General features: G+C 67.8%; 62 protein-coding genes (2 of these 62 cut by a window edge). 17 read left to right on the top strand and 45 right to left on the bottom strand.

From position 1 onward, the window contains the following. The 7 genes in view from ccsB to DR843_RS00580 are tightly spaced (at most 47 nt apart) and all read right to left on the bottom strand, a layout consistent with a single transcriptional unit that may run on beyond the window. Window positions 1-757 carry the 5' portion of a c-type cytochrome biogenesis protein CcsB gene (gene ccsB / locus DR843_RS00610; RefSeq protein WP_109683631.1) on the bottom strand. 260 nt of this gene lie to the left of the window's left edge, so 757 of the gene's 1,017 nt are visible here — the first part of the coding sequence; it begins with the start codon at window positions 755-757; its stop codon lies beyond the left edge, outside the window. After that, entirely contained in the window at window positions 754-2,358 is a 1,605-nt protein-coding gene (gene resB / locus DR843_RS00605; protein ID WP_245933926.1) for a cytochrome c biogenesis protein ResB, read from the bottom strand. Before resB ends, ccsB begins: the two co-directional genes overlap by 4 nt. A gap of 1 nt (window position 2,359) precedes the next feature. Beyond that, window positions 2,360-3,106, bottom strand: coding sequence for a cytochrome c biogenesis CcdA family protein (locus tag DR843_RS00600; RefSeq protein ID WP_109683630.1), 747 nt, complete (start codon window positions 3,104-3,106; stop codon window positions 2,360-2,362). Then, a complete protein-coding gene (locus DR843_RS00595) occupies window positions 3,106-3,696 on the bottom strand; it encodes a TlpA family protein disulfide reductase (protein WP_109683629.1) in 591 nt (196 codons plus the stop codon). Before DR843_RS00595 ends, DR843_RS00600 begins: the two co-directional genes overlap by 1 nt. After that, window positions 3,693-4,334 (bottom strand): histidine phosphatase family protein, encoded by a 642-nt coding sequence (locus tag DR843_RS00590; RefSeq protein WP_109683628.1) that lies wholly within the window; start codon window positions 4,332-4,334, stop codon window positions 3,693-3,695. The genes DR843_RS00595 and DR843_RS00590 overlap by 4 nt, the downstream gene beginning before the upstream one ends. Next, window positions 4,331-5,656, bottom strand: a complete 1,326-nt coding sequence (hemL, locus tag DR843_RS00585; protein ID WP_109688265.1) for a glutamate-1-semialdehyde 2,1-aminomutase — start codon at window positions 5,654-5,656, stop codon at window positions 4,331-4,333. Before hemL ends, DR843_RS00590 begins: the two co-directional genes overlap by 4 nt. 47 nt (window positions 5,657-5,703) lie before the next feature. Then, complete coding sequence (locus DR843_RS00580; protein WP_109683627.1) at window positions 5,704-6,162, bottom strand: MarR family winged helix-turn-helix transcriptional regulator; 459 nt, start codon at window positions 6,160-6,162, stop codon at window positions 5,704-5,706. Between the two features lie 92 nt (window positions 6,163-6,254). On the opposite strand from DR843_RS00580, the gene DR843_RS00575 reads away from it, so the two are divergent. Both DR843_RS00575 and DR843_RS00570 read left to right on the top strand, forming a co-directional pair. Next, a complete protein-coding gene (locus tag DR843_RS00575; protein WP_109683626.1) occupies window positions 6,255-6,785 on the top strand; it encodes a YceI family protein in 531 nt (176 codons plus the stop codon). Between the two features lie 103 nt (window positions 6,786-6,888). Then, window positions 6,889-9,570, top strand: coding sequence for a cation-translocating P-type ATPase (locus DR843_RS00570; RefSeq protein ID WP_109683625.1), 2,682 nt, complete (start codon window positions 6,889-6,891; stop codon window positions 9,568-9,570). Here DR843_RS00570 and hemB read toward each other — a convergent pair. The 19 genes from hemB to DR843_RS00475 all read right to left on the bottom strand — a co-directional run bounded on the left by hemB (window position 9,562) and on the right by DR843_RS00475 (window position 26,891). Further along, window positions 9,562-10,539 (bottom strand): porphobilinogen synthase, encoded by a 978-nt coding sequence (gene hemB / locus DR843_RS00565; protein WP_109683624.1) that lies wholly within the window; start codon window positions 10,537-10,539, stop codon window positions 9,562-9,564. The two genes, DR843_RS00570 and hemB, sit on opposite strands and share 9 nt — an antisense overlap. Then, window positions 10,536-12,068 carry a bifunctional uroporphyrinogen-III C-methyltransferase/uroporphyrinogen-III synthase gene (locus DR843_RS00560; protein ID WP_109688263.1) on the bottom strand — a complete coding sequence of 511 codons (1,533 nt, stop codon included), beginning with the start codon at window positions 12,066-12,068 and terminating at the stop codon, window positions 10,536-10,538. Before DR843_RS00560 ends, hemB begins: the two co-directional genes overlap by 4 nt. A gap of 62 nt (window positions 12,069-12,130) precedes the next feature. After that, entirely contained in the window at window positions 12,131-13,159 is a 1,029-nt protein-coding gene (gene hemC / locus DR843_RS00555) for a hydroxymethylbilane synthase (protein ID WP_109683623.1), read from the bottom strand. Beyond that, a complete protein-coding gene (locus DR843_RS00550; RefSeq protein WP_109683622.1) occupies window positions 13,159-14,454 on the bottom strand; it encodes a glutamyl-tRNA reductase in 1,296 nt (431 codons plus the stop codon). The genes hemC and DR843_RS00550 overlap by 1 nt, the downstream gene beginning before the upstream one ends. Continuing rightward, window positions 14,451-15,098 carry a redox-sensing transcriptional repressor Rex gene (locus DR843_RS00545; protein WP_109683621.1) on the bottom strand — a complete coding sequence of 216 codons (648 nt, stop codon included), beginning with the start codon at window positions 15,096-15,098 and terminating at the stop codon, window positions 14,451-14,453. Before DR843_RS00545 ends, DR843_RS00550 begins: the two co-directional genes overlap by 4 nt. Before the next feature lie 145 nt (window positions 15,099-15,243). Next, the gene (locus DR843_RS00540; RefSeq protein WP_109683620.1) at window positions 15,244-15,483 is read right to left on the bottom strand and encodes a glutaredoxin family protein; all 240 of its coding nucleotides are present in this window, start codon (window positions 15,481-15,483) and stop codon (window positions 15,244-15,246) included. Further along, complete coding sequence (locus tag DR843_RS00535; protein WP_109683619.1) at window positions 15,480-16,433, bottom strand: lysophospholipid acyltransferase family protein; 954 nt, start codon at window positions 16,431-16,433, stop codon at window positions 15,480-15,482. The genes DR843_RS00540 and DR843_RS00535 overlap by 4 nt, the downstream gene beginning before the upstream one ends. Continuing rightward, window positions 16,426-17,418, bottom strand: coding sequence for an NAD-dependent epimerase/dehydratase family protein (locus tag DR843_RS00530; protein WP_245933924.1), 993 nt, complete (start codon window positions 17,416-17,418; stop codon window positions 16,426-16,428). Before DR843_RS00530 ends, DR843_RS00535 begins: the two co-directional genes overlap by 8 nt. A 38-nt stretch (window positions 17,419-17,456) precedes the next feature. Further along, window positions 17,457-18,620 carry an alpha-hydroxy-acid oxidizing protein gene (locus DR843_RS00525; RefSeq protein WP_109683617.1) on the bottom strand — a complete coding sequence of 388 codons (1,164 nt, stop codon included), beginning with the start codon at window positions 18,618-18,620 and terminating at the stop codon, window positions 17,457-17,459. Window positions 18,621-18,689: 69 nt separating this feature from the next. Next, the gene (locus tag DR843_RS00520) at window positions 18,690-18,788 is read right to left on the bottom strand and encodes a 30S ribosomal protein bS22 (RefSeq protein WP_003792170.1); all 99 of its coding nucleotides are present in this window, start codon (window positions 18,786-18,788) and stop codon (window positions 18,690-18,692) included. An 88-nt stretch (window positions 18,789-18,876) separates the two neighbouring features. Then, a complete protein-coding gene (locus DR843_RS00515) occupies window positions 18,877-19,068 on the bottom strand; it encodes a helix-turn-helix domain-containing protein (RefSeq protein WP_109683616.1) in 192 nt (63 codons plus the stop codon). A 183-nt stretch (window positions 19,069-19,251) separates the two neighbouring features. After that, entirely contained in the window at window positions 19,252-20,445 is a 1,194-nt protein-coding gene (locus DR843_RS00510; protein ID WP_245933923.1) for an acetoin utilization protein AcuC, read from the bottom strand. A 5-nt stretch (window positions 20,446-20,450) separates the two neighbouring features. Continuing rightward, complete coding sequence (locus DR843_RS00505) at window positions 20,451-20,963, bottom strand: GNAT family N-acetyltransferase (protein WP_109683615.1); 513 nt, start codon at window positions 20,961-20,963, stop codon at window positions 20,451-20,453. Window positions 20,964-20,997: 34 nt separating this feature from the next. Then, entirely contained in the window at window positions 20,998-21,792 is a 795-nt protein-coding gene (proC, locus tag DR843_RS00500) for a pyrroline-5-carboxylate reductase (protein WP_109683614.1), read from the bottom strand. An 11-nt stretch (window positions 21,793-21,803) separates the two neighbouring features. Further along, window positions 21,804-22,649 carry a transglutaminase family protein gene (locus DR843_RS00495; RefSeq protein WP_170119705.1) on the bottom strand — a complete coding sequence of 282 codons (846 nt, stop codon included), beginning with the start codon at window positions 22,647-22,649 and terminating at the stop codon, window positions 21,804-21,806. Beyond that, on the bottom strand, window positions 22,646-23,572 hold the full coding sequence (locus DR843_RS00490; protein ID WP_109683612.1) for an alpha-E domain-containing protein: 927 nt from the start codon (window positions 23,570-23,572) through the stop codon (window positions 22,646-22,648). The genes DR843_RS00495 and DR843_RS00490 overlap by 4 nt, the downstream gene beginning before the upstream one ends. After that, window positions 23,572-25,092, bottom strand: coding sequence for a circularly permuted type 2 ATP-grasp protein (locus DR843_RS00485; RefSeq protein ID WP_109688259.1), 1,521 nt, complete (start codon window positions 25,090-25,092; stop codon window positions 23,572-23,574). The genes DR843_RS00490 and DR843_RS00485 overlap by 1 nt, the downstream gene beginning before the upstream one ends. A 105-nt stretch (window positions 25,093-25,197) precedes the next feature. Further along, complete coding sequence (locus DR843_RS00480; RefSeq protein ID WP_109683611.1) at window positions 25,198-25,974, bottom strand: sugar phosphate isomerase/epimerase family protein; 777 nt, start codon at window positions 25,972-25,974, stop codon at window positions 25,198-25,200. Next, on the bottom strand, window positions 25,971-26,891 hold the full coding sequence (locus DR843_RS00475; protein ID WP_109683610.1) for a Ppx/GppA family phosphatase: 921 nt from the start codon (window positions 26,889-26,891) through the stop codon (window positions 25,971-25,973). Before DR843_RS00475 ends, DR843_RS00480 begins: the two co-directional genes overlap by 4 nt. Before the next feature lie 32 nt (window positions 26,892-26,923). Here DR843_RS00475 and DR843_RS00470 point away from each other — a divergent pair, with 32 nt between their 5' ends. From DR843_RS00470 to DR843_RS00460, 3 genes are all read left to right on the top strand, one after another. After that, window positions 26,924-27,718, top strand: a complete 795-nt coding sequence (locus DR843_RS00470; RefSeq protein ID WP_109683609.1) for a DUF3109 family protein — start codon at window positions 26,924-26,926, stop codon at window positions 27,716-27,718. Between the two features lie 68 nt (window positions 27,719-27,786). After that, the gene (locus tag DR843_RS00465; protein ID WP_109683608.1) at window positions 27,787-28,476 is read left to right on the top strand and encodes a class I SAM-dependent methyltransferase; all 690 of its coding nucleotides are present in this window, start codon (window positions 27,787-27,789) and stop codon (window positions 28,474-28,476) included. A gap of 125 nt (window positions 28,477-28,601) precedes the next feature. Then, the gene (locus DR843_RS00460) at window positions 28,602-29,120 is read left to right on the top strand and encodes a hypothetical protein (protein ID WP_109683607.1); all 519 of its coding nucleotides are present in this window, start codon (window positions 28,602-28,604) and stop codon (window positions 29,118-29,120) included. Window positions 29,121-29,127: 7 nt separating this feature from the next. Here the strand turns inward: DR843_RS00460 and DR843_RS00455 are convergent, their stop codons facing one another. The 4 genes from DR843_RS00455 to radA all read right to left on the bottom strand — a co-directional run bounded on the left by DR843_RS00455 (window position 29,128) and on the right by radA (window position 33,191). Beyond that, the gene (locus DR843_RS00455; protein ID WP_109683606.1) at window positions 29,128-30,525 is read right to left on the bottom strand and encodes an HNH endonuclease; all 1,398 of its coding nucleotides are present in this window, start codon (window positions 30,523-30,525) and stop codon (window positions 29,128-29,130) included. A gap of 61 nt (window positions 30,526-30,586) precedes the next feature. Beyond that, the gene (locus tag DR843_RS00450; RefSeq protein ID WP_211310156.1) at window positions 30,587-31,429 is read right to left on the bottom strand and encodes a phosphotransferase; all 843 of its coding nucleotides are present in this window, start codon (window positions 31,427-31,429) and stop codon (window positions 30,587-30,589) included. A 44-nt stretch (window positions 31,430-31,473) separates the two neighbouring features. After that, complete coding sequence (locus DR843_RS00445) at window positions 31,474-31,833, bottom strand: VOC family protein (RefSeq protein ID WP_109683605.1); 360 nt, start codon at window positions 31,831-31,833, stop codon at window positions 31,474-31,476. Next, the gene (gene radA, locus DR843_RS00440) at window positions 31,830-33,191 is read right to left on the bottom strand and encodes a DNA repair protein RadA (protein WP_109683604.1); all 1,362 of its coding nucleotides are present in this window, start codon (window positions 33,189-33,191) and stop codon (window positions 31,830-31,832) included. The genes DR843_RS00445 and radA overlap by 4 nt, the downstream gene beginning before the upstream one ends. Before the next feature lie 86 nt (window positions 33,192-33,277). On the opposite strand from radA, the gene disA reads away from it, so the two are divergent. Beyond that, entirely contained in the window at window positions 33,278-34,351 is a 1,074-nt protein-coding gene (gene disA, locus DR843_RS00435; RefSeq protein ID WP_109683603.1) for a DNA integrity scanning diadenylate cyclase DisA, read from the top strand. Next, on the top strand, window positions 34,348-35,208 hold the full coding sequence (locus tag DR843_RS00430; protein WP_109683602.1) for an HhH-GPD family protein: 861 nt from the start codon (window positions 34,348-34,350) through the stop codon (window positions 35,206-35,208). Before disA ends, DR843_RS00430 begins: the two co-directional genes overlap by 4 nt. Here DR843_RS00430 and DR843_RS00425 read toward each other — a convergent pair. Next, entirely contained in the window at window positions 35,190-35,729 is a 540-nt protein-coding gene (locus tag DR843_RS00425; RefSeq protein WP_109683601.1) for a gluconokinase, read from the bottom strand. The genes DR843_RS00430 and DR843_RS00425 overlap by 19 nt on opposite strands. 74 nt (window positions 35,730-35,803) lie before the next feature. Between DR843_RS00425 and DR843_RS00420 the strand changes: the two genes are divergently transcribed. The 3 genes from DR843_RS00420 to DR843_RS00410 are packed head-to-tail and all read left to right on the top strand — an operon-like array spanning window position 35,804 to window position 38,329. Continuing rightward, entirely contained in the window at window positions 35,804-36,610 is an 807-nt protein-coding gene (locus tag DR843_RS00420; RefSeq protein ID WP_109683600.1) for an ABC transporter permease, read from the top strand. Continuing rightward, complete coding sequence (locus tag DR843_RS00415; protein ID WP_109683599.1) at window positions 36,603-37,394, top strand: ABC transporter permease; 792 nt, start codon at window positions 36,603-36,605, stop codon at window positions 37,392-37,394. Before DR843_RS00420 ends, DR843_RS00415 begins: the two co-directional genes overlap by 8 nt. A 2-nt stretch (window positions 37,395-37,396) precedes the next feature. Then, complete coding sequence (locus DR843_RS00410; protein ID WP_109683598.1) at window positions 37,397-38,329, top strand: ABC transporter ATP-binding protein; 933 nt, start codon at window positions 37,397-37,399, stop codon at window positions 38,327-38,329. Window positions 38,330-38,345: 16 nt separating this feature from the next. Here the strand turns inward: DR843_RS00410 and DR843_RS00405 are convergent, their stop codons facing one another. Continuing rightward, complete coding sequence (locus tag DR843_RS00405) at window positions 38,346-38,837, bottom strand: amino-acid N-acetyltransferase (protein ID WP_177647408.1); 492 nt, start codon at window positions 38,835-38,837, stop codon at window positions 38,346-38,348. Between the two features lie 68 nt (window positions 38,838-38,905). Further along, window positions 38,906-41,440 carry an ATP-dependent Clp protease ATP-binding subunit gene (locus DR843_RS00400; RefSeq protein WP_109683597.1) on the bottom strand — a complete coding sequence of 845 codons (2,535 nt, stop codon included), beginning with the start codon at window positions 41,438-41,440 and terminating at the stop codon, window positions 38,906-38,908. Between the two features lie 155 nt (window positions 41,441-41,595). Between DR843_RS00400 and DR843_RS00395 the strand changes: the two genes are divergently transcribed. After that, on the top strand, window positions 41,596-42,726 hold the full coding sequence (locus DR843_RS00395) for a hypothetical protein (protein ID WP_109683596.1): 1,131 nt from the start codon (window positions 41,596-41,598) through the stop codon (window positions 42,724-42,726). Here the strand turns inward: DR843_RS00395 and DR843_RS00390 are convergent. Together DR843_RS00390 and ku are read right to left on the bottom strand one after the other, a co-directional pair. Continuing rightward, window positions 42,723-43,280 carry an arsenate reductase/protein-tyrosine-phosphatase family protein gene (locus DR843_RS00390; protein WP_170119703.1) on the bottom strand — a complete coding sequence of 186 codons (558 nt, stop codon included), beginning with the start codon at window positions 43,278-43,280 and terminating at the stop codon, window positions 42,723-42,725. The genes DR843_RS00395 and DR843_RS00390 overlap by 4 nt on opposite strands. Window positions 43,281-43,289: 9 nt before the next feature. After that, entirely contained in the window at window positions 43,290-44,210 is a 921-nt protein-coding gene (ku, locus tag DR843_RS00385; RefSeq protein ID WP_109683594.1) for a non-homologous end joining protein Ku, read from the bottom strand. Between the two features lie 16 nt (window positions 44,211-44,226). Here ku and ligD (DR843_RS00380) point away from each other — a divergent pair, with 16 nt between their 5' ends. After that, window positions 44,227-45,156 (top strand): non-homologous end-joining DNA ligase, encoded by a 930-nt coding sequence (gene ligD, locus DR843_RS00380; RefSeq protein WP_109688253.1) that lies wholly within the window; start codon window positions 44,227-44,229, stop codon window positions 45,154-45,156. Continuing rightward, on the top strand, window positions 45,156-46,013 hold the full coding sequence (ligD, locus tag DR843_RS00375; protein WP_109683593.1) for a non-homologous end-joining DNA ligase: 858 nt from the start codon (window positions 45,156-45,158) through the stop codon (window positions 46,011-46,013). The genes ligD (DR843_RS00380) and ligD (DR843_RS00375) overlap by 1 nt, the downstream gene beginning before the upstream one ends. Here ligD (DR843_RS00375) and DR843_RS00370 read toward each other — a convergent pair. Continuing rightward, window positions 46,010-46,582, bottom strand: a complete 573-nt coding sequence (locus tag DR843_RS00370; RefSeq protein ID WP_109688251.1) for a dienelactone hydrolase family protein — start codon at window positions 46,580-46,582, stop codon at window positions 46,010-46,012. The genes ligD (DR843_RS00375) and DR843_RS00370 overlap by 4 nt on opposite strands. A gap of 97 nt (window positions 46,583-46,679) precedes the next feature. Here DR843_RS00370 and DR843_RS00365 point away from each other — a divergent pair, with 97 nt between their 5' ends. Continuing rightward, a complete protein-coding gene (locus DR843_RS00365; RefSeq protein WP_109683592.1) occupies window positions 46,680-47,630 on the top strand; it encodes a helix-turn-helix transcriptional regulator in 951 nt (316 codons plus the stop codon). Here DR843_RS00365 and DR843_RS00360 read toward each other — a convergent pair. The 6 genes from DR843_RS00360 to DR843_RS00340 form a co-directional block, all read right to left on the bottom strand. Then, a complete protein-coding gene (locus DR843_RS00360) occupies window positions 47,578-47,769 on the bottom strand; it encodes a hypothetical protein (RefSeq protein ID WP_170119702.1) in 192 nt (63 codons plus the stop codon). The two genes, DR843_RS00365 and DR843_RS00360, sit on opposite strands and share 53 nt — an antisense overlap. A 4-nt stretch (window positions 47,770-47,773) precedes the next feature. Beyond that, window positions 47,774-48,277: a methylated-DNA--[protein]-cysteine S-methyltransferase gene (locus DR843_RS00355; RefSeq protein ID WP_109683591.1), complete on the bottom strand. Its 504-nt coding sequence runs from the start codon at window positions 48,275-48,277 to the stop codon at window positions 47,774-47,776. Continuing rightward, on the bottom strand, window positions 48,274-48,639 hold the full coding sequence (locus tag DR843_RS20735; protein WP_281268768.1) for a DNA-3-methyladenine glycosylase family protein: 366 nt from the start codon (window positions 48,637-48,639) through the stop codon (window positions 48,274-48,276). Before DR843_RS20735 ends, DR843_RS00355 begins: the two co-directional genes overlap by 4 nt. Further along, entirely contained in the window at window positions 48,620-49,741 is a 1,122-nt protein-coding gene (locus tag DR843_RS00350) for a bifunctional transcriptional activator/DNA repair enzyme AdaA (RefSeq protein WP_281268767.1), read from the bottom strand. The genes DR843_RS20735 and DR843_RS00350 overlap by 20 nt, the downstream gene beginning before the upstream one ends. A 63-nt stretch (window positions 49,742-49,804) precedes the next feature. Further along, complete coding sequence (gene panC / locus DR843_RS00345) at window positions 49,805-50,662, bottom strand: pantoate--beta-alanine ligase (RefSeq protein ID WP_109683590.1); 858 nt, start codon at window positions 50,660-50,662, stop codon at window positions 49,805-49,807. 14 nt (window positions 50,663-50,676) lie between these two features. Continuing rightward, entirely contained in the window at window positions 50,677-51,561 is an 885-nt protein-coding gene (locus tag DR843_RS00340) for a Rossmann-like and DUF2520 domain-containing protein (protein ID WP_109683589.1), read from the bottom strand. 19 nt (window positions 51,562-51,580) lie between these two features. Here DR843_RS00340 and DR843_RS00335 point away from each other — a divergent pair, with 19 nt between their 5' ends. Further along, window positions 51,581-52,534 carry an SAM-dependent methyltransferase gene (locus DR843_RS00335; RefSeq protein WP_245933922.1) on the top strand — a complete coding sequence of 318 codons (954 nt, stop codon included), beginning with the start codon at window positions 51,581-51,583 and terminating at the stop codon, window positions 52,532-52,534. Here the strand turns inward: DR843_RS00335 and DR843_RS00330 are convergent. Then, entirely contained in the window at window positions 52,494-53,033 is a 540-nt protein-coding gene (locus DR843_RS00330) for a CGNR zinc finger domain-containing protein (protein ID WP_109683588.1), read from the bottom strand. The genes DR843_RS00335 and DR843_RS00330 overlap by 41 nt on opposite strands. Window positions 53,034-53,147: 114 nt before the next feature. On the opposite strand from DR843_RS00330, the gene DR843_RS00325 reads away from it, so the two are divergent. After that, the gene (locus tag DR843_RS00325; protein ID WP_109683587.1) at window positions 53,148-54,128 is read left to right on the top strand and encodes an EamA family transporter; all 981 of its coding nucleotides are present in this window, start codon (window positions 53,148-53,150) and stop codon (window positions 54,126-54,128) included. 5 nt (window positions 54,129-54,133) lie between these two features. Then, on the top strand, window positions 54,134-55,294 hold the full coding sequence (locus tag DR843_RS00320) for an NADH-quinone oxidoreductase subunit D (RefSeq protein ID WP_109683586.1): 1,161 nt from the start codon (window positions 54,134-54,136) through the stop codon (window positions 55,292-55,294). A 4-nt stretch (window positions 55,295-55,298) separates the two neighbouring features. On the opposite strand, the gene DR843_RS00315 is transcribed toward DR843_RS00320, so the two are convergent. Beyond that, complete coding sequence (locus DR843_RS00315; RefSeq protein ID WP_146202452.1) at window positions 55,299-55,922, bottom strand: class F sortase; 624 nt, start codon at window positions 55,920-55,922, stop codon at window positions 55,299-55,301. Between the two features lie 121 nt (window positions 55,923-56,043). Further along, a protein-coding gene (locus DR843_RS20355) for a DUF6801 domain-containing protein (RefSeq protein ID WP_218564412.1) crosses the window boundary here: on the bottom strand, window positions 56,044-56,203 show its final stretch. 1,163 nt of this gene lie beyond the right edge of the window; the window shows 160 of its 1,323 coding nt (coding positions 1,164-1,323); its start codon lies beyond the right edge, outside the window — the gene reads right to left on this strand; it ends in the stop codon at window positions 56,044-56,046.

The following is a 56,203-nucleotide window of genomic DNA, read 5'->3' as shown; positions in this document are numbered from 1 at the left end:
GGAAGGCGATGATCACGATGCCGTAGGCCAACCGGTCCAGCGTCGTGGAGTTGGGCAGCGCGTCCAGGAAGCCGCCGGTGCGCTCGCGCGACTCACGTCGGGCCTGGACCAGGTAGAGCAGCTGCACCACGAAGGCCAGCGTGAACAGGCCGATCGACAGTGTCGCGACGGTCACGTGGATCGACAGCCAGTAGCTCTGCAGCGAGGGCATCAGCTGCGAGGCGGCGGTGTAGAAGACCAGTGCCGCGGCCATCTCCAGCAGGATCGCGATGAGCGTGACGAACATGCCGAGCCAGCGGATGTCGCGCTTGATGCTCCAGATGCTGAAGGCCACCAGCATGAACAGCGTCGCCACCAGGGCGAATTCGTACATGTTGCCCAGCGGAGGTCGCTGCACCGACAGGGACCGGAACACGATGCAGCCGGCCAGCAGCAGCGTGCCCAGGTAGGTCAGCGACATGCCGATCCCGGCCCACTGCCGTTTCTCGGGAACCTCCTCCTCGACCGGCGCCGCGGTCAGGACCGCCGTATCCGAGGAGCCTTCCGCTGACGCAACCGCGCCGGACGTACGCCGAGTGGCGGCTCGCTCGGCGCGCGCCGGGTGACCGGCCAGGTCGACCCCGAACGCCAGCATCGCCAAGGTCAGCACCAGGGCCGAGGACCACAGCAGGTTGGTCGAGATGCTCGAGAAGGACTCGTTCGTCTCACCGTTGCCGATAGCCGTGGCGAGGGCGGGAACCAGCGTGGCTACCGTCATGCGTTCGTACCTTTCGAGAGTTCAGTCGGCTCCCCGCGGACCGCGTCCAACAGAGAATCCAGTGCGACCGGCAGCCGCGGGTCGTCACCCTTGGCCAGACCACCGATGGTCACCAGGGTACGCGGCGCGTCCGCGGTGGAGCCCGGTGCCGGTTCGAAGGTGAAGAAGATCCGGCGGCGGCGCAGTGTCATCGACATGATCAATCCGACCAGGCCGAGGAGGGCGCCGGCCAGAACCCACTTGCTGGCCGGGTCGTGCCGCACCGAGAGCCCGGCCCAGCGCGGCACGTCATCCAGGGTGATCGAGCCCCGGCCGCCGGGCAGCGTCACGGTCTGGCCCGGCTCGACCAGGATCCGCAGCGGCTGGCCGTCGGTGCCTTTCACCTGGGTCATCTTCGAGGTGTCCAGGGTGTAGACCGACTGCGGCAGGCCGTTCGGGAACAGGTCGCCTTCGTACAGGCCCAGCACCAGCGCCGGCTTGGCCAGCCCCGGCCAGGTCGAGATCGGGCCCGCAGTGTTGTCGAACGCGTACGTCGGCAGGAAGAACCCGAAGAAGCCCAACTGTTTGGGCGAGGCGGCCGGGACCTTGATGGCACCGGTCGACTTGTACATGTTGTCCTGCGGCAGGAACGGGGTCTCCTGGTCGTAGATGACCTTGCCCTTGGCGTCCTTGACGGTGACGTGCGGCGCGTAGCCGTTGCCGAGCAGGTAGACGTTGCTGCCCTCGATCGACAGCGGCTCGTTGACCGCGATCGTCTGCTGCTTCGGGGTGGCTCCCGGCAAGGTGGTGGTGACGTGCGCCGTGAAGTCGCGCGGCTGACCCCACTGGGCGGAGGTCGAGGGCACACCGGATTCGAAGCTGACGTCGAGTTGGTCGACCTTCATCGTCCACGGGGTCAGGTTGTCCAGATTCACCCACGGACCACCGGACAGCGTGTCGTAGCGGGTCGTGGTGTTGGAGAAGGACGTGCCGACCGGGACGATCACGTCGCCGCGCCAGCCGAGCAGGTGCCCGAGCGCAACGCCCACGATGACGACGACCAGGCTCAGGTGGAACAGCAGGTTGCCGGTTTCGCGCAACCGGCCACCCTCAGCGGCCAGGGCGGTGTCTTCGCTGCGGATCCGGTACCGCTTGCGCCGCAGCACGCCGTACGCCCGGGTCTTGATCGACTCGACGTCCCCGTCGACCTCAGCAGTGTTGCTCGCGGGCAGCCGCGAGAGTCGGGCGGGCACCTTCGGTAGCGGCGAACGCAGGATCTGCACGTGCTGTTTGACGCGCGGGATCACGCACCCCAGCAGCGAGATGATCAGCAGCAGGTAGATCGCGCTGAACCAGACCGAGGAGTAGACGTCGAAGAAGCCGAACCGGTCCAGCCACGGACCCGCGGTCGGATGGTCGGCGATCCACTGGGCGGTGCGGCTGGCGTTGATGCCGCGCTGCGGGAAGATCGAGCCGGGCACGGCGGCGACCGCGAGGATCAGCAGCAGGAAGAGCGCCGTGCGCATCGAGGTCAGTTGCCGCCAGAACCAACGCAGACCGCCCCAGAAGCCCAGTTTCGGCTGCTTGATCGGGTCCTTCTTGGTTGAGGTCGTCGTCGCCACGTCAGATCACCGGCCGGAATCCGTCAGTGCCGACCAACTGGGTCTGCACCCACACGATGAAGTGCTCCCACACACCCGCGACCATCAGGATGCCGACCAGCAGCATCAGGCCACCACCGACGAGCTGGATGCCCCGGTGATGATCGCGCAACCAACGGGAGGCCTTCTCGGCGCGGGAGTAACCGGCCGCGATCAAGATGAACGGGAGACCGATTCCGAGGGAGTAGAAGACCGCGAGGAGTACGCCGCGGGCCGGGCTGGCAGTGCCGATCGGGTTGGCAATGGACAAGATCGCGCCGTACACCGGGCCGACGCACGGGCTGGTGCCGATCGCGAAAACAGCGCCGAGCAGCGGCGCACCGATCAGACCGGCCTGCGGGCGCCACCGCACCGGAATGCCGCGCTGGCCGATGAAACCCAGGTAGACCAGCGCGAGCAGGATGACGATCACTCCGCCGATTCGCATTGCCACAGAGCGGTATTCGGTGACCAGCGTCAGCGCCCAGCCGTAGGCAGCGGCGACGGCGACCAGGACGATCGTGAAACCGAGCACGAACAGCAGCGCGCCCAGCACGAGGCGCGTGCGCCGACGCTCGTCGGTCAGTCCGGTGACGTACCCGAGGAACCCCGGCACCAGCGGCAGCACGCAGGGCGATGCGAACGACACGACTCCGGCGGCGAGCGCCAGCCCGATCGCGAAGAACAAACTCCCGCTGCTGACGACGGTGGCGGCATCGCCAGCGAGCATCAGGACTTCTCCTTCAACACGTCACTGACCAGCCCGGTGAGGGTGAGGTACGTCGTGGGGCCGCTGACGCGCGCGGCGATCCGGTGCTGGGTGTCCAGGACGAGCGTTGTCGGGTAGGCGGTCACCGAGTCCTGCAAGCTGAGCAGAACCGCTCCCCCGTCATCGGCCAGCGACGGATAGGTGATGCCCTTGGCGGTCAGCGTGGCCTGGGCGTTGGTCACCGAGTCGCGTTGGTCGATTCCGATCAGCTGCACCGGCTCGTCGGCCTTCTGCCAGCCCTCCCATGCCTTCTGCAGTTCGGGAAGTTCCTTCTGGCACGGCGGGCACCAGGCACCCCACACGTTGACGACCAGCACTTTGCCGTCGGCCTGCGCACTGCTCCACTTCTGGCCGTTCAGCAGCGTGCCGGAGAAGGAGACCGGCTTGCCGCGGTCCGCAGGAGCGACCGTGGAGACCGTGCCGTCGCCAGACACGTAGTTCTTGTCGTCGCCCTTGTTGGCCTGTGCCGAAATGGAATTGGTGTCACTGCTGCACGCCGCCAGACTCATCGGCAGGATCGCGATCACTGCCGCCGCCACGATCTTCCTCATCCGGTTCCACCCACAACCTGGTCCAACAGATCAGCCGACGGCTCCGCGTACCCGACGGAGATCAGGAAATCACCGCGGAAGGTGACGGAGGTGACCGACGCCAGCGTGCACTGCCGCTTGCGCGGGTCGTGCCACAGTCGGTGACCTTCGAAGGATTCGCGGGCGATCCACACCGGCAGTTGGTGGCTGACGATCACGGCTTCGTGCCCCTGCGCCGCTTCACGGGCATCGTGGACGGCGGCGTGCATCCGGGTAGCGATCTCGCTGTACGGCTCACCCCAGGACGGTTTGGTGGGGTTGATCAGTTTGGGCCAGAAGCGCGGTCGCAACAGTTGCGTGGGTTTCTTGCCGACGGTCAGGCCCTCGAAATCGTTACCGGCCTCGATGACCCGCTCGTCGATGGTGACCGGCAGGTGCAGCGTCTCGGCCAACGGTTCGATGGTCTCCTGGGCGCGCTCCAGCGGGGAGGACACCAGATAGGTGACGTCCCGCTGCGCCAGCCACGCACCGGTCTGCACGGCCATTGCGCGGCCGAGGTCGCTGAGGTGGAAGCCGGGCATCCGGCCGTACAGCACGCCGCCGGGGTTGTAGACCTCGCCGTGCCGCACCAGATGCACCACGGTGTACTGCTCGGTCACGCGGGCAGTGTCTCATCCGCATCTGTGACGCCCGAATCGGTCACGGCATGCGAGACGTGGTCACCCTGTGCGGCAGCCCGTGCTGCATCGGGCAGCGCGTCAAGGATCTTCTGCACCGCAGCGTCGTCGTGGGCAGCGCCCACGAACCACACCTCGAAGGCGCTCGGCGGCAGGTGCACGCCCTGCTCGAGCATCGAGTGGAAGAACCGGCCGAACGCCTCGGTGTCCTGGGCCCGGGCGTCGTCGTAGTTGCGCACCTCTTCGTCGCGGAAGAACACACTGAACATCGACCCGGCCCACTGGATGGTGTGCGGTACGCCGGCCGCGGACAGGGCGTTCGCGGCACCGTCGGCGATGGCGTGGCTGACGACCTCCAGGCGCGCGTAGACCTCGTCGGTGCAGCCCCGCAGCGTGGCCAGACCCGCTGCGGTCGCGACCGGGTTCCCCGACAGCGTGCCGGCCTGGTAGACCGGACCGTCGGGAGCGAGACGCTCCATGATCTGCGCGGGGCCGCCGAACGCCGCGGCCGGGAAACCCCCGCCCATGACCTTGCCGAAGGTGAACAGGTCGGGTACGACGCCCTCGAGTCCGAACCAACCGGCCTTCGAGCAGCGGAAGCCGGTCATGACCTCGTCGCTGATCAACAACGCGCCGTACTCAGTGGTGATGTCCCGCAACGCTTGGGTGAATCCCGGAAGCGGCGGGACGACACCCATGTTGCCGGGGCTGGCTTCGGTGATGACGGCTGCGATGCGGTCACCGTGCTGCTCGAACGCAGCCCGGAGTGCGTCAATGTCGTTGTAGGGCAACACGATCGTCTCGTGTGCGGCACTGTCCGGCACCCCGGCAGAGTCCGGCAGCGCGAACGTCGCGACGCCACTGCCCGCCGCCGCGAGCAGGGCGTCGACGTGTCCGTGGTAGCAGCCGGCGAATTTCACGACGGCCGACCGGCCGGTGTAACCGCGGGCCAGGCGCAGCGCTGACATGGTCGCCTCGGTACCGGAGGAGACCAGGCGCACCTGTTCCAACGGCTCGACGCGGGCCACGATCTCCTCGGCGAGGGCCACTTCGTTCTCACTCGGCGTACCGAAGGAGAACCCCTTGGCAGCAGCGTCTCGCACGGCGGCTTCGACCTGGGGGTGGGCGTGACCGAGAATCATCGGCCCCCACGAACAGATCAGATCGACGTACTCGTTGCCGTCGACGTCGCGCAGGTAGGGTCCGCTGGCCGAGGCGATGAAGCGCGGGCTGCCACCGACCCCACGGAAGGCACGCACCGGGGAGTTCACGCCGCCGGGGATCACCCGGCGGGCACGCTGCATCAGGTCATCGGAACCAGAGGTAATCACGCCTCCCAGTCTTGCAAACCTCAGTCGCGCAAACCGTCCCGGATCGCCTGCATCGCCTCACCCAGCGCGTGGAACTGCTGGGGGGTCAGCTGGGAGACCAGGTGCCGGCGCACGCTCTCGACGTGCACCTGCGCGGCCCGACTGACCGCCGTACGCCCCTCGTCGGTCAGCACCAGCAACACGCCCCGCCCGTCGCTCGCGCAGGTCGTACGCTCCACCAGCCCGCGGCGCTCCAGACGGGCGGCGGTGTGCGTCACCCGACTGCGGGACTGCACGATCAGATCCGCAAGGGCGCTCATCCGCATGGCCTGGTCGGGCGCCTCGGACAGCATCGAGAGCAGTTCGTACTCGGCGAGAGAAAAACCGACCTGCTCCAAATCGTCGCCGAGGGCGACCTCCAGGCTGCGGCTGCCGCGAAGATATGCCCGCCAGGCGGTCTGCTCCGCGTCGGTCAACCACTGCACCTGCGTCTCGATCATGGATTCATTCTACCACTAATTGATTTTTCAACCATTTCCCCATAAGCTGAGGTTGTACCTGCAGAAACACCCTCTACGAAAAGGTAGCCACCATGACCACTCTGAAGGACCTCACCCCCGGCGTCTGGACTGTCGACCCGTCCCACAGCACCGTCGGCTTCCTCGCCCGCCACCTGATGGTGAGCAAGGTGCGCGGCTCGTTCACCGAGTTCACCGCTGACGTCAAGATCGGTGAGCAGTTCGAGGACTCCACCGTCTCCGCCACCGTCCAGCTCGCCTCGGTCTCGACCGGCTCGGAGGACCGCGACGGCCACCTGAAGTCCCCCGACTTCTTCGACGTCGAGAACAACCCGACCATGACCTTCACCTCCACCAAGGTCACCCCGGACACCCTCGAGGGCGACCTGACGATCAAGGGCGTCACCAAGCCGGTCACCTTCGAGCTGGAGTTCGACGGCGTCTCCGCCGACCCATGGGGCGGCACCCGCGCCGGCTTCGAGGCCACCACCGAGATCAACCGCAAGGACTTCGGCCTGACCTGGAACGTTGCCGTCGAGGGCGGCGGCGTGCTGGTCAGCGAGAAGGTCAAGATCAACCTGGACATCCAGTTGGTCAAGGCCTGATCCGCATCACCTACCAACGGTCCTCCCGCACGACGCGGGAGGACCGTTGTGCATCCCCGGCAGGCGCCTACGATTGGATTTCCCGCGATCCGGAGGTCCAGCTTTGCCACCTGCCGTTACCGACAGCCACGCAGAAGAGGCCACATCAGTACTTGGCGAGTTGGCCACAGACGAGAGCGGGCTGAGCGAGTCCGTCGCTGCCCAACGGCTGAGCGAGTACGGCCCGAACGCCCTTGCCGAGGCGCCGTCCCGGCCGATGATCCTGCGGTTGCTGGCGCAGTTCGACAACGTGCTGATCTACGTCCTGATCGGCGCAGCCGTTCTCAAAGCCATCCTGGGCGACTGGATCGACTTCGCGGTCATCCTCGCCGTGGCCGTCATCAGTGCGGTCGTCGGATACGTGCAGGAGGGCAAGGCCGAGAGCGCCTTGGCCGGCATCCGCAACCTGCTGTCCCCCACCGCCAGCGTGCGCCGCGGGGGCCAATGGCAGGTGGTCGACGCCGCGACGCTCGTCCCCGGTGACATCGTGCGGGTCGCCGCCGGCGACCGCCTTCCGGCCGACGTGCGGCTGATCGAGACCGTCAACCTGCGCATCGAGGAATCGGCGCTGACCGGCGAAGCGGTTCCGGCAGCCAAGCAGACGGCGGCCGTCGAAGCCGCCGCCGGGATCGGCGACCGGACCTCGATGGCGTATTCCGGGACGATCGTCGCGGTCGGCACGGGCGTCGGCGTGGTGACCGCGACCGGAGCAACGACCGAGATCGGCCGGATCCAGGCAATGGTCTCCGGCGTCGAGCAGATCGAGACACCACTGACCCGAAGGCTGGACCGCTTCGGCACGTTGCTCTCCCTCGGCATCCTCGGGGCGGCGGCCGTGATCGTGGTCATCGGGAAGGTCATCCACAACTTCAGCATCGACGAACTCATCTCCGCCGCCATCGGATTCGCGGTCGCGTCGATCCCCGAGGGCCTGCCGGCAGTCGTGACGATCACGCTCGCACTCGGCGTACAACAGATGGCCCGGCGCAACGCGATCACCCGGCGGCTGCCCGCGGTGGAGGCCCTGGGCTCGGTCAACGTGATCTGCTCGGACAAGACCGGCACGTTGACCCAGAACGAAATGACGGTGCGGACCGCCGTCACCGCTGCGGGGGTCTACGACGTCGACGGCACCGGCTACCAGCCGACCGGGTCAGTCACCCGCGACGGCAAGCCTGCCGGCCTCACCGAACATCTCGATCTGCGCGCACTCGTGCGGGCGATGGCGCTGTGCAACGACGCCTCCATCAGCGAGATCGACGGCCAGTGGCACGTGGCCGGGGAGCCGACCGAGGGTGCTCTGCGCACCTTTGTGCTGAAGGCCGGGTACGACGCGCACACGCCTCGGCTGGCCCAGCTGCCGTTCGATTCGGCCAACAAGTTCATGGTCACGCTGAACGAGCGACCCGGCGGTGACCGCACGCTGCTCGTGAAGGGCGCACCGGACCGTCTGCTGGACCGCAGCAACACCCAACTGGCCGCCGACGGTCGACTCGAGCCGCTGGACCGGCTGCGCTGGGAGGCCGAGATCGACCGGCTCAGCGCCCAGGGTCTGCGGGTGCTGGCCGCCGCCTTCCGCCCGGCCGCCGACGACCAGGAGACCGCGACCGCCGACGACATCGCCGAGGGTCTGACCTTTCTCGGCCTCACCGGCATCGTGGACCCCCCACGCCCGGAAGCGGTCGAGGCGATCGCCTTGTGTCACGAGGCCGGGATCCGGGTGAAGATGATCACCGGCGACCACGTGGGCACCGCCCGCGCCATCGCGCTGGAGATGGGGTTGGTGTCCGATCCGGATGCACCCGCCCTGACCGGAGCCGACCTCGAGCAGCTGAGCCAGTCCCGCCTGCGGGAAGCAGTCCCCGACGTCGACATCTACGCCCGCACCAGCCCGGAGCACAAGCTGCGCATCGTCTCGGCACTGCAGGCAGAAGGCAACGTGACGGCCATGACCGGCGACGGTGTCAACGACGCTCCTGCGCTGACGAGGGCGGACGTGGGCGTCGCCATGGGAATCAAGGGCACCGACGCGACCAAACAGGCGGCCGACATCATCCTGGCCGACGACAACTTCGCGACCATCGAGCGGGCTGTCGAGGAGGGGCGGCGGATCTACGACAACATCCGCAAATCAATCCTCTTCCTGCTGCCGACCAACGGCGGCCAGGCGCTGGTCATCCTGGTGGCGATTCTCGCCGGAATCGCCTTGCCGCTCAGTCCGGTCCAGATCTTGTGGGTCAACCTGATCACCGGTGTCACCCTGTCGCTGGCCCTCGTCTTCGAACCTGCCGAGCCGGGGATCATGTCGCGGCCACCGCGCCGCTCGGACGGCCCGTTGATCGCCCGGCCGGATCTGCTGCTGATCGCTCTGGTGTCCGTCCTGGTCGCCGGATCTGCGATCGCCGTCTACTTCCTGACCACGTCACACGGGTACTCCCTGGCCGTGGCCCAGACCGCCGCCGTAACCATGCTCGCGTTCGGTCAGTTGGCGTATCTGTTCAGCTGCCGGTTCCTGAACAGCTCCAGCCTCACCCTCGCAGTCCTGCGCGGCAATCCGATGGTCTGGTGGATGTCCGGCGCCCTCGTGGTGCTGCAGCTGGTCTTCGTCTACGCGCCGTTCATGCACACCTGGTTCGGCTCCGCCCCGCTGGCCGCGATCGACTGGTTCGCGACCGCAGGACTCGCCGTGCTGATGTTCCTGGTCATCGAGGTGATCAAGCGATGGGACCTGCACACGTCACAGTGAGCGGGCAACCTCGGTCGCGTAGTAGGTCAGGATGATCTGCGCGCCGGCCCGCTTGATCGAGGTCAGCGACTCCCGCACCATCCGATCCCGATCGATCCAGCCGCGCTCACCGGCGGCTTCGATCATCGCCAGCTCGCCGCTGACCTGGTAGGCGGCCACCGGCACGTCGGACTCGGCGGCCACCTCGGACAACACGTCCAGGTAGGGCAGCGCCGGTTTGACCATAACGATGTCCGCGCCTTCGGCCAGGTCCAGGCGCACCTCACGCAGCGCCTCGATCCCGTTGGCCGGATCCTGCTGGTACGTCGATCGGTCGCCTTCCAGCGTCGACTCGACGGCCTCCCGGAAGGGTCCGTACGCCGCCGAGGCGTACTTCGCGGCGTACGCCAGGATCAGGGTGTCGGTATGACCAGCGGCATCCAGAGCACCCCGGCAGTACGCCACCTGGCCGTCCATCATCCCAGACAAGCCCACGACGTGCGCGCCCGAATCAGCCTGCACCACAGCCATTTCGGCGTACCGCTCCAACGTTGCGTCGTTGTCGACGCGCCCGTCGGCGGTCAGGACCCCGCAGTGCCCGTGTGAGGTGAACTCGTCCAGGCACAGGTCGGCCATGATGACGGTTTCGTCGCCCAGCGCATCGCGCACGGCCCGCAGGCCGACGTTGAGGATGCCCTCGGGATCGGTTGCCCCGGAGCCGATGGCATCACGCTTCGTCGGGACGCCGAACAGCATCACTCCCCCGACACCGGCCGCCACGGCTTCCTTCGCGGCGACCACCAGCGAGTCCAAGCTGTGCTGCATGACCCCGGGCATCGAGCCGAGTTCGACCGGTCCGGCGGCGCCTTCCTTCACAAACAGCGGCAGCACCAGATCGGCCGGGTGCAACCGGGTCTGCGCCACCAACCGGCGGACGGCGGCGTTCTGCCGCAGCCGCCGCGGCCGGTGGAAGAGTTCGAAGGAACTCACGCCTTGACCTTCCGGCGGCCGGTGGTGCGCTTCTGGCTCGGGCGGCGTACCGACTCTCCGGCTTCCTCGGCGGCCAGCGCCAGCCCGCGACCGTAATCGGCCAGGGCATCGACCAACGCCGTCGCCGACGCCTCCGCGGCCAGGACGTCGACCCGCAGGCCGTGCTCTTCAGCGGTCTTGGCCGTCGCCGGACCGATACACGCAACGACGGTCGAGGCGTGCGGTTTGCCGGCGATGCCGACCAGGTTGCGCACCGTCGAGGAGGAGGTGAAGCAGACCGCGTCGAACTTGCCGCTCTTGATCGCCTCACGCACTTCCGGAGCCGGCGGGGCAGCGCGGACCGTGCGGTAGGCAGTGACGTCGTCGACCTCCCAGCCGATCTCCTGCAGACCGGCGACGAGGGTGTCAGTGGCGATGTCGGCCCGGGGCAGGAAGACCCGGTTGATCGGGTCGAGCAACTCATCGAAGTCCGGCCACTCCTCGAGCAACCCGCGCGCGGACTGCTCACCAGAGGGCACCAAGTCGGGTTGCAGGCCCCATTCGCGCAGCGCATCCGCCGTCACACCACCCACGGCAGCGATCTTCAGACCGGCGAACGCCCTTGCGTCCAGACCGAATTCGGTGAACTTCTCCTTCACCGCGCGCACCGCGTTCGCCGAGGTGAAACCGATCCACTCATAGCGGCCGGTCACGACGCCCTTGATCGCCCGCTCCATCTGCTGCGGGGTCCGCGGCGGCTCGACACTGATCGTGGGCACGATGTCGCTGGCCGCGCCGTACTCCATGAGACGGTCGGTCATCGAGCCGGCCTGGTCCTTGGTCCGCGGCACCAGCACCTTCCAGCCGAACAGCGGCTTGGACTCCCACCAGGACAACTGCTGACGGGACTCGACCGCGCGTCCGACGACGGCGATAGCAGGTACGTCGAGTGGTTCCGTCGCGAGCGCAGCCGCCACCTCACCCAGGGTGAGGGTCCGGGTCTTCTGCTCGATCGTCGTACCGCGCTGGGTCAATGCCACCGGCGTCTGCGGGTCGCGGCCGGCGGCCTGCAACGCAGCCAGGCCGGACGCCAGGCGCTGCGGCGACCCGAGGACGACGACCGTGATGTCGTCAGCGACGGAGGCTTTCCAGTCGACCTTCGTATCGGCAGCCGAGATCACGTGCAGACCGCGGGATGCGTTGTCGGTCAACGGGATTCCAGCGTAGGCCGGGACGGCGCTCACCGAGCTGACGCCCGGGACGATCTCGAACGGGATTCCGGCTTTGGCGCAGGCGCGGGCTTCCTCGGCCAGGCCGTTGAAGGTGGCCGGGTCACCGTCCATCAACCGCACGACCAGGCGCTGTGCCTGTTTGGCGGCTTTGACGACCAGCTTCGCGCGGGAGGCGTGGGTCAGTTGCTGACCGGCCTCGCCATGCCCGGCGTCGATGATCTCGACGTCGGCGTCGACGAACTGCTCCAGGAATCCTTCACGAGCGACCTGGTCGATGACGACGACGTCGGCCGAGCGCAACAGGTGTGCTGCGCGCATGGTGATCAAGCCCGGGTCGCCGGGTCCGGATCCCACGAAAGCCACGGTGGCGGGGGTGCTCTTCACGATCGTTGCTCCACTGCATCAGATTGGACGAGTTGGGGGTGTTCTGTGTCGCTGTTCGGGGCGCCGCCGGAGGTCGCGTCCGGCGGCTCGGCTGGTGGACGTCCGTCTGGCGGTGGTGACATCACCTCGGCCGCACCGTCCTCGAGCAGGGTGCGGGCCAGTTGCTGACCGACCGCGGCGGGGTCGTCGATGGGACCGGTCGTGGAGCGGCGCAACTCGAAGGTGCCGTCCTGCGTCCCGACGAAGGCGCGCACGGACAACAGCAGGGAGCCGTCGGCTTCTTCGACCACTTCGGCCAGAGCACCGACGGGAGCGGCGCAACCGGCTTCCAACGTCGCCAGCAGCGCGCGCTCGGCGGTCACGGCGGCGCGGGTGTCGGGATCGTCCAGGACGGCGACGGCGGCCAGCACGGCGTCGTTATCCGAGCGGACCTCGACCGCGAGCGCGCCCTGACCGGGAGCGGGCAGCATCTGCAACGGATCGATCGCTTCGGTGATCTCATCGGTGCGCCCCAGCCGTTGCAAGCCTGCCCGGGCCAGCACAACGGCATCGAGTTCACCGCTGGTGACCTTCCCGATCCGGGTGTCGACGTTGCCGCGGATGCCGACCGTTTCGACCCCGAGCCCGAGGGCCGCGAGTTGAGCGACGCGCCGTGGCGACCCGGTGCCGATCCGTGCGCCGACCGGCAACTCCCCGAGGGTGAGGCCGTCGCGGGCGATCAACGCGTCGCGGGCATCGGCCCGAACCGGAATCGCGGCGATGGTCAGACCCTCAGTCGCAGCAACCGGCAGGTCCTTCAGCGAGTGCACCGCGAGGTCGATCTCGCCGTCCAGCAACGCTTTCCGCAGCGCCCCGGCAAATACGCCGGTGCCACCGAGGTCGGTCAACGCAGCCATCGTCACGTCGCCCTCGGTGACGACTTCCACCAGGGTGACCTCGTGGCCGAGGTCGCGCAGCGCATCGGCGACCAATCCCGACTGGGTGGTAGCGAGGGTGGAACGGCGGGTGCCCAGACGTAGCTGCATCAGGATCCCTCCACCACTCCGGGCGGCGGAAGGGCGCTCACCCGGGTCTCGTGCGGGTCGAGATCGAACAACGCGCGCAGCAAAGCGGTGTAGTCCTGCCCGGACTCATCGGCCGCCAGTTCCTTCATCCGGACCGTGGGGGTGTGCAGGATCTTCTCCACCACCCGGTGCAGCGTCTGCCGCACAGCGGCGTCGTCGTGCTCGCCGAGATCGGTGCGCTGACGAAGGCGAGACATCTCGGCGTCGATCACGGCCTCGGCGCGCTCGCGGAGTGCGGCGACGGTCGGGCCGACGGCGGCCGCCTTACGGGCCGTGAGGAATTCGGCTGTTTCGGCGGTGACCAGGTCGCGGACGACCCGCAACTGCTCCTTCTCGGCATGCGAGCTGAGCGTCAGACCGGACAACTCGTCCAGTGACAGCAGCGTCGTGATCTCACCGGCCCGCGGGTCGATGTCCCGCGGCAGCGCCAGGTCGATCCAGACGCGCGGTTGACGGTCGGCCTGCACCCGGCGTACGTCGGCCTCGGAGATCACGTGCCCGACCGCACCGGTGCACGACACGATCACGTCCGCCGCGCTCAGCGCCAGCGGCAGATCGTCCCAGCCGTACGACGTACCTCCGGTGGCGGTCGCCAGGCGCTCACCCCGCTCCAACGTCCGATTGACGATGCTGACCTCGAGGCCCGCCCGAGCCAGGGTGTGGGCGGCCAATCCGCTCATCGCACCCGCACCGACCACGACCCCGCGCAAGCCAGCCAGATCACCCAGGCGAAGCTGGGTCTCTTCGAGCGCTCGCTCGATGAGTGACCTACTGACAGAGTCGATCTCGGTCTCGGAGTGCACCCGCTTGCCGACGCGCAGAGCACGCTGGACCAGCGCGGACAGGGCCGGACCGGTCTGCGCGCTGTCCGTGCCGCTGCGCAGCGCGTCGCGCAACTGGCCCAGGATCTGACTCTCGCCGACCGCGACCGAGTCCAAACCGGCGGCGACACTGAGGGTGTGGGCGACCGCACGGTCCTCGAAGTGCACGTACAGGTGATCGCGCAGTTGACCGACCGGGACACCGGACTGCTCGGCCAGGGCATCGCCGATCAAGGTGACAGCACCGTGGAAGGTGTCGACGTCGGCGTAGATCTCGATGCGGTTGCAGGTCGACAGCACCATCGCCTCGCGCAGATGCTCGGCGCCAGCCAGGCGCTCCAGCAGGCCACTGACCCCGCCCGCGTCGAGGCTGACCTGCTCGAGCAGATCCAGACTGGCGGTGCGGTGGGACAGGCCCAGCACGAGATAGCTCACGATTCCACCTCCGCGCGCTGGCCGTGGAAGGCGAGGATCTGCAACTCGGTGGCCAGGTCGACCTTGCGCACCTCGACACCGTCGGGCACCTGCACCGGGACCGGTGCGAAATTCAGGATCGAGCGAATGCCGAGCGCGACGACCTGGTCAGTCACGACCTGCGCGGAGGCCGGTGGAGTCGCCAGTACGGCGATCACCCCGTCATCGGCGACCCGACCGAACTCAGCGAAACTGATCACGGTCTTGCCGGCGATGGTCCGACCGATGATGGCCGGATCGGAATCCACCAACCAGCGCACCGAGAATCCGCGCGTCGCGAAGCCGCTGTACGCCGCGAGCGCATGCCCCAGATTGCCCATGCCGATGATGGCGACGGCCCATTCGCGGTGCAGCCCGAGTTCGCGGGAGATCTCCTCGCTGAGGTGCTCCACGTCGTACCCGACGCCGCGCACGCCGTACGAGCCGAGAAAGGAGAGGTCTTTACGCAGACCGCTGGGTCGCACCCCGACAGCCAGCGCGAGTTCCTCTGAACTGATCACCTGGATCCCGGTCGCGGCAGCGGCACGCAGGGCCCGCAGATACACCGGCAACCGGGCAACGGTCGCGCCAGGGATTCCCCTGCGGGTAGCGGGCGCGGACTGCACGGACCGACGTCTCCTCCCGTGACGGGTGGCGCATATACCAAATGCGGATCCTGAGGTCTTCAGGACCCCCTGACAATAGAACTTTGTGAACGCATGCACAAAGTCGCTTCACGATTCGAACAGTGCTATAAAACGCCCTGCGTGCCTACGGGGCGAGCGCGCGACGCAGGCGGGCCTCATCGACGCGGTAGTAGTCGTGCTGCACACCGTCGACGAAAGTCACCGGGATCCACTCGCCGTACTGCGCCAGCAGGTCCGGATCGTCCAGGATCGAACGCTCGGTCCACGGCACGGCAAGGTCCTGCGCCACTCGCGCAATCACCTCTCGCGCGTCGTCGCACAGATGGCAGCCGGGCTTACCCAGGAGCAGGATCTCGTGGGTCACCAGAAGAGGTTGTCGCGCTCGGCCAGCAACGCGTACAGCGACTGCTGGATGGTCTCGCGCACCTGGTCGGAGATCTCGAAGACGACCGCGGGATCGTCGGCGTCGCTGGCTTCGTAGCCGTCCAGCACGATGGGTGCGCCGAATTCGATGGTCCACTTCGTCGGCAACGGGATCGCACCGAACAGGCCGAACCAGGGGAAGAACGGCGTGACCGGGAAGTACGGGAAGCCCAACAACCGGGCCAGCGGTTTGATGTCGGCGATCTTGGGGTAGATCTCCTCGGCACCGACGATCGCGCACGGCACGATCGGCGTCCCCGACCGCAGCGCGGCCGTGACGTAGCCGCCGCGACCGAACCGCTGCAGCTGGTAGCGCTGCGCGAACGGTTTGCCGACCCCTTTGAAACCCTCGGGGTAGACCGCGACCAGGTGGCCGTCGGCGAGCAGGTGCTCAGCGTCGTACGGGTTGGCCATGGTGGCCCCCGACTGACGGGCGACCACGCCCAGCAGGGGCGAGGCGAACACCAGGTCCGCAGCGAGCAACCGCAGATGACGACCCGTCGTGTCGAAGACGCCGACCTGCGCCATCAACCCGTCGATGGGGATCGTGCCGGAGTGGTTGGCAACGATCAACGCACCCTCGTCGGTCGGCAGATGGTGTGCCCCGCGCACCTCGACCCGGAACCAGTGTTGGAACATCGGCCGCAGGATTGGAAGCCAGATGTTCTCGGTGAAGTCTTCATCGAAACCGAAGTCGTCGACGTCGTACTCGCCACGCAGCCGTCGACTGAAATAGCCGCGCAGATCGCTCAGCCGGCCCTCCAACTCACCGAGCAGATCCCCGACCGATGGCAGTTTGGGCGCGGGGTGGACATCCGTTTCGGGTACGACGTGCAGGGCCGGCCGCTGGCCACCCCGCCGATCGCGCGAGGTCGGCTGGTGCTCACTCATGACGGTCCGTCCAGTTCGCGGTGGGCCCGGCCAGGGCCGGGATCGGGGAATATCGCTGCTCGAACGTGGCCCGGGTGGTGTAGCGCGGCTCGAACTTGAGCACTTCCCGCATCTTGGTCGTGTCCAACGCCCGCCCGTAGGACAGGAAGTCGGTTTCGTTCGCGTCAAAACCCGGCATCCAGGTGCGCTGGATCAACGGTCCGAGCAGACCCAGTGATTCACGCAGCGCCGGAACCACCGGTCGATGCGCGATCCGGGCGGCCTGCCGAAGGGTGAGGATCCCGTCCCCGGCGACGTTGAAAGTCCCGGTGGGGGCATCCGGTTTGGCCGCCAGGCGCAATGCCTCGAGTGCGTCGTCCAGGTGCAACAGTTGGAAGCGGCCGTCGTATCCGAACGGCACGGGAAGCACGGGGGTGTCGAAGTAGTCGGTGAGGGCCGTGTGCAGACCCGGTCCCATGACGTTGGCCATCCGCAGCATCACGACGCTGACCCCGGGACGGCGACGCGCGAACCCGCGCACGTACCCCTCGACCTCGACGGAGTCGCGAGCAAAGCCACGGGTGCTCGCGGGGGTGGCGGTCGATTGCTCGGTGAATCGGGCGGGATCCCGTTTGGATGCGCCGTAGACCGCCCCGGAGGACTTCACGACGAGCCGACGGACCGACGTCGCGTTCTGACAGGCCGCCAGCAGTTGCATGGTGCCGACGACGTTGATGTCCTTCTGCCGGCTGCGGTTGCCCGCCAGTCGTGAGGAGGTGATGACCCCGAGGTGCAGGACGGTGTCGACTTCTTCCTGATCGATGATCCGCGAGATCACCGGGTTGCGGATGTCGGCGCGGACGAATTGCGCCCGACCCAGGTCGTGCGGCGGCGCCACGGTGTCGACGGCGAGGATGCGATCGATATCCGGATCGAGGCTGAGCCGGCGACACATCGCGCCGCCGACCACGCGGGCGACGCCGGTCACCAGCAGCGTTCGCGTCATCGCCATCTCCTGCACTGGACTGGGTAGGAGCCGTAAGTCTAGCCAGCCACGCGGATTGCGCCATGGGTTCGCAGAGTTGCCAGATCGGCGTACCCGTTCAGGCCCATGGTCAGGTCGGCTTCGGCGAGCAAACAGCGCAGCGTGTGCACGATCGCCTCGGTGCCACCCAGGCTCGCGGACAGGGCGTACGGGCGGCCGATCCCGACGGCGGCCGCACCCAGCGCGAGGGCCTTGACGACGTCCACGCCGGATCGGATCCCGGAGTCGAACAGGACCGGCAGATCGCCGGCGGCTTCGATGACGGCGGGCAGGAAATCCAGTGCAGGGGCCGAACCCGCTTGTCGCCCGCCGTGATTGGAGCAGTAGATGCCATCGACGCCGTAGTCCCGTGCTCGGCGTACGTCCTCGGCCGCGCAGATCCCCTTCAGCACCAACGGTAGGTCGGTCAACCCGCGTAGCCAGGTGAGGTCATCCCAGGTGAGCGCGGGATTGCCGAAGAGCCCGGCCCAGGTGGCAGCGATCGCCGTGTCGTCGGCGCCCTGCGGCAGCAGGGCCTGGAAGACCGGATCGCTGGCGTAGTTGGCCAGGCAGGCGCCGCCCAGTTGCGGGAAGGTGCCGTAGGCCAGATCCCGGGGCCGGTAACCGAGCGCCCAGGTGTCGAGCGTGACCACGATCGCGCGGTAGCCGGCCGCCTCGGCACGGTGTACGAAACTCTCCGCGAGGTCGCGGTTGTTCGGCGTGTAGAGCTGGAAGAAGGCGGGGGTGTCGCCGCTGTGCGCGATGACGTCCTCCATCGGGTCCTGCATCAGGGTCGACCCGATGAAGGGCACCCCGGTCTGCGCGGCGGCGCGGGCCGCGGCCTGATCGCCGTGCCCGTCCGGGGTGCAGACGCCGATGATGCCGACCGGAGCCATCAGCAACGGCGACGGCAACTCGATCCCCCACAGGGTGACCGACAGATCCCGCTGGGCTGCTCCGGACAGCATCCGCGGAGTCAGGCCGTAGCGGCTGAACGCGGCGACGTTGGCGTCCTGGGTGCCTTCGTCGCCTGCTCCGCCGGCGACGTAGTCCCACAGCGCCGGAGTCAGGGCCTGTTGCGCGCGCTCGGCGAGCCCGGCGTAGCTGAACGGCAGGTCCGGCGGCGCCTCACCGGTGAAGGAGGAGAGATAGACACCGAACTGGAAGTCGCCGAAGTTGCCCATACCCGCAGACTAAAGACAACAGGGCCCACCCGATGCGATCGGGGAGCCCTGATGAATGCGGTGACGCAGTTACTTCTTGTTGCGACGCTGGTGACGGGTCTTGCGCAGCAGTTTGCGGTGCTTCTTCTTGGCCATGCGCTTGCGGCGCTTCTTGATGACAGAACCCATAGTGCCTACAACGTCCTTCGTGTGACTGCGGAAATACTGCGAGGAAAACTTCGGCCGAGTCTACGGCATTGCCCCGGATGGAGCAGAATCAGGCAGTTCCCATGTAGGACTGGCGCAGATACTCGTCGACGGCATGCGCCGGTACCCGGAACGATCGGCCCACCCGGACAGCGGGCAGTTCACCGGAGTGCACCAGGCGGTAGACCGTCATCTTGGAGACACGCATGATGGCGGCGACCTCGGCGACCGTCATGAAGTCGTCATGCCGCTCCTGCGCCATGCTCTCTCCTCTTGTCAGCGCGACACGCTGCCGCGAACCCATGAACACGAGAACATGCACACGGCGGACGCTTGTGACTGCTGTGACGGACGTGCTCTCTGGGGAGCACGATAGTGGAGATACACCCCGACTGGGAACACATTCCGCGGCTAGGATCCAGCCGACACGCCGTGCGGCGATCCACTAGTCGAACCAGATGTCCAGTCCGAGGTGGGGAAAGACCGCTTCGCGGGTGGCGAGGACGGCGTGATCGAGCGGATCCTCCGGGTTGACCCCGACATTCCAGGACCGCCACCACACCCGGTCCCCTTCGGCGACACCATCGCCCATCACGGTCGGCCCCTGGCGATCGGTCACCTGATGCACGTAGTCGAGCCACCCCTGCGGCACGGCTGTATCCAATGGGATGCGCTGGTGGGCGGCGATCGCCGTCAAATGGGTCCAGGCCCGCGGCACCACGTCGACCAGTTCGTATCCGCCACCGCCGAGGGCGACCCACCGCCCACCAGTCACCTCATGTGCGAGGTCATGGATCGTCTCGTACGCCGTGCGCTGGGCGTCGACGGTCAACGCGAAGTGAGCGAGCGGGTCGGCATAGTGCGAATCGCACCCTTGCTGGCTGATCAGGACGTCCGGTTCGAAGGCGGCCACGACCTGCGGGATCACCGCGTGCATCGCCCGCAACCAGGCCGAGTCCCCCGTCCCGGGGGGCAGCGAAATGTTCACCGCGGTGCCCTGCGCATCGGGGCCGCCGACGTCCAGCGCGAACCCGGTTCCGGGGAAGAGCACCCGGCCGGTTTCGTGGATCGACACGGTGAGCACCCGCGGATCGTTCCAGAAGATGCGTTCGACCCCGTCGCCGTGGTGCACGTCGAGATCGACGTAGGCGACCTTCTTGGCGCCGTGCTCCAGCAGCCAGTGGATACCGAGCGCCGCGTCGTTGTAGATGCAGAACCCGGAGGCCCGGTCGGCCATCGCGTGGTGCAGTCCGCCGCAGAAGTTGACCGCGTGCTCGGTGACCCCGGTCCAGACCCGTTCGCAGGCGTTCACCGTGCCGGCTGCGATGAGGGTCGAGATCTCGTGCATCCCACGGAAGGCGGGGTCGTCCTCGGTGCCCAGGCCGCGCCGTACGTCGGCTGCGGCGGGATCGGCACTGGCCGCACGCACTGCCTCCACGTACCCCGGATCGTGCACCCAGGTCAGGAATTCGTCACTGCCACCAGGCAGTTCGGGTTCGACGATGCGAGCGTGATCCAACACGCCCAGGGCATCGCAGAGCCGACGGGTCAAGTCCAGCCGGACCGGATTCATGGGGTGCTGCGCGCCGAAGTCGTACCCGAGTAGCCGGTCGCTCCAGGTGACGTCGACCTTGGTCATGCTGGTTACTCGTTGACCGGGTCGTGCAACGAGTAGATCATTCGCATCTCTTCGTCCTCGTCACCACCGCCGACCCGCATCGGCCGGCGGGCGTCGGTCGGGCGGAAGCCGAAGCTGCTGGCGAACGCCACACCCCGACCGTTGTCGGTGCCGACCCAGTAGGCCAGGAATCCGAAGCCGTCGTCGCCGGCCTGGCGGGCACCGGCCTTGACCAGCTGCCAGGCGACACCACTACCGCGCTGCTGCGGCACGACCCACAACCCGAAGAGTTCGGTGGTCCGGTCGTCGGTGTCCGGGCGGCTGCCGACCGACACCACACCGACGGTCTCGCCGTCTTTCTCGGCGAGCAAGCGACGGGACCGGTTCATGCGATCACGCCACTCGGATTCGTCCAGCTTCTCTTCGTCTTCGTACGACGCGGCGAACGCGTCGGGCGAGTCCTGCAGCGCATCCAGGCGAGCCTGCCGGTACGTCTGCCAGTCCTCTTCGAGCAGGAGGCGTACGACGATGTCACTCATGGGTCCACTGTCCCATGCCGGGATGAGGCTGTGGTCACTGCCCGGACAGCTCTTGTGAACGTCGAGCCGCCGCACGCATCGCCGCAGCCACGTCGGCCCGCACGGCCCCGGCATCCAGCGCCGCGATCGCTGCGGCCGTGGTGCCGCCCGGTGAGGTGACCCGCTCCCGCAACAAGGTGGGATGGGCGTCGTCCTGCGCCAACAGACCGGCCGCGCCGCGCAACGTCTGGGCGACCAGTTGCGTTGCCGTTGGTCGGGGTACGCCGAGCCCTACCCCCGCGTCGACCATCGCCTCGGCGAGGTAGAACAGGTACGCCGGTCCGCTACCGCTGATGGCAGTGACGGCGTCCTGCAGCGACTCGGGCACGGTGACCACCTCGCCGGCACCGGCCAACAACTTCTCCGCGACCTCCAGAGCGCTGTCGCCGGCGCGGGAGCCAGCGCTGATCGCGGTGACCCCCTCGCCGATCAGCGCGGGCGTGTTCGGCATCGCTCGGACGACGGCGACGTTCGGTCCGAGCCCGTCCTCCAGGGTCGCGGTGGTCACGCCGGCGGCCACACTCACCACGACGGCGCCTGCGGACAGACCGGGTGCGATCTGCTGCACCGCCTCGGGCAGGTACTGGGGTTTGACGGCCAGCAACACCAGGTCGGCGCCTTCGACTGCCTCGGCGGTCGGTGCTGCGGTCGCGTCGTACTGCTGGGCCACCTGCTCCGCCCGCCCCGGGGCGGCGTCGGCGACCACCACGTCGTCGAAGCCTGCTCGTCGGGCGCCGGCCAGCAACGCCTCGCCCATCACACCGACACCGATGACTGCTAAGCGACCCATGCCGAGGAACGCTAGCTGATCCGGCTGATCTCCACGGTGAGGAACATCTTGCTGCCGGGCGCTCCGGTGAAGATGCCCCGCAACGGGGCCACGTCGTCGTAGTCGCGACCGTGCGCCACCTCGATGAAGAAGTCGTCCGGGGTCTGCCGGCGAGCTGGGTCGTAGGCGATCCACTCCCGGTCGTACCACTCGATCCACGCGTGCGACGAGCCGATGATCGTCTCGCCGATCTCGGTGTTCTGGTCCGGCAACACATATCCGGTCACATACCGCGCCGGGATGTTCTCCGAGCGCAGGGCCGCAAGCACGAGGTGCGCGATGTCCTGACACCCGCCGTACGTCGCCTGCCATGCCTCGGCTGCTGTCGGCAGCGCGCTGGTGCGGCCCGTGACGTAGTCCACCCTGTCGGTCACCAGGGCGAAGACGCCCTGCACGAACTCGGCCGGTGTGCCGCTGCCGGCCCGGACCTCGGCGACCGCAGCCAGGAAGTCCGGCCCGGACTCGGTGCGCTCGCTGCCGTGCAGCAACTCGTCGAATTCGTCGCGGATCGCGTCGGCGGCGTAGTCCTGCCAGGTCATGCCCGCACCCTCGACCGGCTTGCGGTCGACAGTGACCGTGCTGATGGAGACCACCTTGAGCTCCTCGTGCGGTTCGTGGACCTCGAAGGAGGTGACCGCCGTACCCCAGTAGTCGATCCAGCTCGCCGACCACGGGGTCGGTGTGACCTCCAGTCGGGTGTGCAGGATGGTCTGCGCGGAGTTCGCGCGCGGAGCCAGCCGGGCCTCGTTGTACGACGCGACGGCCGGTCCGTTGTAGGTGTAACCGGTGCGGTGCACCAGCCGCAGAGTCCTGCTCACAGCGCTCCTCCCAACCATTCGGGTGCGGCAGCACCCTCGAAGTAGCGCTTGGCCACTGCATCGGTGGCATCGGCGCAGACCAGCTTCAACGTGTCGATCTCACCGGGCAGGTCCGAGAGCAGATCGGTGAGCGACAAGAACTCCAGGCGGGCCTGCGCCTGGCCGATGATGCGCGCGGCGTCACTACCGAAGCCGATGCGACGCTGCCTGGGGTCCAGGATCTCCAGACACGCCGCCGCCTGATTCAGCCCGTAGGTGATCGACCGCGGGAACGCGCGGTCGAGCAACAGGAATTCGGCTGCGGCGCGGGGCGATTCGATGGCGCGGTAGGTACGGGTGAATGCGTGATGCGCACCGCACGCCCGCAGGGTCAACTGCCAGGACGCAGCCGAGCCCGCCGAGTACGTCGTGGTCAGGATCAACCGGGACGTCATGTCGACGCGCTCGATGTAGCGCCCGAGCACGGTGAACTGCCAGCCGTCGTCGTGGCTCTGGGTGTGGTCCATCAGCGCCGAGATCATGTTGGCGCGCTCACGGGCGGTGCGGAACGCGTCGGCTGGGCGCATCCGGGCCCAACCACCGCCGGCCATCGCGTTGTACGTGGTGTTGATCGCCTCCCACACCTCGGTGGAGACGACCTCACGGGAGCGTCGAGCGTTCTCGCGGGTCGTTTCCACCGCGTACGAGATGGACGCCGGACTGCTCTGGTCGGTGAGCAACTGCTCCAGGATGACGTTCTGGTTGACCGGACCGTCGTATTCGATGCCCATGGCGGCCAGCACCGACCGGCAGGTCGCCTCCTGATCGATCGTGGGGTCCTCGACCAGTGTCTGCAGATAGACGTCCAGGATGCGCGCGGTGCATTCGATGCGCTCGATGTAGCGGCCGATCCAGAACAGCGACTCCGCGATGCGGCTCAGCATCAGTCCAGCCCCCCCATCGTCTGGGTCATCGAACCCATCGTCTGCGTCATGGGTGCCATCCGCTTCTCGCGCGCACGCAACGCCGGATGCAGCACCGATCCGCTTCTGGCCGCGGTGGGTTCGGGTGCTTCCTCCCCGACATCACCGGCCAGCACCCAGGTGTCCTTGGAGCCGCCGCCCTGGCTGGAGTTGACGATCAACTCCCCCTCGGGCAGCGCGACCCGGGTCAGACCGCCGGGCAGGACCCAGATCTTCTCGCCGTCGTTGATCGCGAACGGCCGCAGATCGACGTGCCGGGGCGCCATGTCGTTGTCGATCAGGGTCGGGACCGTCGACAGTTGCACCACCGGCTGGGCGATCCAGCCGCGGGGGTCGGCCAGCAGCCGCGCCCGCAACTCCTCCAACTGGGCGGCAGTCGCGTTGGGGCCGATGACGATGCCCTTGCCGCCGGCGCCGTCGACCGGCTTGACGACCAGTTCGTCGAGGCGGGGCAGCACCTCGGCGCGATGGGCCGGATCCTCCATCCGCCAGGTGTCGACGTTCTTCAGGATCGGTTCCTGCCCGAGGTAGTAGCGGATCAGGTCTGGCACGTAGGTGTAGACGAGCTTGTCGTCGGCCACTCCGTTGCCGACGGCGTTGGCGACCGTCACGTTGCCGGCCCGGGCCGCGTTCAGCAGACCAGGGACGCCGAGGACCGAATCCCGTTTGAAATAGACCGGATCGATGAATTCATCGTCCACCCGCCGGTAGATCACGTCGACCGGGTGCAGTCCGTGCGTCGTACGCACATGGACCCGGCCGTTCTGGGCGACCAGGTCGCTACCCTCCACCAATCGGACACCCATCAGGCGCGCGAGCAGGGCGTGCTCGAAGTACGCCGAGTTGTAGGCCCCCGGGGTGAGCACGACGACCGTAGGGTCGCTGACGCCGCTTGGTGCGCAATTACGCAGCGCGGCAAGCAGTTTCGCTGGGTATTGCGACACGGGGCGGATGCGGTGGTGAGCGAAGACCTCCGGTAGTGCCGCGGACATCGCACGCCGGTTGGTCATGACGTACGAGACGCCGGACGGGATACGGACGTTGTCCTCCAGCACCCGGAAGTCGCCGTTGGCGTCCCGGATCAGGTCGATCCCCGCGACGTGCACGCGGACCTTGCCCGGGGGCTGAATGCCTTTGGCGACGCGCAGGAAGTGCGGACTGCTGGTCACGACCCGGCGGGGAATGACGCCGTCGAGGAAGACCTGGCCCTCACCGTAGATGTCGGCCAGGAAAGCCTCCAGGGCGCGAACCCGTTGGGCGACACCGGCCTCCACGCTGGACCAGGTGGCGCCGTCGATCAGCCGCGGCACGATGTCCAGAGGGAACGGTCGCTCCTCGCCGCCGATGTCGAAGGTGACGCCCTGGTCGATGTAGGACTTGGACAGGTGGTCGGCGCGCAGACGTAATTCCTGGGGCGTCAACCGGGCAATCTGCCGTTGGACGCCGCGGTACTCCTCGCGGACCTCCGAACCGTCGAACATCTCATCGAACGTCGCGGGACGACACTGATAGTCCTCGAACGATTGCTTCACGAGTCGAACTTAGCCAATCCGTGTTTCTAGCGGGTTGCCTGGCGATAACACCAACTACCGTGGCGCCGCAAAATTCAACCTGGCGAATGCCAGCGTCTCGGCCAGGAGGGCTTCGCGCTCGGAATCGGAGGCCTTCCGAGTAGCGATCTCGGCGACGACGGTGCCCCTGAAACCGGAGCGCGCCAGCGTCTCCAGGACCACCGCACACGGCTGCGTCCCGCGACCGGGCACAAGGTGCTCGTCCTTGAACGATCCGGACCCATCGGCCAGATGCAGATGCCGCAGCCGGTCCCCGAGCTCCTCGACCATCGCCATCGCATCAGAGCCGGCGGTGGCCGTGTGGGACAGGTCCAGGGTCACGTTCGCGTACGCCAACGGCGTCGGGTCCCAGTCCGGCAGATACGCCTGCAACTCCCGGTTGCGTGCCCGCCACGGGAACATGTTCTCCACCGCGACCGCGACGCCGGTGGCCGCTTCACGCTCGGCAACACCCTCGATGAAGGATTCGGCATAGCCGCGCTGCCAGCGAAACGGCGGGTGCACGACCACCGTGTCAGCGCCCAGATCGCTGGCCAGTTGGATCGAGTTGTCGACCTTGTCCCACGGTTCGGTGCCCCATACCCGCTGGGTCAGGAGCAGCGTCGGCGCGTGGATCGAGGTGACGGGCGTGCCGTAATGCTCGGCGAGTGCCGCTAGAGCACCGGATTCCTGGGTGACCGGTTCGGTGGTCACCATGACCTCGACCCCGTCGTACCCGAGCCGAGCCGCCAGATCGAACGCAGCCGCCGCTCCGAGCGGGTAGACCGATGCGGTCGACAGCGCGATGGTCACAGGCTGTCCAGCCGCCGCAGGATGATCCCTTCGCGCAACGCCCACGGGCACAGAGTGAGTTGCTCGACGCCGAGCAGGTCCATCGCTGCTTCCACGGCGATCGCCCCGGCGAGCAGTTGGCGGGCGCGGCTGGTGGAGACGCCGGGCAACTGCGTCCGTTCGGCCACCGTCATGGACCCCAGCCGGCCCACCAACTCACGCAAGTCGGCCAGCGCAAGGGTGCGCTCGACGTACGGGCCCTCGGCTCGGGGAGCCGCACCGCAGATCCGGGCCAGGGACCGGATGGTCTTGGAGGTACCCACCACCTGGTCGGGAGTGCCGACCTTGGTCACGTCGCGCACGACCTTGGCGATCTGCGAACGCACCCGTCGGCGTACGTCGCGAATCACCTGGGCATCCGGCGGATCACCCGGCAGTTCCAGGGTCAGGCGGCCCGCGCCCAGCGGGAGGCTGATGGCGACGTCCGGGTCCTCGTCGATGCCAGCGGCCAGTTCGAGGGAGCCGCCGCCGATGTCGATCATCAGCACCCGGCCGGCCGACCAGCCGAACCAGCGGCGCACGGCCAGGAAGGTCAGCCGCGACTCCGAGGAGCCGGACAGGACCCTGAGCTGGACGCCGGTCTCGGTCTCGACGTGTTTGAGGACCGCGTCGCCGTTGGGTGCTTCGCGGATCGCGCTGGTGGCGAAGGCGAGCATCTCCTCGACCCCGTTGTCCTCGGCGATCTCCAGGCACTCACCGACGAACCGGGTCAGTCGTTCGATGCCTTCGGGGCCGATCTGGCCGTCCGGCAAGACGTGTTCGGAGAGCCGCAATTCCTGCTTGTGGGAGGAGGCGGGTGTTGGGTGCGCCCCCTCGTGGGCGTCGACCACCAACAGGTGAACGGTGTTGGAGCCGACGTCGATGACCCCGAGGCGCATGAGGCAACGGTAGCGACACCTAGACTCCCTGCGTGACCGAGACCCCGCTGGACACCCCCCGCACCTGGGTCGAATTCACCAACCCGGACGACCCTGGCGAGCGGTTCCGCTGCGATCTGACCTGGTTGACGTCGTCGTGGACGTGCATCTTCGGTCGAGGTTGTGCGGGGATTTACGCGACCGCTCCCGACGCCGGATGCTGCACGCTCGGAGCACATTTCAGCGGCAAGAAGGACCTTCGGCACACCGCGTCGTTCGTGGAGCAGCTGACCCCGGCACGGTGGGAGAAGTACCGCAAGGGGCACGGCAAGAAGGGCTGGACCCAGCCGGAAGACGACGCGACCAAGACGCGGGTCGTCGACGGCGCGTGCATCTTCCTCAACTCACCGGATTTCGCCGGTGGGGGCGGTTGCGCGTTGCATCACCTCGCGGGCGACCTGGGGCTGGAACCGCACGAGACCAAGCCGGACGTGTGCTGGCAGTTGCCGATCCGGCGGACGTTCCGCACGGTCGAGCTCACCGACGAAACGTCCTACCTGGAGATCAGCATCGGCGAGTACGACCGGCGGGGCTGGGGTCCGGGCGGGCATGACCTGGATTGGTACTGCTCGGGCAACCCCGAGGCCCATATCGGCGTCGAGCCGGTCTATCTGGGCAACCAGGGTGAGTTGGTCCGGCTGATGGGCCGATCGGCGTACGACGTGCTGGCGGGTTATTGCGAAGCGCACCTTCTGCAGGTGGCGGCTACGGTCGCTGCTGGCCCGGCCGGCCGCCCGCTGCTGCCGTTGTTGGTGCATCCGGCGACACTTGCTGCGGAGGACCTATGAGCACCGACCGAGTTGAGGAAACGAGCGCAGCGAGGCCCGGAGACGAGGAGAGAGGCGCGACGGAGAATATGACCTTTCAACCGATCCCCTCACCGAACATCTGGAACACCCCGGAGTTGTACGAGATCGAGAACCGCGGCGTCGATCCGGACGGGTTGATCTGGGATGCAATGCGCTCGGTGCAGTCCTGGGACGGGCTGCGGGTGCTCGATGTGGGTTGTGGCACCGGGTTCCACCTGCCGTTGCTGGCCTCGACGGCGGCATCGGTGATCGGCGTCGAGCCGCACGAGCCGTTGGTCCGGTTGGCGCAGGCGCGGGTGGCGGATCTGCCGTCGGTCGATGTGCGGCTCGGTGGCGCGGAGTCGTTGCCGGTGGAGGATGCCTCGATCGACGTGATGCACAACCGGTGGGCGTACTTCTTCGGCGCCGGCTGCGAACCGGGTCTGGCCGAGTTGGACCGCGTCATGGCGCCGGGTGGGGTGGCGTTCGTGATCGACAACGACGCCTCTCGGTCGACGTTCGGTGCGTGGTTCGCGGCGTCGCTGCCGGCGTACGACCCGGCCGGTGTCGAACGCTTCTGGGCGCGCCAGGGTTGGACCTCGATCCCGGTGCTCATGCGGTGGCAGTTCGACAGCCGCGAGGACTTCGAAGCCGTCGTCGGGATCGAATTCGCAACCCGGCACGCCGCGCAGATCCTGGCCTCGCACGAGGGCACTGGCGTGGACTATGCGGTGTTCGTCCGCTGGAAGCGCTACTGACCGCATACTTGTGACCGCGTACTTGCGCGATGAGCATGCCGTCGCTGCCGCCCGCGGATCCCCGCCGGCTGCTTCTGCCGGATAGGACACCGCGCCGGCTGCGGCGAGTTCTCGGGTGGGTCATCGTGCTGCCGGTGCTGGCGTCGGCTGCGGCTTGGTGGGTCGACCTGCACGGTCTGGCCGTTGCCGGGCTCAGCGCACTCAGCCCGCTGGCCTGGGCGGGCCTGGCCGGGGTCTGCGTTGCCATGTGGTTGATCGCCTGTGGTGGAGACCTACGGATCGCCGGATGGGTGCTGGCGGCTCCACTTGCTGTGTTGGCACTCGGATATGGCTTCGTGGCCGCGCTCGGCCTCTTCGACGAGCGATCGGAGGTGCGCTCCCCGAATAGCCGCTACGCGCTGATCGTTCAGTCGGGGCACGCGGCAATCGATCCCATCTGGAAGCTGCAGCTGGAACAGCCCGGTGCCCTGATCTCGCGGCGGTGGCCGATCGGCTGCGTCAACGGCGACTACCTGAATTACTCTGACGCACAGTGGGTTTCAGACAGTAGGGTGGATATCAGGATCGACGGGGGGGCGGTGCCGCTGCTCGTCAACGAGAACGGTCCGGTGCAGCCGGTGGACGAGCGTCTGCGCAGCTGCTGAGGCCCGATCACTGACGTCGCGGGGCACGGAAGCCGGCTGAGGTGAGGTCACCCCAGATGATGTCGATGAAGCGACGTTCCCAACGCGACGTCGTCGGCGGTGGCTTGCCCGGTGGTGCTGGCGGCGTCGAAGCCACCGACACAGCTCCGATCCGGGTCGTTGCGAACCGCGCGTCGCCGGTCATCTGGTAGTCGGGGTGCTCCTTGACGTAGTTGCACCACTCGCAGCAGGGCCGGCCGTTGGACTCGCTGGTCGCGCCACCGGCTGCAGCCGGCTTGATGTGGTCGATGTGCTTGACCCGTGACTCACAGAACGGGGTCCTGCAACGCTGGTCGCGCAAGCGGATGAACTCCTTCAGCAGCCCCGGGTAGCTACGCGCTTTGGACTCCATCCCGACCAGGTCACCACCGTGGGCGAACAACCGCCGGATCTGCGGGCCCTGGGCCTCGGGGCACTGATCGATCAGGTCGCGAACCAGATGGCCGCCGATCATGCCGTAGCCGTCGACGAAGCCACCCGCGTCGCCCGTGAGGGCTTCGATCGGGATCATCAGGTTCACCTTCACCGCGACTGGGGGCAGATCCTGCGGGGCAGTGCCGGTGATTCGGGTGACCAGCGCGTCGGCCTGCGCCTGGCGCCACCGCTGTGACCGCGAGGTGTCTGGCGCCGCCTGGGCATCCTGCTCGACCGTGTCCTGCTTTACCGTGCCCGTCTTGAGCGCGGTGTCCGCAGCGGCCTGCAGAGCCTGCACACAGGCCAAGCCGTCTCGTAGCGGCAGTAACGCAGACAGCCGCAGCATCGCATCGGGTGCGGAGCGGTAGGACACGTGGCGGTCCGCGGCGGCCTTCGCATGCCGAGCAGCGAGCGCCTCAGGAGCGATCCGGGCCACCACGTCACGGGTCGTCTCGCTCAGACCGCGATCCCCGATGACCGCCCACCGATCGCGCAACTCATCGGTGACCCGGGTGCGTTCACTTCGGCTCAGACCGTCGGTTTCGCGGACGAGGATCGCAGCCTGGGTCTCGCCCAACTCGCCCGCGCGCATCGCCGCCAGCACCTGCGGCATGTCCTCGGTCAACACCTGAGCCTGGTGTACCAGGCGCGTGCCCGTCATCGGGTGGCGTCGCCGGGCAAGAGCAACCCCGGCGCCGGCGTACCGGTCAGCCAGCGATGCCGAGACCTTCTGGGCGCGCCGCCGCGCGTGGGCTTGGTCGCGGACCTGGGCGGTGAGCTCGATCTGGCGGGCGCTGATCGCGTGCTTGAGTTGCTCGAACTCCTGGATGAGCACTTCCAGCACACGCGGTGAGCCGGCCTGTCCCGCAGTCGCGTTCACCTGATCCCGCCAGGAGCGCACGACGTCCAGACAGGCCACCTCGGCCTCGTCCAAGACGTCTCGCTGATCCATGAAACGACCGTATAACCGACCACCGACAGCCTCGCCCGACCGCAGAAGAGGGGCGATTGGATCAGGGGTAGAGCAACTTCAGCTGGCGCTGGCCCACGGCTTCGAACTCGTAGTCGTTGACGCCATACGCCCAGCTGGCGGTACCGACGGCCTCAGCGATCAACGTCCTGCGCCACTGCTCGGGTTCACGCGGGTCGCTGCCGTAGCCGGTGAAGAACGCCGACTCCAACTCGGGGTTGCGCTGGAAATCCTGGCGGGCCAGGCGGGCCAGGTCAGTATCCGCCGGACGCAGGTCTGCCCGACCGAAGTCGATGACCCGGACAGTGCCCTGATCAATCAACCAGTTCCGCGGCTGCCAGTCGCCGTGGGTAGGGACGACCGCAGCTCCCCCGGTCGGCCAATTCCTCATCTCAGTCCGGACCGCAGTCTCAATGGACGGATCGATCCGGTGCGGGGCAACCAGGTGACGTTCGACCCGCTCGCGCAGATCGTCGTTCCACGTTGGGTGATACGAGCGTAGCTGCTGATGGAAAGCCGCGAGCAGTGACCCAGCCTGACGAAAAGTGTCCGGATCGTTCTGGGCCGACGTGCCCTGCACAAGCTCGCCCGGCAGGTAACGCGTGATGAGCACGTGGGAGGCCTCGTCGGCGTACACCATGACTGGCGCCAGGCCGGTGCTACTCAAGGCCGAGACCCATTCGCGATGGGCGCGGATCTCGCGGGTGACGTGGTGGTTGGTGGGCCCGTCCACCTTCAGGACCAATCGTCCCCGCTCGGCCGAGTCCAGTTCGAGGACCACGTTGTCGACCAGACCCCAACTATGGTCCGCGACGACTCTGGCATCGGGCACCCACTGGCCAACTACATCGCGCTGCCTGCTCGTCAGCTTCTCAAACGACAGCACACGTCGACACTACGTGCGATCCCGCCGCGCCGAAGGGGCGACGGTCAGAAGAACTGAACCAGGCAGAACTCGTGGCCTTCCGGATCGCGGACGACAACCACGACGCCCTCGTCGTAGTCGTGGCGCTCGCCCGTGAGGCTGCCGCCGAGTTCGAGGACGCGGTCTTGCGCCTCGCTCACGTCGTCAACCTGGATGTCGAGGTGGAGGCGAACCTTGCCGACGTTCGGCTCCGGCACCCGCTGAAAGGTCAGCCTGGGCGTCGAATCACGCACTGAGCCAACGGATGCCCAGTTGTCGTCGGAGTGCTCCGCAGTGACCGGGCGCCCGAGAAGCTGCGACCAGAATCTCGCGAGCGCGTGCGGGTCACGACAGTCGATCGTTACGCCCGCGATCCGCGTGCTCACCCGGTGATCACCGCGAGCGCCCGGAACAGATGATCCGCCTCAGTTACCTTGACGCCAGAGGGAATTCGGTCCCGCCGAAGACTGCCGGCCGGCACGATCGCGTGGTCGAAACCGATGCGCGCCGCCTCGGCGATCCGCCGCTCGACACCGCCGACGGGTCGCACCTCGCCGGACAAGCCGACCTCACCGAAGGCCACGACACCCTTGGCCAGCGGGCGGTCCAACGACGCCGACGCCACCGCCAGCGCCACCGCCAGGTCGGCCGCCGGCTCGCGCAGTTGGGCGCCGCCCACCGTCGAGATGTAGCTGTCGTGATCGCCCAACGGCAACCGCACCCGACTGGTCAACACCGCGAGAATCATTGCCACCCGGGCGGATTCGATCCCGCTGACCGTCCGCCGGGGTGACCCGCCGTTACCCTTGACCAGCAGCGACTGCACCTCGGTGACCAGCGGTCGACGACCCTCCAAGGCCACGGTCACACAACTGCCGGCCACCCGATCGCCGTGCGACAGGAAGAGCCCGCTGGGATCCGGCAGACCCAGGATCCCTTCGTCGGTCAGGTCGAAACAACCCACTTCATCGGTCGCCCCGAACCGGTTCTTCACCGCGCGCACCAGTCGCAGCCGCGAATGCCGTTCACCTTCGAACTGGATCACCACGTCGACCAGATGCTCCAAGGTCCGTGGCCCGGCGATCGATCCGTCTTTGGTGACGTGGCCGATCAGCAGCACCGCGATCCCGCGCTTCTTGGCCACCGAGATGATGGAGGCCGCCACCTCGCGCACCTGCGAGACGTTGCCGGCCGCACCTTCGATCGAGGAGGACGCCACCGTCTGCACCGAGTCCACCACCAGCAGCGACGGCGACACGGCGTCGATCTGCGCCAGCACCGTGGCCAGGTCGGTCTCGCTGGCGAGGTACAACTCCGGTGCCACCGCATCGATGCGCTCGGCGCGCGAGCGCACCTGCCCGGCCGATTCCTCCCCGGAGACGTACAGCGCCCGCACACCAGCACGCGCCACCCGCGCGGACACATCCAATAGCAACGTGGACTTACCGATCCCGGGCTCCCCTGCGACCAACACCACCGAGCCCGGGACCAGACCGCCACCCAGCACCCGGTCGAACTCGCCGACTCCGGTCGGAACGGCCGCGCTCGCCAGCAGATCCACCGACCCGATCGGAACCGCAGGCTGCTCGATGACGGTCGCGGGCGGCGTACGGGCAATAACAGCACCCACCTCGGCGACGGTCCCCCAGGCCTGGCACTCCCCGCACCGGCCGACCCACTTGATCGCGGTCCAACCGCACTCGCTGCAGCGGTAGGAGGTCGCAGACTTCTTGGTGATCGCCATGGAACAGACCGTAATCGCCAGCACCGACAACAACGATCTGTTAACGAAACGCTGGGAATCCAGGCTGCTCACCTACACTCGCGGCTGTGGAGCGGACCGATGAAGACGTTCTGCGTACGGTGCTGGCTGCCGTCGCACCAGGGACGCAATTGCGCGATGCGCTGGAGCGAATCCTGCGCGGTCGCACGGGTGCGCTGATCGTGATCGGCCACGACCGGGTCGTCGAATCGATCAGCACCGGCGGCTTCCCGATCGACATCGAGTTCTCCGCCACCCGCCTGCGTGAACTGGCCAAGATGGACGGCGCGATCGTGGTGGACTCCGAGGTCACCCGGATCATCCGCGCCGCCACCCAGCTGGTCCCCGACCCCTCGATCGAGACGGTCGAGTCCGGTACCCGCCACCGCACCGCCGAGCGGGTCGCGAAGCAGACCGGCTTCCCGGTGATCTCGGTCAGCCAGTCGATGCAGATCATCGCCCTGTACGTCGGCCAGTTGCGCTACGTCATCGAGGGCAGCGCCGCGGTGATGTCCCGCGCGAACCAAGCCCTGCAGACCCTCGAGCGCTACAAGCAGCGTCTGGATGAGGTCACCGGCACGCTGTCCGCGCTGGAGATCGAGGACCTCGCGACCGTGCGCGACGTCGCCGCCGTCCTGCAGCGGTTGGAAATGGTTCGCCGGATCAGCGACGAGATCTCCGAATACCTCATCGAACTCGGCACCGACGGCCGGTTGATGTCGTTGCAGCTGCAGGAGTTGATCAGCGGCCTGCACGACGATCGTGCGCTGGTGGTGCGGGACTATATCGAAGCGGCTGGCGACCTGGTGACCTTGGAGGATGCGCTGACCAACCTGGCCAACGTCGACTCGACTGCGCTTTTGGACCTGGCGGAAGCGGCCAGGGCGATCGGCTTCACCGGTACGGACACCCTTGATACCCCGGTCAGTCCCCGGGGTTACCGGATGCTGTCCAACGTCCCGCGCCTGCCGCAGACCATCGTCGAACGCCTGGTCGACCACTTCGGCACGTTGCAGCGCTTGCTGGCCGCCGGGGTCGATGACCTGATGGTCATCGACGGAGTGGGTGAGTCACGCGCCCGCACCGTGCGCGAGGGCATGTCGCGCTTGGCGGAGAGCAGCATTCTCGAGCGTTACGTGTGATCACTGAGGTCATCGACTGGTACGCCGATCACCAGCGGGATCTGCCCTGGCGCCGCCCGGAGGCCGACCCGTGGTCCATCCTCGTCTCGGAGGTCATGCTCCAGCAGACTCCGGTCGCCCGCGTACTGCCGGTGTGGCAGGAATGGCTCACGCGTTGGCCGACCCCTGACGCGTTGGCGCAGGCCGCGCCCGGGGAAGCCGTGCGCGCCTGGGGCCGACTGGGCTACCCCCGCCGAGCCCTGCGGCTGCACGCGGCGGCCACCGCCATCAGCACCGAGCACGCCGGTCAGGTCCCGTCTGATCCCGACACGTTGCGCACCCTGCCCGGGATCGGCGCCTACACCGCCGCCGCCGTCGCCGCCTTCGCGTACGGCGTGCGCATCCCCGTCGTCGATACCAACGTACGCCGGGTGCAGGCCCGCGCCGTCACGGGCGTTGCGCAAGCCGCACCGAGTCTGAACGCCGCCGAAAACCGTTTGGCCGCAGAGCTTTTGCCCGAGGACCCTGCTGAGGCAAAAGTGTGGAACGTCGCCGTCATGGAACTCGGAGCGTTGGTATGTACGGCGGCCCGACCCGACTGCGCGCGGTGTCCCATCGCGGGGCAGTGCGCGTGGCGGCTGGCCGACCACCCGGCGTACGACGGACCCGCCAAAGCGGCTCAACGCTGGCACGGGACGGACCGGCAGGTGCGCGGGTTGGTGCTGCAGGCTCTCCGGGAGTCCGACGGCCCGGTCCCGGCGGCGCGCATCGATCTGGTGTGGCCGGACGACGCCCAACGACAGCGCTGCGTCGCCAGCCTGATCGAGGACGGTCTGATCGACCCGCTCCCCGGCGGCCGCTACGCGCTACCAGCCTGAGACGCCGCCGTCAGACCCAACGCCGCCAGAGCCGCCGCCAGCACCACGTCCGGATGACCGGAGGCGTCGACGGCCACGCCGTCCTCGTCGGGCTGCAGTGGCTCCAGAGTGGCCAGTTGCGAGTCAAGCAGCGACGCCGGCATGAAATGCCCCGGTCGGTTCGCGACCCGGCGGCGAAGTTCCTCCACCGGCACCGTGAGCATCAGGAACCGTACGCCGCCGCGCCCCTCCCGCAAGCGGTCCCGATAGCTGCGCTTGAGGGCCGAACAGGTGATGATTGCGCTGTCTCCGCGTACTTCATGGGCACTGATCCACGCCCCGACGGCGTCCAACCACGGCCACCGGTCCTCGTCCGTCAGCGGGATGCCAGCGCGCATCTTGGCGATGTTCGCCGCCGGGTGGAAGTTGTCGCCCTCGACGTAGGGCCAACCTGTTGCTGCCGAAAGCCGTTGTGCGATAGACGTTTTGCCGGATCCAGAGACGCCCATCACGATGACGAACATGGGGTCGACCAGGTCCATGAGATTTACGGTAACGACCCGACGGTGCCCAGACGGCGGAAGCGACTGGCCAATTCCGGTAAACTCTCGTCTTTGTGTCTGCCGCCCTCACGCCGTACTGGCTGATCTTCCGCGCGGGTGTGCGGCGACAATCCACCTACTGGCTGGCCACGATCGGCGGCCTGGTGGCCAACCTCACGTTCGGTTTCCTCAAGGCAGCGATCCTCTTCGCGACGGTCGAGGCGGCCGGTGGCAATCTGCAGGGTTACGACCTGGCGACGATGTCCGGCTACGTGTGGTTGTCCCAGGGGCTGCTCGGCTGCATCAACGCGCACGGCCAATCCGAGATCGGCGACCGGATCAAGAACGGTGACATCGCGATCGACTTCGCCCGGCCGACCAGTGTCTTTGCCTCGTTCGCGGCCAGTGATCTGGGCGGCGGCGCCTACTCCTTCCTGCCCCGCGGCCTGCCGGCGATCATCGTCGGAGCGCTCACGACCGGGATCGCCCTCGCGCACGACGTCAGCGGCTGGGCGCTCGGCCTGCTGGCGGTGGCCCTGGGGATGATGCTGTCCTTCTGCGGGCGCTACGCGGTCAACATCCTCGGCCTGTGGCTGGTCGAGACCCGCGGCCTGCAGGTCTTCTACATGGTCGTGTCCACCTTCTTGATGGGCTTGTTCATCCCGGTCGGACTGTTCCCCGCCTGGCTCAAGACCGTGGCGCACGCCACCCCGTTCCCAGCGATGTTCATGACCCCGATCGATCTGTTGTCCGGCCGGATCGACGGCTGGGCGGGAGCGGCCGCAGTCGGCGTCCAACTGGCCTGGTTGGCCCTCCTGGTGACCGTGTGTCTGCTGCTAACCCGGCTCGGTCGGCGCTACCTGGAGGTTCAAGGTGGCTGACGTCTCGGCGTACGCCGCCGTCTTGAGGGGCCAGGCGCGGGCCCAACGCTCCTACCGCACCAACTTCACGATCGACCTGGTCAGCTCCGGAGTCGTCGGTCTGGTCGAACTGGCCGAGGTGTGGATCCTCTTCCACAACGTCACGGTGCTCGGCGGGCTGACCTTTACCCAGATGATCCTGGTCTTCGGGCTGGCCGACCTGTGCTACTCCGTCGCCGACCTCATCGTCGGGCACGTCGACCGGCTCCCGCGCTACATCCGGGCCGGCACATTGGACGTCTTCTACCTGCGTCCCCAGCCGCTGCTCGCGCAACTGATCTTCTCCGACATCTCGCTTCGGCGGATCACCCGGCTCGGCGTCGGGCTCGCCGCAGCCGTTTATGGTCTGCACGCCAACCCCATTCACTGGTCGATGGCCTCCGTGACGCTGCTGGTGGTGACCCTGCTGTCCGGCATCGCGATCACGAGCGCGCTGTTCGTGCTGGCCGCGGGCTGCCAGTTCTGGCTGGTCGACGGCGCCGAACTGACCAACTCCTTCGTGTACGGCGGGCGGTACGCCAGCACCCAGCCGGCGACCGTCTGGCCGATCGGTATCAAAGTCGTCTTCGGGGTGATCTTCCCCGTCGCGTTCGTCTCGTTCGTGCCCGCGATGACCCTGCTGGGTCGACCCGTGATCAACTCCTGGGTCGGCTGGTGCGCGCCGTTGGCGGCCCTCTGGATCTGGGCGCTGGCGATGTTCATGTGGCGGGCGGGCGTGCGGCACTACCAAGGAGGCGGGGGCTAACCATGATCATCCAGACCGAGGGTTTGACCAGGACGTTCGTACGCCGATCGCGCGGGGTGCGCCGCACCACCCTGACTGCGGTGGACGACCTGAGCATCTCCATCGACGCCGGCGAGGCGGTGGGGTATATCGGTGCGAACGGCGCCGGGAAGTCCACCACCATCAAGATGCTGGTCGGCATTCTCGTGCCGACCAGTGGGTCGGTCCGCACCTGCGACCTGGATCCGGTACGCCGCCGCCGCGAGTTGGCGCGGCACGTTGGCGTGGTCTTCGGGCAGCGCTCGCAGTTGTGGTGGGACCTGCCGACCCGCGAGTCCTACCGGATCCTGGCGGCGATCCACCGCGTGCAGGGCACCGAGCGCCTCAATGAGTTGGTGAGCGAACTCGAGCTGGGCGATTTCATGGACACGCCGGTGCGGCAGTTGTCCCTCGGACAGCGGATGCGCGCGGAAGTCGCTGCGGCACTGCTGCATTCGCCGCAACTGGTGATCCTCGACGAACCCACCATCGGTTTGGACGTCGTCTCGAAGCAGCGGCTGCGCCAGTTCCTCATCGCCGAGCGCCAACAGCACGGCACGACCTTGTTGCTGACCACGCACGACATGGGTGACGTCGAACGACTTTGCGACAGAGTGCTGGTCGTCGATCACGGCTGGCTCGCCTACGACGGATCGCTGCCCGGGCTAGCGGCTTCTGTGGACAGTCACCGCGTGCTGGTGCTCGACCTGGATGACGCGGTGGCGCCGTTGACGGGAATCCCGGGCACGACGTACGTCGGCAGTGAAGTCGGTGGCGCTCGCCAACGTCTGCGGTTCGATCCGGAGCAGACCTCGATCGCCGCCGTCCTGGCCCAGGTGCCGGGCCTGCGCGATCTGAGCATCGAGGAACCGGACATCGAGGATGTCGTCCGGCAGATCTACTCGCGGGATCGCTGACCGCGCCGCAGGATGCCTACAGCTGCAGGAGCATTCGGGCGTTGCCCAAGGTGTTGGGTTTGACCCGGTCAAGATCGAGAAACTCGGCGACACCCTCGTCGTAGGACTGCAACAACTCCGCGTAGACGTCCGGTGTGACCGGGTCACCCTCGATCTCTGCGAACCCGTGCGAGCCGAAGAACGCCGTCTCGAACGTCAGACAGAAGACGCGGGACACCCCGATCGCCCGCGCCCGCTCGAGCAGCTTGGACAGGATCGCCGAGCCGGCACCCTGCCCCTTGAGTGATGGGTGTACGGCGAGAGTGCGGACTTCGGCGACGTCCTCCCACATCACGTGCAGTGCCCCGCAGCCCAGCACCCGGTCGTCGTCGGTCGGGTCGAGCACCACCAGGAACTCCTGGAGCGCCTCGAAGTAGGAAACCGCCGGTTTGGCCACGATCGCCCGGGAGCTGACGTAGGGCTTGACCAGTTCCCGGATACCGCGCACGTGCCCGGTATGTGCAGGCACCGGACCACGCCACGCGGCGGCAGGCCCGGAGGGAATCCCTCCGGGCCTGCCGTCAGTGTGCGCGTGGGTCACGCGTCGCCTTCGCCACCTTCACCGATGGTGGCCGCCTCGACGTCGAGGCTGTCGGGTGCCTCCGGCTTCGGGGACCCGGTGAAGGTGAAGGTGTCCTCACGACCCTCGCCGGTCGCGTCGACCAGGACGATCTCGCCCGGGCCGACCTCGCCGTAGAGGATCTTCTCGGACAACACGTCCTCCACCTCACGCTGGATGGCACGACGCAGCGGTCGGGCACCCAGGGCGGGGTCGTAGCCGCGGATGGCCAACAACTTCTTGGCCGTCGGCGCGAGCTCGATCGCCATGTCCTTGTCCTTCAGACGCTCGTCCAGTCGCGCGATCATGTTGTCGACGATCTGGATGATCTCGTCCTGGCTCAACTGCGGGAAGACGATCGTGTCATCGACACGGTTCAGGAACTCCGGCCGGAAGTGCTGCTTGAGCTCTTCGTTGACCTTGGCCTTCATCTTCTCGTAGCCGGTTGCGGTGTCGTTGCCGGACGCGAAGCCCAGCGAGACGCCCTTGGCGATGTCCCGGGTACCGAGGTTCGTGGTCATGATGATGACGGTGTTCTTGAAGTCGACCATCCGGCCCTGGCTGTCGGTCAGACGACCGTCCTCCAGGATCTGCAACAGCGAGTTGAAGATGTCCGGGTGGGCCTTCTCCACCTCGTCGAACAGCACGACGGAGAACGGCTTGCGGCGTACCTTCTCGGTCAGCTGGCCACCCTCTTCGTAGCCGACGTAACCGGGCGGGGAACCGAACAGCCGGGAGACGGTGTGCTTCTCGGAGAACTCCGACATGTCCAGGGTGATCAGGCTGTCCTCGTCGCCGAAGAGGAACTCCGCGAGCGACTTGGCCAACTCGGTCTTACCGACACCGGTCGGACCGGCGAAGATGAACGAACCACCCGGGCGTCGCGGGTCCTTCAGACCGGCGCGGGTACGCCGGATCGCCTGGGACAGCGCTCGGATCGCGTCGTTGTTACCGACGACGCGCTTGTGCAGTTCGTCTTCCATCTTGAGCAGTCGCTGGGACTCCTCTTCGGTCAACTTGAAGACCGGGATGCCGGTGGACGCGGCCAGAACCTCAGCGATGAGCTCCTCGTCGACCTCGGCCACGACGTCGATGTCGCCGGCCTTCCACTCCTTCTCCCGCTGCGCCTTGGCGTTGATCAGCTTCTTCTCGTCGTCACGCAGCGCGGCGGCCTTCTCGAAGTCCTGACCGTCGATCGCGGATTCCTTCTCGCGGCGGACGTGCGCGATCTTCTCGTCGAACTCGCGCAGGTCCGCCGGAGCCGTCATCCGGCGGATGCGCAACCGCGCACCAGCCTCGTCGATCAGGTCGATCGCCTTGTCCGGCAGGTGCCGGTCGTTGATGTACCGGTCGGCCATGTTGACCGCACCCACCAGCGCGGCGTCGGTGATCGTCACCCGGTGGTGGGCTTCGTACCGGTCGCGCAGACCCTTGAGGATCTCGATGGCGTGCGGGATGGTCGGCTCCTGCACCTGGATCGGCTGGAACCGGCGCTCGAGGGCCGCATCCTTCTCGATGTGCTTGCGGTACTCATCCAGCGTGGTCGCACCGATGGTCTGCAACTCGCCCCGGGCCAGCATGGGCTTGAGGATCGAGGCAGCATCGATCGCGCCCTCGGCGGCACCCGCACCCACCAGGGTGTGGATCTCGTCGATGAACAAGATGATGTCGCCGCGGGTGCGGATCTCCTTGAGGACCTTCTTCAACCGCTCCTCGAAGTCACCGCGGTAGCGGCTGCCCGCCACCAGCGATCCGAGGTCGAGGGTGTAGAGGTGCTTGTCCTTGAGCGTCTCGGGCACGTCACCGCGCACGATGTCCGCGGCCAGCCCCTCCACGACGGCGGTCTTGCCGACGCCGGGCTCCCCGATCAGGACCGGGTTGTTCTTGGTACGCCGGGACAGGACCTGCATGACCCGCTCGATCTCCTGCGATCTGCCGATCACCGGGTCCAGCTTGCCCTCACGGGCAGCCTGGGTCAGGTTGCGGCCGAACTGATCCAGGACCAGCGAACCGGCCGGAGTGCCCTCCTGCGGGTTGCCCTGGCCGACACCGGCGCCGGCCTTCTCCGGGCCGCCCTGGTAGCCGGACACCAGCTGGATGACCTGCTGGCGAACGCGGGACAGGTCGGCGCCCATCTTCACCAGGACCTGCGCGGCGACGCCCTCGCCCTCACGGATCAGCCCGAGCAGGATGTGCTCGGTGCCGATGTAGCTGTGGCCGAGTTGCAGTCCCTCCCGCAGGGAGAACTCCAACACCTTCTTGGCGCGCGGGGTGAAGGGGATGTGCCCGGACTGGGTCTGCTGCGAGGGGCCGATGATCTCCTGGACCTGCTCACGCACGGCCTCCAGGGAGATGCCCAGGCTGTCGAGCGCCTTGGCGGCGACCCCTTCGCCTTCGTGGATCAGACCGAGCAGGATGTGCTCGGTGCCGATGTAGTTGTGGTTGAGAAGGCGCGCCTCTTCTTGAGCGAGCACGACGACGCGCCGCGCTCGGTCGGTGAACCGTTCGAACATGAGGGCTCCTTGATCTGCCGTCGGTTCTGATAAATGCTAGCCCGGCCACTTGTGCCGTGTCCGGACTCTGGAGGGTGCAACGCAACACCTTCCGCACATGTTCCATCGCGGCACCATCGACCTGGCGGTGGTTCACATGCCATACGATGCCGCGCATGCCGGACCCACTGCTGATCGAGGCCCTCGGGCATCGGTTCGAGGTGGACGTCACTGCCCTCCCGGCCGACCAGGTGGCCGCGCTGCGTCTGCAGTGGGCGCGGTGTGCGCCCGACGAGCAGGAGCTGACCCCGGTGGCGGACCGGCCCCGCGTCCCGCTCTCGGACATCGATGACCCCGTACGCCGCGACTACGCCTTGTCATCGTCCGTCACCTTCTCGGCGATCCGCCAAGCGGCCGGCAGCGGGGTGATGCTGCACGCGTGCGGGGTTGCGACCGACTCCGGCGACGTGGCCGTCCTGGTGGCGGCATCGGGCACCGGGAAGACGACCGCTGCGGCACGGCTGTGTGCCCGGGAATTCGGTTACGTCACGGACGAGACCGTCCTGGTCCGAGGCGACCTGAGCGTCGTGCCCTACCCCAAGCCGCTGTCCGTGGTGCTCGAGGCCGACGATCCGCACCACAAACAGCAGTACGGTCCGGACGAGCTGCACCTGCGCATTCCGCCACCGCGCCTGACGGCGCGCGCGCTGCTCCTGCTGGACCGTGTCGATCGCGACAATCGTGATGCTGAGCCGGCCGATCCCGACGCGGCACCCGCGCTGGAGCCCGTCGGTCTCATCGACGCGATGATGACGCTGATTCCACACACCTCGTCCCTGACCGCTCTGGACCGGCCGTTGACCGCCCTGGCCCAGTTGATCAGCGATCTGGGTGGGGTGCAGACGTTGCGCTACCGCGAGATCGACGAGACCGGCGACCTCATCCGCCGCGCGCTTCGAGCCGGTGGGAACTCCGCCACGGAGTTCACGTCCGTCAGCCGTTCCGCGGGCGCGCCGCCAGCAGACAGCGACGGGCGCGTGCAACGGGCGCCGTTCGACGATGCGATCGTCGCCGATGACGAGGTGCTGCTGCTGGCCGGCTCGGTCCCGCTACGGCTCAGCGCCCTGGGGGCAACCATCTGGCTGGCTGCGGCTGGACCGGTGTCCGACCACGAGTTGGTCGACATCTGCCAATCCGTTCACGGCGAGCACCCCGACGCGGCGGATCTGGTGCACTCGGCGATCAGCGAACTCCTCGGAGTGGGAGCACTGGTCGTTGGCCACTCGGTGGAACGGGTCAGCGCCTAACCAGCGTGCTCCTGGCGGGCACCCGCCAGCCGGGCGATGATCCTGGTGACGTGGTGATCCAGCAGATCGGCAACCTCTGCGGCCCGCTCCGGTCCCTTGCGGAACGGATCGGTCACGTCGTACTGCGAGCGCGTGGGTCTCCGGTCGGCCTGCAGCGCAGCCAGGTAGGCCTCGCCGACCACTTCGTGCGGCAACGACTGGTCGTCCTCGGCCAGCTTGCCGACGGTGTGCACGCGGCGCACCAGGGCTGGGTACTCCCCGAGGACCACCTGCCGTTGGAACTTCTCCATCGGCAGGATCAGCGTCGCGTCCTGAACGATCGACCGGTTCAGCTGCCGAGAGACGAAACCCGCCGGGTCGCCGCCGCGGGAGCGCAACTGCTGCGCCATCAGCTCCTCCATCGGCGAGCCGACCAACGCACCGATCCCGGCACTGGCGAACGTCCACCCGGCCAGCCCGAATTGGTCGGCGCGCAACCGGGCCAGCCGCTCGGCGTACGCGGACCGGCAGATGTTGCCGGTGCAGATGAAGACCACCCGATCTGACGTGCTCACGGACACGGGTCAGGCGGACTTCTTCTTGGCCGGTGCTTTCTTGGCGGTGGCTCTCCTGGCTGGTGCTTTCTTGGCGGCGGCCTTCTTCGCCGGCGCCTTCTTGACCGCAGCCTTCGCGGCCGGGGCCTTCCGCGCGCTCGACTGCTCCCCCCGAGCGGCTTTGGCCCGATCGACGCTCTGCTGCAAAGCCGCCAGCAGATCGACGACCTGACCGCCCTCGTCCTGGGGTTCGGGCGCGGCCTTGACCTCACCACCGGCGAGTTTGGCCTCGACCACCTCGTGCACGGCTTGCTCGTAGTCGTCGGTATATTGCTCCGGGTCGTAGTCGCCGGACAGGGATTCGACCAGCATCTGCGCCATCGCCGTCTCGGCCGGCTTCACGCTGAGGTCGGCATCGTCCAGCACCCCGAACTCAGGCGCGCGCACCTCATCGGGCCACAGCATCGTCTGCAACGCGATCACGTCGTCGCGCACTCGCAGCACGGCGATCGTCATGCGGGTGCGGATGGTGATCGTGACCAGTGCGACCCGCTCGGTCTGCAGCAACGCATCCCGCAGCAGCGCGTACGGTTTCACCGCACTGGCGTCTGGCTCCAGGTAGTAGCTCTTGTCCAGATACAGCGGGTCGATCTCGCTGGCGGGCACGAACTTGTCGACCGCGATCTCCTTGGAGGTGGAGATCGGCAGGTTGGCCAGGTCGTCATCGGTGAGCACGACCATCTGGCCGTCTTCGGTTTCGTAGCCCTTGGCGATGTCGTCGTAGCTGACCTCTTCGCCGTCTATCGCGCACACCCGGCGATACCGGATCCGACCGCCGTCCTCGCGGTGCACCTGGCGGAACTGCACATCGTGATTCTCCGTGGCCGAATAGAGCCGGACCGGCACGTTGACCAAGCCGAAGGAGACGGCACCCTTCCAGATCGCGCGCATTGTGCAAGAGTGCCCCATGCGTCCGATGCTTGCCACCCCTGGCGACACGGTCCCGGTGGGCGAGGACTGGCAGCACGAGGTCAAGTGGGACGGAATGCGGGTGCTGGTCCAGGTCGACGGCGACAGGGTGCGGGTGACCTCGCGCACCGAACGCGATGTGACCGTCGCCTTTCCCGAACTGGCAAGGCGCAGCAGCGGATTGCCCGGACATGACGACCTGCTGCTGGATGGCGAAGTGGTCGTCTTGACCAACGGGGCACCCAGTTTCGCCGGTATCGCCGAACGGTTCAACGTCACCAAACCGGCCGATGCCGAACGCCTGGCGGCGACCGCGCCGGTGACGCTCATGGCCTTCGACCTGTTGCGGGTGAGCGGGCACGAAACCCTTACCCAACCGCTGCGAGTACGTCGACAGCTCCTCGAAGCGACCGACCTCGCCTCCCCGTCGGTGCACGTTCCAGCCGTTTTCGACGACGGGCAACTGCTCCTCTCGGCCACCGCCGAGCAACAGTTGGAAGGCATTGTGTCCAAACGTCTTTCCTCCCCGTATCGACCTGGGACCCGCTCACCGGATTGGCGCAAGATCGTGCATCGCCGCACCTCGTCGTACGTCGTGGGTGGTTGGCGACCCGAGACCGACCGGGCTGGGGTGCTCGGCAGTCTGCTGATCGGCACGCCGTCCGAGGGCGGCTTGAGGTACGTCGGTCGGATCGGTTCGGGTCTGGCCGGCGCCTCGGGTGCCACGCTGCTCCCGCGCCTGCAGGCGCTGGAAGCGCCGACCAGTCCGTTCGACACCCGGCTACCGGCCGCCGACGCGCGCGGCGCGCATTGGTTACGGCCGGAGTTGGTCGTCGACATCGAGTACCACACGGTCACGAGCGACGGGCGGCTGCGCCAACCCAGTTGGCGGGGCGCCCGTTCCGATCTGACGCCAGAGGATCTGTGATGGTCGACGAGAAGATCACCGTCGAGGTCGACGGCCGGCGGCTGCAGGTCAGCAACCTCGACAAGATCCTGTATCCCGGCACCGAGACCACCAAGGGCGAGATCCTGCATTACTACGCGCAGGTCGCGCCGGTGTTGTTGCGGGTGATCGCGGATCGTCCGGTGACCCGGGTGCGCTGGCCGCACGGGGTCGGCGACAACTCCTTCTTCGAGAAGAACGCGCCGGGCGGGACACCGTCGTGGATCCGGCGCGTCGAGCGCGGCGGGGTCGCCTATCCGCTGATCGACAATGTGGCCGGTCTGACCTACTTCGCCAATCTTGCTGCGCTGGAACTGCATGTGCCGCAATGGAAATTCGTCAAGGATGAGCCGATGAATCCCGACCGGCTGGTGATCGATCTGGATCCCGGCAAGGGCGCGGGTCTGCCGGAGTGCGCCGCGCTGGCCCTGACCGTGCGGGACCGCCTCGCGGATGTCGCCACCGGCGACGTTGTCCCGGTCACCAGTGGCAGCAAGGGGATGCAGTTGTACGCCGCGATCGACGGTTCGCGCACCAGCGAAGAGGTGCGGGACTGGGTCAAGCAGTTGGCGCAACGGCTGACCAAAGAGCAACCGGAGAACGTGGTCTGGAAGATGACGACTTCGCTGCGACCGGGCAAGGTCTTCGTGGACTGGTCGCAGAACACCGCCGCCAAGACCACCATCGCGCCGTACTCGCTGCGCGGCCGTGATCGCCCCACGGTGGCCGCCCCGCGCACGTGGGACGAGATCGAGGACGGGTCGTCACTGCAACAGCTCACCTTCGATGAGGTGCTCGACCGGTTGGCCGACCTCGGCGACCTCTGGCCACTGGACTAGACCCTGGCCAGGAAACCCAGCACGCGCTCGACCAGCAGATCCGTGGCCGTCGAATCGTATTGCGGCAGTGACGAATCCTCGAATAGGTGCGCGTCGCCGGGATACAAGAACACCTCAGCGTCCGCACCCGAGGCGACGAGTTCCCGTGCCGAGTCGAGATCGCCCTCGTGGGCGAAGAACTCGTCGTCGTCCATTCCGTGGATCTGGGCGGGCACGCCCTGCGGCCACGGCCCGAACGCCCACTCGCCGGTGATCGGGAAGCAGGTTTCCAGCAGCACCGCGGCCCGTGCCCCGGGCCGGGTCTGGGCGAGGCGCTGCGCCTGTCCGCCACCCATCGAGATCCCCGCATAGACGACATCGGAGGGCAGGCCGGCGACCGCTGCGTCCGCGAGCGCGTCGGTGTTGAAGCTCTTGGAGAACTCGAAACCCTCCGGGATCGTCGCGAACGTCCTGCCGTCGAAGAAGTCCGGGGTGTGCACGGTATGCCCGGCCGCGCGCCATCTATCGGCGAGTTCGGTGACACCAGTGGTCAGCCCGAGCACGTGATGGAAGAGAACGACGGTGGCCATCACAGCACCGCCCACGGCGGGTCTTCAGCAGTCATGTTCCCGACCCTAGGTGGGATTCCGGACGGATCATTGCCGGATTACCTGCCAGGCTGTGCGGATGGACGAAACGAACCCGACGGTGCGCTCGCTGCGCACCCTGCAACTGCTGCAGGACCGGCCCGGGATCACCGCGCCGGAGTTGGCTCGTCGGCTCGAGTGCTCGGATCGGGCGGCCCGGCGGTACGTGAGCATCCTGCGGGAGGCGGGCATCCCGGTGCTGGCCACCCGCGGCCGGTACGGCGGCTACCGCCTCGGTGGTGGGGTGCGGCTGCCGCCGGTGACCTTCACGGCCGCGGAAGCACTCGGCCTGGTGATGGCGGTCCTGGACGGGCACCACCAGGCCGGCGATGACACGGCACCGGTGGGCGCCGCGCTGGCCAAGGTGGTGCGGGCGATGCCGACATCGGTGTCGGGACCGGTGGAAGGCATCCGGCGCTCGATCGCTGCCGCACCCGATCGCGGGGCCGCACGCCCGGACCCGACGATCACCATGGAGTTGGTGCAGGCCTGGTCCCGGCAGCAGGTGGTGCGGATCGGATACCGCTCGGAACGGGGCACCACGTGGGAGACCGACGTCGAGTCGTGGGCGATCGTCGTCCGGCACGGCCGGTGGTATCTGCTGTGTCGGGACCGTCGTCCGAACGCGGTTCGGGCGTACCGGGTCGATCGGATCACCAGCCTCCACCCGCTGGACGACAGCTACGAAGCCCCGACCGATCTCGATCCGGTCGGCCTCTTGGAGGAGCATCTGGCGACCGGTTGGGAGTACGACGTGCAGGTGCGTATCCACGCCACGGCGGAGGAGATCCGGCGGGTGCTCCCGGCCTCCTCGGGACGATTGGAGCACCTCGATGACCGCCTGACCCGGTTGTCGGCGACGACCAGCAACCCGCACATGTACGCCGAGCTGTTCGCCTGCCTGCCATGGGACTTCGACGTCGTCGGCGGCCCGGAAGTCAGGTCCGCGGTGCAGCAGGTGGGTCAGCGGCTGGTGGCGGCGACGCGTTGACCTCGGCGTCGCGGGCGGCATCCCACTGTGCCTGCGCGATCCGCTCGCGCCGGTCGGCCTCCATGATGTGCTTCATGATCACGTAGAAGAGGTAGACCAGCCCGATGGTCGGCAGGAGAGTCAGGATCGCGGGCCACACCCCCTCAGGATAGACCGGGCAGCAGCGCCTCCTGACGCTCCAGGTCCAGCAGCCACCGCTTGCGCTCGACCCCGCCGCCGTAGCCGGTCAGCGATCCGTCGGCGCCGATGACCCGGTGGCACGGGATCACGATCGACAGCGGATTGCGTCCGTTCGCCAGGCCGACCGCGCGACTCGCGGACGGGTTGCCCACGGCCGTGGCCAGTTCGCGATAACTCCAGGTCACGCCGTACGGGATCTGTTGCAGGGCCCGCCACACGCGCACCTGGAAGTCGGTGCCGATCGGCCGCAGCGGCAGATCGAACTCGGTGCGCTCCCCCGCGAAGTACTCGCCCAGTTGCTGCGCGGCCCGATCCAGCACGGGACTGCCGCCGGCCTCCCCCAGGGCGTCGCTGCCGGGGTGGTGCGCGTGCCCGTCCATGTAGACCGCCACGAGGTCGTCGCCGTCGGCGACGAGGGTGAGCGGGCCGATCGGGGTCGGGTCGAGGGTGCTGTGTCGCCGCGTCATGCGCTGGCCTCCATCACGGGTAGCTGGTTGGTTTCGTGGTCGCTGGTGGCCCACAGGTGCTGGGTGACGTACGCCCGCCACGGGCGCCAGGTGTCGGCGGGCGGACCGATGCGCTCGAGGGTGCGCCGCACGGCCAGATCGGTCTCGGGGAACGCGTCCGGATCGCCCAGCGCGCGCATGGCGATCGACTCGACCGACCAGGGACCGATTCCGGGTACGCCGAGTAGCCGGCCCCGCGCCAGCCCCCAGTCCGCGCCGGCCGAGACATCGATCTCCCCCTCGGCCAAAGCACGAGCCAGGGATCGCAGCGTCCGCTTCCTGGTTTCCGGCATCGCCAGGACATCATCCGGTGCATCGGCCACGACGGCCGCGGTCGGGAAGAGTCCGGTGAGGCTGCCCGCGGGGTCGCTGATGCTCTCCCTCCCCCAGTGCTCGGGTCAGACGAGCGGCGTGCGTGCGTGCGGCGCGGGTCGAGATCTGCTGACCGAGCACGATCCGCAACGCCATCTCGATCGGATCGGTGGTGTGCGGGACGCGTCGACCCGGTGCTGCCGCAATCATCGGCGCCAGGCGTGGATCGGCCGCGAGCGCGGTGTCGACGGCGAGTGGGTCGGCGTCCAGATCCAGCAGGAACCGGCAGCGACTGACCGCGGTCTGCAGATCGCGCACGTCCTGCAACCACAGCGTCGCCGCCACGTGATCGGGTGCCGGTCGCAGCGCGACGATGCCCGCGGCGTACGTCAATCGCAGAGTGCGGCGATAGGCGCCGTCGCGCCACTCCTCCACCCCCGGCACCCCGGTGGCGACCAGATGGCCGAACACGTTGTCGGGCAGGAAGGGCAGTCGCATCGGCAACCGCAGATCGATCCGGTGCCAGGCGGGTGGGTCGGCGGCGCGCAGCGGGGACCGACGGGCGCGCAACTGGGTGGGCGTGAGCGCGAACGTGGTACGCACGACGTCGTTCATCGAGCGGATGCTGCCGAAACCGGCCGCGAAGGCGATGTCGGCGAACGGCATCGCGGTGGTCTCGATCAGGATGCGCGCGGTCTGCGCCCGTTGGGACCGGGCCAGCGCCAACGGACCGGCACCCAACTGTTCGCTGACGACTCGCTCGATCTGCCGGCTGCTGTAACCCAGACGCCGCGAGAGTCCCTCGACACCGTCGCGTTCGACCACGCCGTCGGCGATCAACCGCATCGTGCGAGCGACCAGATCGTCGCGGACGTTCCACTCCGGAGAGCCGGGGGTGGCATCGGGGAGGCAGCGTTTGCAGGCGCGGTATCCACGAGCCACCGCAGCAGCGGCAGACGGTAGGAAGTCGACCCGATCAGCGCGCGGCGGCGTGGCCGGACAGCTGGGCCGACAGTAGATCTTGGTGCTGCGCACGGCCGTCACGAACCAGCCGTCGAACCGCGCATCACGGCTCTGGACGGCGGCCAGGCAGGTCGCGGTGGTCAGCTGCATATCTTCAGTCTGCGCCCCGGCACCGACCAGGGCTAGCAGGATTCCGACATCGCGCTGCGCAGGTCAGGCGGGAGCAACCGGCCCCACGGTGATCGGCAGATTGTCGATCAGCCGCGTCGTCCCGACCTTGGCAGCCACGGCCAGGATCGCCACGCCGTGGTACCACTCGGGAACTTCTTCCAACCGGACCGGATCGACCAGCACCAGATAGTCGACCTGCGCCAGCGGTTCGCCGACCAGCACGTCGCGGGCGGCGCGGCGGATAGCCGCCGGGCCGCGAACCGCCTGGGCCTCCCCGGCCCGCAACGCGCGGGACAGGGACAGCGCCGCTTCGCGATCGGTCGAGGTCAGATAGACGTTGCGCGAGGACATTGCCAGATCGTCGTCCTCGCGGACGGTCGGCACGGCGATGACCTCGATGGGGAAATCCAGATCGGTGGCCATCCGCCGGATGAGCAACAACTGCTGGGCGTCCTTCTGGCCGAAATAGGCCAGATCCGGCCGCACCAGATGGAACAACTTGGCGACCACGGTCAGCACGCCGTCGAAATGCCCTGGGCGCGAGGAGCCTTCGAGGACCGCGCCGAGCGCGCCGGCGCTGACCCGGATGCCGGGTTCTCCGTCGGGATACATCACGTCGGGGGTCGGCGCGAACACCAGATCGACACCCTGCTCTCGGCAGATCGCCAGATCGGATTCCAGGGTCCGCGGATACCGGGACAGATCTTCTCCTGCGGCGAATTGCAGCGGGTTGAGGAAGATCGTCACCACGACACTGTCCGCGTCCTGCCGGGCCTGGGCGATCAGTTGCGCGTGTCCGGGATGCAGCGCTCCCATGGTCATCACCACAGCCACGCGACCGGACAGCGCGTCCCGCGCCGCTCGCAACTCCTTGCGGGTGTGCACCAACTGCGTCGTCATGGCGCTCACGGTACTCAGTCGCGGCCGGTCAGCAATTGCCGCAGCGGAAGGACCGCCTCGGCCGGCATCGCCCGGCGTAGCGCGGCGCGCTCCAGGGTCGCTTCGGCCAGCGCCCGATAGGCCGGTTCGATATCCGGACTGTGCTGAGCGAGCGCATCCAGATGCGCCCGCACCGTGCCGACGTCTCCGCGGGAGACCGGACCGGTCAGCGCGCGGTCACCGCGTTCCAACGCATTGGCGGTCGCTGCCTCGACCAGTGGGGCGATGAACCGGCCCGGATCCTCGACCCCGATCTCCCGCAGCACCTGTTCGGACTGGGCGATCACCGTCACCAGGTGGTTGGCGGCGTGCGCCAACGCTGCGTGGTACGCCGCGCGGTCACCTTCGGCGATCGCGACCGGCAGACCGCCGAGATCCAGCACGAGGGCCTCGGCGACGACGCCGACACCTGCGGAGGCCGTGATCGCGAAGGGTGTGCCGGGCAGGCGGTCCAGATCGGCGGGTGTGCCGCTGAAGGTCATCACCGGATGCAGCGCGATCGCGTCGCCACCGACCGTCGTCACGGCGGCCAGCGCGTCCACCCCGTGGAATCCACTGAGATGGATCACCAGTTTGCCCGGCCCCCAGAGGTTTTCGGCGGCAAGTCCGTTGGCTAACGGCTCGATCGCATCATCGGGTACGCCGAGGATCACCACGTCCGCGTCGCTCACCACTTCTTGGACGGACGCGATGGGGACGCCGGGCAACAGTTCTTCGGCGCGCTGCCGGGAGGCTTCACTGACGGCGCTGGTCGCCACGATTTCGTGACCCGCTGCCCGCAGCGCAGCGCCGATCACTGAGCCGGCCCGGCCCGCTCCGACGACTCCGACGCGCAGATTGGGCCGGGACAGTTCGCTCACGCTGCCTACAGTAGTTCTCGTGTCTGCCCGCCCGCTGATCGACGCGTGGGCTGAGGCGCTGTACGGCACCCACGGGTTCTATCGGCAATCCGACGGTCCCGCAGGGCATTTCGCGACCGCCGGACAGGGCGTCCCGGGTGTCGGCGAGCTCTTCGCATCCGCCGTCCTGGCGCTGGCTGACCGAGTGGGCGCAACGAACATCCTGGAGGTGGGCGCTGGTCGCGGGGAGTTGCTGACGTTGCTGCACGCGACGCGGCCGTCGATGCGGCTGACCGGGGTGGATGTGGTGGCCCGGCCCTCGACCCTCCCGGCCGGGATCGGCTGGGTCGTCTCCCCCGGCGGCCGGTCGCTGCCCGCGCTGCCGGTCGATGCGCAGACACTGGTCGTCGCCAACGAGTGGCTCGACGTGGTCCCCTGCCCGGTGGCGCAGTGGGACGGTGCGTTGTGGCGTTTCGTGCTGTCCTCCGGCGCACTCGGCGCGGTGCTTTCCGGACCGGAGGAGGACTGGCGCCGGCGGTGGTGGCCGGTCGATGAACCGGTGCCAGGCGACCGCGTCGAGATCGGCCTGCCGCGAGATCAGGCGTACCAGGCGTTGTGCGCGGTCGCGTCCGCTGTCCTCGCGATCGACTACGGACATCTGCGCGATGACCGACCCGTCGCTGGCACGTTGATCGGCTACCGGGACGGCGTGGCTACGACCCCGTGTTTCGACGGCAGCACGGACATCACGGCGCACGTTGCAATGGACTCGTTGGGTGCGGCGACATTGCTGACGCAGCGAGATGCGTTGGAGCAGCTAGGGATTCGCGTACCGAATCCGTCGCTGGACCTGGCCCGCACGGCACCGGCCGATTATCTGAAAGGCTTGGCTCGGCGTACGGCGTGGGCGTTTCTGCGGGAGCCGGCCGGGCTGGGTGGGTTCTGGTGGGCGCTCAGCTGCCCGCTTGCCGAGCCCGGAACGCCGCCACGTTGAGCCGGTTACCGCAGCCGGCGTCGCAGAACCGTCGCGAGCGGTTCTTGGTCAGGTCGATCAACACGTTGTCGCAGTCGCCCGCAGCGCACACCCGCAACCGGTCGAATTCGCGGTCTCGGATCACGTCAACGACGGCCATCGCCGCCTCGACGACCATCCGCGTCGCCAGCGGTGCGTCGGAGGGTGTGGCGTGCAGATGCCAGTCGTATTCATCGTGTTTGACCAGCTGCGGCACCGCATTGGCCTGTGCAAGCAGTGTGTTGACCCGCTCGACGGCGGCCCGCTCGTCCGGTGCCCACAACGACCGCACCTGAGCACGGACCTCGCGCACCCGGCGCAGCTCGGCTGGCGTGCCCAGGACCGTCCCCGTCCAACCCCAGGTCCGTACGAAGTCGGCCAGATCCTGGACGGTGCTGAGCGAGTCGGGCTCTGCGTGCTCGGAGTTGGCCAGGGCGGCCGCGGCCCGCAGCGCCATATCGGTGTCGTAACCGAACGCCACTCGCGACCTCCTCGGTAAGGGGCTAACTAGTCGTTGACCAGTAACCAGAACGAACTCTAGGCTGAACTGGTTGTCACGAGTGTAAAGCCAATTAGCCCATTACAGGAGGTGGCGGTGAGCGCTACTGCTCCCGACGCGGTCGTCCCGACCCTGTCGACCGACACCCCCGGGGTCGGCCACCACCGGTTTGCCGGGATGATCTTCGCGATCGCCTCGGCCGCCGCATTCGGGATGTCCGGGCCGTTCGCCAAGTCACTGCTGCATGCGGGCTGGACCCCGGCCGCCGCCGTGACCGGCCGCATCGTCATCGCCGCACTGGTCCTCCTGCCGATCACCGTGTGGCAGATGCGCGGCCGGTGGCACCTGGTCCTGCCGAACTGGCGGCCGATCGCCGGCTACGGCCTGGCAGGGGTCGCGGGCGCACAACTGGCCTATTTCAGCGCCATCCAGACTCTGTCGATCGGCGTTGCGCTGCTGCTGGAGTACACCGCCCCGCTGTGGCTGGTGCTGCTCGCCTGGGTGACCACTCGCCGTACCCCGCATCGCTTGGTCCTGCTCGGTGCAGGCGCCTCGATCGTCGGACTTCTCCTGGTGCTCAACGTGTTCGGCGGTGCGCAGCTGTCCGGCACCGGTGTCGTGTGGGGGTTGATCGCGGCGGGCTGCGCCGCGGCGTACTTCATCATCGCCAGCAACCCCAGCGGCGGCCTGCCGTCGCTCGCTCTGGCCGGCATCGGTATGCAACTGGGCGCCGTGGCCCTGATCGTGGCCGGTCTCACCGGCATCGTCGACGTGCACGCCAGCACCGCACCGGTGCACCTGGCGGGCCGTACCACGTCGTTCATCGTGCCGTTGCTCGGCATCGCGGTCATCTCCGCGGCGTTCGCCTACGTGGCCGGTGTGGTGGCCGCGCGCGACCTGGGTGCCCGGGTCGCATCGTTCGTGGCACTGTCCGAGGTGCTCTTCGCGGTGGTGTTCGCCTGGCTGCTGGCCGGCGAGGTGCCCGCGTTGATCCAACTGGTCGGCGGATTCATCGTGATCGGCGGCGTGGTGCTGGTGCGGCTGGGCGAGACACGGGACGCGCGGCTGGCAGACTAGCCACCATGGCCACCCGCGAAGTCACCGTCGGCGTCGGAGCCGGTGGACTGGCCACCGCGGACATGGTCCTCAACATCGGGCCGCAGCACCCGGCAACGCACGGCGTGCTGCGCCTGCGGGTCACCCTGGACGGCGAGCGGATCGTCGCCGCCGAACCGATCGTCGGCTACATGCACCGCGGCGCGGAGAAACTCTTCGAGGTGCGCGACTATCGCCAGATCATGGTGCTGGCAAACCGGCACGACTGGCTGTCCGCGTTCAGCAATGAGGTCGGCTTGGCGCTCCTGGTCGAGCGGATGCTGGGGATGGAGGTCCCCGAGCGGGCCACCTGGACGCGCACCTTGCTCGTCGAGCTCAACCGGGTGCTCAACCATCTGATGTTCGCGGGGTCGTATCCGCTCGAACTCGGTGCGATGACGCCGATCTTCTACTCCTTCCGTGAGCGCGAGGAATTACAGGCGGTCATGGAGCAGATCTCCGGCGGCCGGATGCACTACATGTTCAACCGGGTCGGCGGATTGCGGGATGAGTTGCCCGCCGGCTGGCTGGACAACGTGTCGGGCGCCGTCGCCGCCGTGCGTCGACGGTTGCCGGACCTGGAAGGCATGTTGCTGGGCAACGAGATCCTGACCGCCCGCACCCGCGGAGTGGGGGTACTCGACCAGGGCACCATCTCGGCGTACGGCGTGAGCGGACCCATCGCGCGCGCCTCAGGTCTGGACGTGGACCTGCGCCGCGACCAGCCCTATCTGGCGTACGCCGAGTTGTTCGGCCCGGACGGACCGGGCCGGGTCGTGACCCGCACCGCCGGCGACTGCCTCGCCCGCCTGGAGGTACTGCTCGAGCAGATCCACGTCAGCCTGGATCTCGCCGACGCCTGCGTCGAGCGACTGCGATCGCTGCCGGCGGGACCGGTCAACGTGAAGCTGCCCAAGGTGCTGAAGGTGCCCGAGGGCACCGACTATCTCGCGACCGAGAACCCGCTGGGGTTCAACGGCTATTACCTGGTCTCCCGCGGTGAAAAGACGCCCTGGCGGCTGAAGCTGCGTTCGGCATCGTTCAACAACGTCGCGGTTCTGGCGCACCTGCTGCCCGGGCAGTTGCTTGCCGACATGGTCGCGATCCTGGGCTCGATGTTCTTCGTGGTCGGAGACATCGACAAGTAGCTGCTCAGCTGGCGAGGTTTGCCCAGACCACCCAGTTGCCTTCGAAGTGGCCGTTCTTGATCGGAGTCTTCGGATCGCAGGTGATCAATCGAAGCACCGGCGTGGGGCTGCCGCTGTCCCACACCGTGCCGTCCTTGCTCAGCGTCGACTTCGGCTTGGCGGCTGACTTCGTCGCCACGAAGGTGACCTGATCGCCACTGCTGTAGCGCACGATGATCTTGTCTCCGGGCACCACCTCGGGCAGGTTGTAGAAGGTGTCGGGAACCCCGCCGTAGGTCACGTGGCCCGCCAGGATCGCTGCACCCCGGTAGCCCGGCATCGCCCAGCCGCGGTTGTTCAGGACACCCGCCACACCGCCGGGCGGCGCCAGAACGCCTTGGGAATCCACGAAGATCGCCGTCAGCTGGGCATTGACGATGGTGGCGCCTGCAGCGTTGAAGACGAACACCTGCGTGGGGGTTCCCTGCGGTGCTGCGGAGTTGTGGCCGGAGACGGCGGCGCCGCTGTTGGCCGACGTCGACGCAGGTGACGAGGTCGCGGGCGAACTGTTCTTTCCCGACGCTGAGGTGGCCGACGGGGAAGCAGTGGTGCTCGGCGGTACGTACTGCGGGATCGACGGGGCGGCCACGCTGCCCAGTGTGGTTGCGGGCGCCGTACTCGCCGACTGCGAACACCCGGCGGCGACGGACACGATGCCCGCCGCCGCCAGGGTTGCTCCCGCTACTGCGAGAACAGAACGCTTCGCCGTTTTACTGCTGCTCACGCTTGCGGCCGGCGACGACCGCACCTCCCAGAGCAACGGCACCGATGGCGGCCAGACCCACACCGGCAGCGGACAGCATGTTGCCGCTGGTCGTGGCACCGACGGAACCCGTCTGCACGGTGCTGGGGGTGACCACCGGTGCAGCC

The organism is Branchiibius hedensis, assembly GCF_900108585.1.
In the GTDB taxonomy this organism is placed as follows: domain Bacteria; phylum Actinomycetota; class Actinomycetes; order Actinomycetales; family Dermatophilaceae; genus Branchiibius; species Branchiibius hedensis.
This window is presented reverse-complemented; position numbering and strand designations above follow the sequence as displayed.

Coding starts and splice junctions, on each gene's coding strand:
- DR843_RS00410 (WP_109683598.1), top strand. CDS start 37,397: ATGATCATCCAGACCGAGGGTTTGACCAGGACGTTCGTACGCCGATCG.
- hemC (WP_109683623.1), bottom strand. CDS start 13,159: ATGCAGCTACGTCTGGGCACCCGCCGTTCCACCCTCGCTACCACCCAG.
- DR843_RS00595 (WP_109683629.1), bottom strand. CDS start 3,696: ATGAGGAAGATCGTGGCGGCGGCAGTGATCGCGATCCTGCCGATGAGT.
- ligD (WP_109688253.1), top strand. CDS start 44,227: ATGCGTCCGATGCTTGCCACCCCTGGCGACACGGTCCCGGTGGGCGAG.
- DR843_RS00370 (WP_109688251.1), bottom strand. CDS start 46,582: ATGGCCACCGTCGTTCTCTTCCATCACGTGCTCGGGCTGACCACTGGT.
- DR843_RS00530 (WP_245933924.1), bottom strand. CDS start 17,418: ATGACGCGAACGCTGCTGGTGACCGGCGTCGCCCGCGTGGTCGGCGGC.
- DR843_RS00510 (WP_245933923.1), bottom strand. CDS start 20,445: ATGACCAAGGTCGACGTCACCTGGAGCGACCGGCTACTCGGGTACGAC.
- DR843_RS00520 (WP_003792170.1), bottom strand. CDS start 18,788: ATGGGTTCTGTCATCAAGAAGCGCCGCAAGCGCATGGCCAAGAAGAAG.
- ku (WP_109683594.1), bottom strand. CDS start 44,210: ATGCGCGCGATCTGGAAGGGTGCCGTCTCCTTCGGCTTGGTCAACGTG.
- DR843_RS00490 (WP_109683612.1), bottom strand. CDS start 23,572: ATGCTGAGCCGCATCGCGGAGTCGCTGTTCTGGATCGGCCGCTACATC.
- ligD (WP_109683593.1), top strand. CDS start 45,156: ATGGTCGACGAGAAGATCACCGTCGAGGTCGACGGCCGGCGGCTGCAG.
- DR843_RS00465 (WP_109683608.1), top strand. CDS start 27,787: ATGACCTTTCAACCGATCCCCTCACCGAACATCTGGAACACCCCGGAG.
- DR843_RS00505 (WP_109683615.1), bottom strand. CDS start 20,963: ATGAGTGACATCGTCGTACGCCTCCTGCTCGAAGAGGACTGGCAGACG.
- DR843_RS00395 (WP_109683596.1), top strand. CDS start 41,596: ATGCCGGACCCACTGCTGATCGAGGCCCTCGGGCATCGGTTCGAGGTG.
- DR843_RS00455 (WP_109683606.1), bottom strand. CDS start 30,525: ATGGATCAGCGAGACGTCTTGGACGAGGCCGAGGTGGCCTGTCTGGAC.
- panC (WP_109683590.1), bottom strand. CDS start 50,662: ATGACGACGCAGTTGGTGCACACCCGCAAGGAGTTGCGAGCGGCGCGG.
- DR843_RS00575 (WP_109683626.1), top strand. CDS start 6,255: ATGACCACTCTGAAGGACCTCACCCCCGGCGTCTGGACTGTCGACCCG.
- DR843_RS00535 (WP_109683619.1), bottom strand. CDS start 16,433: ATGAGTGAGCACCAGCCGACCTCGCGCGATCGGCGGGGTGGCCAGCGG.
- proC (WP_109683614.1), bottom strand. CDS start 21,792: ATGGGTCGCTTAGCAGTCATCGGTGTCGGTGTGATGGGCGAGGCGTTG.
- DR843_RS00525 (WP_109683617.1), bottom strand. CDS start 18,620: ATGGGCAACTTCGGCGACTTCCAGTTCGGTGTCTATCTCTCCTCCTTC.
- hemL (WP_109688265.1), bottom strand. CDS start 5,656: ATGCAGCGTGCCCGCCGGGTGATCCCCGGCGGCGTGAACTCCCCGGTG.
- DR843_RS00485 (WP_109688259.1), bottom strand. CDS start 25,092: ATGTTCGACGGTTCGGAGGTCCGCGAGGAGTACCGCGGCGTCCAACGG.
- DR843_RS00560 (WP_109688263.1), bottom strand. CDS start 12,068: ATGCGCGCAGCACACCTGTTGCGCTCGGCCGACGTCGTCGTCATCGAC.
- DR843_RS00515 (WP_109683616.1), bottom strand. CDS start 19,068: ATGGCGCAGGAGCGGCATGACGACTTCATGACGGTCGCCGAGGTCGCC.
- DR843_RS00320 (WP_109683586.1), top strand. CDS start 54,134: ATGGCCACCCGCGAAGTCACCGTCGGCGTCGGAGCCGGTGGACTGGCC.
- DR843_RS00580 (WP_109683627.1), bottom strand. CDS start 6,162: ATGATCGAGACGCAGGTGCAGTGGTTGACCGACGCGGAGCAGACCGCC.
- DR843_RS00600 (WP_109683630.1), bottom strand. CDS start 3,106: ATGCTCGCTGGCGATGCCGCCACCGTCGTCAGCAGCGGGAGTTTGTTC.
- DR843_RS00365 (WP_109683592.1), top strand. CDS start 46,680: ATGGACGAAACGAACCCGACGGTGCGCTCGCTGCGCACCCTGCAACTG.
- DR843_RS00355 (WP_109683591.1), bottom strand. CDS start 48,277: ATGACGCGGCGACACAGCACCCTCGACCCGACCCCGATCGGCCCGCTC.
- DR843_RS00350 (WP_281268767.1), bottom strand. CDS start 49,741: ATGCAGCTGACCACCGCGACCTGCCTGGCCGCCGTCCAGAGCCGTGAT.
- DR843_RS00475 (WP_109683610.1), bottom strand. CDS start 26,891: ATGCGCCTCGGGGTCATCGACGTCGGCTCCAACACCGTTCACCTGTTG.
- DR843_RS00400 (WP_109683597.1), bottom strand. CDS start 41,440: ATGTTCGAACGGTTCACCGACCGAGCGCGGCGCGTCGTCGTGCTCGCT.
- DR843_RS00425 (WP_109683601.1), bottom strand. CDS start 35,729: ATGGACCTGGTCGACCCCATGTTCGTCATCGTGATGGGCGTCTCTGGA.
- radA (WP_109683604.1), bottom strand. CDS start 33,191: ATGGCGATCACCAAGAAGTCTGCGACCTCCTACCGCTGCAGCGAGTGC.